At 72.0% G+C, this 57,231-nt stretch carries 45 protein-coding genes, 1 pseudogene and 1 riboswitch; of the genes and pseudogenes, 13 read left to right on the plus strand and 33 right to left on the minus strand.

Annotation, left to right across the window (positions count from 1 at the left end):
• Window positions 1-20: 20 nt before the first annotated feature.
• Window positions 21-872, minus strand: a complete 852-nt coding sequence (locus ACZ4VF_RS07170; protein ID WP_467923622.1) for a sulfurtransferase — start codon at window positions 870-872, stop codon at window positions 21-23.
• 317 nt (window positions 873-1,189) lie between these two features.
• On the opposite strand from ACZ4VF_RS07170, the gene ACZ4VF_RS07175 reads away from it, so the two are divergent.
• Window positions 1,190-1,981 carry a VOC family protein gene (locus ACZ4VF_RS07175; protein ID WP_467923623.1) on the plus strand — a complete coding sequence of 264 codons (792 nt, stop codon included), beginning with the start codon at window positions 1,190-1,192 and terminating at the stop codon, window positions 1,979-1,981.
• A 44-nt stretch (window positions 1,982-2,025) separates the two neighbouring features.
• Here the strand turns inward: ACZ4VF_RS07175 and ACZ4VF_RS07180 are convergent, their stop codons facing one another.
• Genes ACZ4VF_RS07180 through ACZ4VF_RS07200 form a run of 5 tightly spaced genes read right to left on the minus strand, consistent with a single transcriptional unit; the run spans window position 2,026 to window position 7,782 of the window.
• Window positions 2,026-2,676 carry a thymidine kinase gene (locus ACZ4VF_RS07180; protein WP_467923624.1) on the minus strand — a complete coding sequence of 217 codons (651 nt, stop codon included), beginning with the start codon at window positions 2,674-2,676 and terminating at the stop codon, window positions 2,026-2,028.
• 43 nt (window positions 2,677-2,719) lie between these two features.
• Window positions 2,720-3,916: an alkaline phosphatase family protein gene (locus ACZ4VF_RS07185; RefSeq protein WP_467923625.1), complete on the minus strand. Its 1,197-nt coding sequence runs from the start codon at window positions 3,914-3,916 to the stop codon at window positions 2,720-2,722.
• Complete coding sequence (locus ACZ4VF_RS07190; RefSeq protein WP_189305084.1) at window positions 3,916-4,512, minus strand: DUF5998 family protein; 597 nt, start codon at window positions 4,510-4,512, stop codon at window positions 3,916-3,918. Before ACZ4VF_RS07190 ends, ACZ4VF_RS07185 begins: the two co-directional genes overlap by 1 nt.
• 1 nt (window position 4,513) lies before the next feature.
• Complete coding sequence (locus ACZ4VF_RS07195) at window positions 4,514-4,927, minus strand: hypothetical protein (protein WP_467923626.1); 414 nt, start codon at window positions 4,925-4,927, stop codon at window positions 4,514-4,516.
• Between the two features lie 44 nt (window positions 4,928-4,971).
• Window positions 4,972-7,782, minus strand: coding sequence for a bifunctional acetate--CoA ligase family protein/GNAT family N-acetyltransferase (locus ACZ4VF_RS07200; protein ID WP_467923627.1), 2,811 nt, complete (start codon window positions 7,780-7,782; stop codon window positions 4,972-4,974).
• A gap of 179 nt (window positions 7,783-7,961) precedes the next feature.
• Here ACZ4VF_RS07200 and ACZ4VF_RS07205 point away from each other — a divergent pair, with 179 nt between their 5' ends.
• Complete coding sequence (locus ACZ4VF_RS07205; protein WP_030342958.1) at window positions 7,962-8,243, plus strand: HPr family phosphocarrier protein; 282 nt, start codon at window positions 7,962-7,964, stop codon at window positions 8,241-8,243.
• A gap of 216 nt (window positions 8,244-8,459) precedes the next feature.
• Here the strand turns inward: ACZ4VF_RS07205 and ACZ4VF_RS07210 are convergent, their stop codons facing one another.
• The 4 genes from ACZ4VF_RS07210 to ACZ4VF_RS07225 form a co-directional block, all read right to left on the minus strand.
• Entirely contained in the window at window positions 8,460-9,146 is a 687-nt protein-coding gene (locus tag ACZ4VF_RS07210; RefSeq protein ID WP_467923628.1) for a GntR family transcriptional regulator, read from the minus strand.
• A gap of 215 nt (window positions 9,147-9,361) precedes the next feature.
• The gene (locus ACZ4VF_RS07215; protein ID WP_467923629.1) at window positions 9,362-10,117 is read right to left on the minus strand and encodes a M23 family metallopeptidase; all 756 of its coding nucleotides are present in this window, start codon (window positions 10,115-10,117) and stop codon (window positions 9,362-9,364) included.
• Window positions 10,118-10,129: 12 nt separating this feature from the next.
• Window positions 10,130-10,290, minus strand: a riboswitch (cyclic di-AMP (ydaO/yuaA leader).
• A 209-nt stretch (window positions 10,291-10,499) separates the two neighbouring features.
• On the minus strand, window positions 10,500-11,888 hold the full coding sequence (locus tag ACZ4VF_RS07220) for a M16 family metallopeptidase (protein ID WP_467923630.1): 1,389 nt from the start codon (window positions 11,886-11,888) through the stop codon (window positions 10,500-10,502).
• Window positions 11,885-13,288 carry a M16 family metallopeptidase gene (locus ACZ4VF_RS07225; protein WP_467923631.1) on the minus strand — a complete coding sequence of 468 codons (1,404 nt, stop codon included), beginning with the start codon at window positions 13,286-13,288 and terminating at the stop codon, window positions 11,885-11,887. Before ACZ4VF_RS07225 ends, ACZ4VF_RS07220 begins: the two co-directional genes overlap by 4 nt.
• Window positions 13,289-13,748: 460 nt before the next feature.
• Here ACZ4VF_RS07225 and ACZ4VF_RS07230 point away from each other — a divergent pair, with 460 nt between their 5' ends.
• The gene (locus ACZ4VF_RS07230) at window positions 13,749-16,208 is read left to right on the plus strand and encodes a DNA gyrase/topoisomerase IV subunit A (RefSeq protein WP_467923632.1); all 2,460 of its coding nucleotides are present in this window, start codon (window positions 13,749-13,751) and stop codon (window positions 16,206-16,208) included.
• 12 nt (window positions 16,209-16,220) lie between these two features.
• Here ACZ4VF_RS07230 and ACZ4VF_RS07235 read toward each other — a convergent pair whose 3' ends face one another.
• Entirely contained in the window at window positions 16,221-17,294 is a 1,074-nt protein-coding gene (locus ACZ4VF_RS07235) for a CobW family GTP-binding protein (RefSeq protein ID WP_467923633.1), read from the minus strand.
• A gap of 197 nt (window positions 17,295-17,491) precedes the next feature.
• Here ACZ4VF_RS07235 and ACZ4VF_RS07240 point away from each other — a divergent pair, with 197 nt between their 5' ends.
• The 4 genes from ACZ4VF_RS07240 to ACZ4VF_RS07255 all read left to right on the plus strand — a co-directional run bounded on the left by ACZ4VF_RS07240 (window position 17,492) and on the right by ACZ4VF_RS07255 (window position 22,202).
• Window positions 17,492-18,748: a citrate/2-methylcitrate synthase gene (locus tag ACZ4VF_RS07240; protein ID WP_467923634.1), complete on the plus strand. Its 1,257-nt coding sequence runs from the start codon at window positions 17,492-17,494 to the stop codon at window positions 18,746-18,748.
• Between the two features lie 54 nt (window positions 18,749-18,802).
• Window positions 18,803-19,744 carry a sucrase ferredoxin gene (locus ACZ4VF_RS07245; RefSeq protein ID WP_467923635.1) on the plus strand — a complete coding sequence of 314 codons (942 nt, stop codon included), beginning with the start codon at window positions 18,803-18,805 and terminating at the stop codon, window positions 19,742-19,744.
• 101 nt (window positions 19,745-19,845) lie between these two features.
• Entirely contained in the window at window positions 19,846-21,525 is a 1,680-nt protein-coding gene (locus tag ACZ4VF_RS07250) for an ATP-binding protein (RefSeq protein WP_467923636.1), read from the plus strand.
• The gene (locus tag ACZ4VF_RS07255) at window positions 21,522-22,202 is read left to right on the plus strand and encodes a response regulator (RefSeq protein WP_467923637.1); all 681 of its coding nucleotides are present in this window, start codon (window positions 21,522-21,524) and stop codon (window positions 22,200-22,202) included. The genes ACZ4VF_RS07250 and ACZ4VF_RS07255 overlap by 4 nt, the downstream gene beginning before the upstream one ends.
• A 43-nt stretch (window positions 22,203-22,245) precedes the next feature.
• On the opposite strand, the gene ACZ4VF_RS07260 is transcribed toward ACZ4VF_RS07255, so the two are convergent.
• The 3 genes from ACZ4VF_RS07260 to ACZ4VF_RS07270 are packed head-to-tail and all read right to left on the minus strand — an operon-like array spanning window position 22,246 to window position 25,025.
• Window positions 22,246-23,298 carry an ABC transporter substrate-binding protein gene (locus ACZ4VF_RS07260; protein WP_467923638.1) on the minus strand — a complete coding sequence of 351 codons (1,053 nt, stop codon included), beginning with the start codon at window positions 23,296-23,298 and terminating at the stop codon, window positions 22,246-22,248.
• 58 nt (window positions 23,299-23,356) lie between these two features.
• On the minus strand, window positions 23,357-24,220 hold the full coding sequence (locus tag ACZ4VF_RS07265) for an ABC transporter permease (protein ID WP_467923639.1): 864 nt from the start codon (window positions 24,218-24,220) through the stop codon (window positions 23,357-23,359).
• Window positions 24,210-25,025 carry an ABC transporter ATP-binding protein gene (locus ACZ4VF_RS07270; RefSeq protein WP_467923640.1) on the minus strand — a complete coding sequence of 272 codons (816 nt, stop codon included), beginning with the start codon at window positions 25,023-25,025 and terminating at the stop codon, window positions 24,210-24,212. Before ACZ4VF_RS07270 ends, ACZ4VF_RS07265 begins: the two co-directional genes overlap by 11 nt.
• A 157-nt stretch (window positions 25,026-25,182) precedes the next feature.
• On the opposite strand from ACZ4VF_RS07270, the gene ACZ4VF_RS07275 reads away from it, so the two are divergent.
• Window positions 25,183-25,875, plus strand: coding sequence for a response regulator (locus ACZ4VF_RS07275; RefSeq protein ID WP_467923641.1), 693 nt, complete (start codon window positions 25,183-25,185; stop codon window positions 25,873-25,875).
• Between the two features lie 18 nt (window positions 25,876-25,893).
• Here the strand turns inward: ACZ4VF_RS07275 and ACZ4VF_RS07280 are convergent, their stop codons facing one another.
• From ACZ4VF_RS07280 to ACZ4VF_RS07305, 6 genes are all read right to left on the minus strand, one after another.
• The gene (locus tag ACZ4VF_RS07280; RefSeq protein WP_467923642.1) at window positions 25,894-27,486 is read right to left on the minus strand and encodes a solute symporter family protein; all 1,593 of its coding nucleotides are present in this window, start codon (window positions 27,484-27,486) and stop codon (window positions 25,894-25,896) included.
• The gene (locus ACZ4VF_RS07285) at window positions 27,483-28,028 is read right to left on the minus strand and encodes a DUF485 domain-containing protein (RefSeq protein WP_467923643.1); all 546 of its coding nucleotides are present in this window, start codon (window positions 28,026-28,028) and stop codon (window positions 27,483-27,485) included. Before ACZ4VF_RS07285 ends, ACZ4VF_RS07280 begins: the two co-directional genes overlap by 4 nt.
• 69 nt (window positions 28,029-28,097) lie before the next feature.
• Window positions 28,098-28,793: a response regulator transcription factor gene (locus tag ACZ4VF_RS07290; RefSeq protein ID WP_467923644.1), complete on the minus strand. Its 696-nt coding sequence runs from the start codon at window positions 28,791-28,793 to the stop codon at window positions 28,098-28,100.
• On the minus strand, window positions 28,790-29,941 hold the full coding sequence (locus ACZ4VF_RS07295) for a sensor histidine kinase (RefSeq protein ID WP_467923645.1): 1,152 nt from the start codon (window positions 29,939-29,941) through the stop codon (window positions 28,790-28,792). The genes ACZ4VF_RS07290 and ACZ4VF_RS07295 overlap by 4 nt, the downstream gene beginning before the upstream one ends.
• Window positions 29,938-30,459 (minus strand): DUF1453 domain-containing protein, encoded by a 522-nt coding sequence (locus ACZ4VF_RS07300; RefSeq protein ID WP_467923646.1) that lies wholly within the window; start codon window positions 30,457-30,459, stop codon window positions 29,938-29,940. Before ACZ4VF_RS07300 ends, ACZ4VF_RS07295 begins: the two co-directional genes overlap by 4 nt.
• Before the next feature lie 999 nt (window positions 30,460-31,458).
• The gene (locus ACZ4VF_RS07305; protein WP_467923647.1) at window positions 31,459-33,582 is read right to left on the minus strand and encodes a DNA gyrase/topoisomerase IV subunit B; all 2,124 of its coding nucleotides are present in this window, start codon (window positions 33,580-33,582) and stop codon (window positions 31,459-31,461) included.
• Window positions 33,583-34,023: 441 nt separating this feature from the next.
• Here ACZ4VF_RS07305 and ACZ4VF_RS07310 point away from each other — a divergent pair, with 441 nt between their 5' ends.
• The gene (locus tag ACZ4VF_RS07310) at window positions 34,024-34,254 is read left to right on the plus strand and encodes a DUF7455 domain-containing protein (RefSeq protein WP_053655192.1); all 231 of its coding nucleotides are present in this window, start codon (window positions 34,024-34,026) and stop codon (window positions 34,252-34,254) included.
• 100 nt (window positions 34,255-34,354) lie between these two features.
• On the opposite strand, the gene ACZ4VF_RS07315 is transcribed toward ACZ4VF_RS07310, so the two are convergent.
• The 7 genes and pseudogenes from ACZ4VF_RS07315 to ACZ4VF_RS07345 form a co-directional block, all read right to left on the minus strand.
• Window positions 34,355-35,215 carry a serine protease gene (locus tag ACZ4VF_RS07315; RefSeq protein WP_467923648.1) on the minus strand — a complete coding sequence of 287 codons (861 nt, stop codon included), beginning with the start codon at window positions 35,213-35,215 and terminating at the stop codon, window positions 34,355-34,357.
• Between the two features lie 120 nt (window positions 35,216-35,335).
• Entirely contained in the window at window positions 35,336-36,877 is a 1,542-nt protein-coding gene (locus ACZ4VF_RS07320; RefSeq protein WP_467923649.1) for an RNA polymerase sigma factor, read from the minus strand.
• A gap of 439 nt (window positions 36,878-37,316) precedes the next feature.
• Window positions 37,317-38,204, minus strand: a complete 888-nt coding sequence (locus ACZ4VF_RS07325; RefSeq protein WP_467923650.1) for a FadR/GntR family transcriptional regulator — start codon at window positions 38,202-38,204, stop codon at window positions 37,317-37,319.
• 162 nt (window positions 38,205-38,366) lie between these two features.
• Window positions 38,367-41,072 carry an ABC transporter ATP-binding protein gene (locus tag ACZ4VF_RS07330; protein WP_467923651.1) on the minus strand — a complete coding sequence of 902 codons (2,706 nt, stop codon included), beginning with the start codon at window positions 41,070-41,072 and terminating at the stop codon, window positions 38,367-38,369.
• 152 nt (window positions 41,073-41,224) lie between these two features.
• A complete protein-coding gene (locus ACZ4VF_RS07335) occupies window positions 41,225-41,983 on the minus strand; it encodes an NUDIX hydrolase (RefSeq protein WP_467907983.1) in 759 nt (252 codons plus the stop codon).
• Between the two features lie 154 nt (window positions 41,984-42,137).
• Window positions 42,138-42,547 (minus strand): annotated as a pseudogene (locus tag ACZ4VF_RS07340) (glycogen debranching N-terminal domain-containing protein); the annotation flags it as partial.
• 116 nt (window positions 42,548-42,663) lie between these two features.
• Window positions 42,664-44,316 (minus strand): DUF4192 domain-containing protein, encoded by a 1,653-nt coding sequence (locus ACZ4VF_RS07345; protein WP_467923652.1) that lies wholly within the window; start codon window positions 44,314-44,316, stop codon window positions 42,664-42,666.
• 141 nt (window positions 44,317-44,457) lie between these two features.
• Here ACZ4VF_RS07345 and ACZ4VF_RS07350 point away from each other — a divergent pair, with 141 nt between their 5' ends.
• Window positions 44,458-46,623: a RecQ family ATP-dependent DNA helicase gene (locus ACZ4VF_RS07350; protein ID WP_467923653.1), complete on the plus strand. Its 2,166-nt coding sequence runs from the start codon at window positions 44,458-44,460 to the stop codon at window positions 46,621-46,623.
• 405 nt (window positions 46,624-47,028) lie between these two features.
• Window positions 47,029-47,649, plus strand: coding sequence for a hypothetical protein (locus tag ACZ4VF_RS07355; RefSeq protein ID WP_467923654.1), 621 nt, complete (start codon window positions 47,029-47,031; stop codon window positions 47,647-47,649).
• A 454-nt stretch (window positions 47,650-48,103) separates the two neighbouring features.
• Here ACZ4VF_RS07355 and ACZ4VF_RS07360 read toward each other — a convergent pair whose 3' ends face one another.
• Both ACZ4VF_RS07360 and ACZ4VF_RS07365 read right to left on the minus strand, forming a co-directional pair.
• Entirely contained in the window at window positions 48,104-48,736 is a 633-nt protein-coding gene (locus ACZ4VF_RS07360) for a hypothetical protein (protein ID WP_467923655.1), read from the minus strand.
• A gap of 68 nt (window positions 48,737-48,804) precedes the next feature.
• On the minus strand, window positions 48,805-49,506 hold the full coding sequence (locus ACZ4VF_RS07365; protein ID WP_467923656.1) for a ribonuclease HII: 702 nt from the start codon (window positions 49,504-49,506) through the stop codon (window positions 48,805-48,807).
• Between the two features lie 999 nt (window positions 49,507-50,505).
• Here ACZ4VF_RS07365 and ACZ4VF_RS07370 point away from each other — a divergent pair.
• A complete protein-coding gene (locus ACZ4VF_RS07370; RefSeq protein ID WP_467923657.1) occupies window positions 50,506-50,670 on the plus strand; it encodes a hypothetical protein in 165 nt (54 codons plus the stop codon).
• 335 nt (window positions 50,671-51,005) lie between these two features.
• Here the strand turns inward: ACZ4VF_RS07370 and ACZ4VF_RS07375 are convergent, their stop codons facing one another.
• From ACZ4VF_RS07375 to ACZ4VF_RS07385, 3 genes are all read right to left on the minus strand, one after another.
• Window positions 51,006-51,911 (minus strand): ADP-ribosylglycohydrolase family protein, encoded by a 906-nt coding sequence (locus tag ACZ4VF_RS07375; RefSeq protein WP_467923658.1) that lies wholly within the window; start codon window positions 51,909-51,911, stop codon window positions 51,006-51,008.
• Between the two features lie 12 nt (window positions 51,912-51,923).
• Window positions 51,924-52,583, minus strand: coding sequence for a histidine phosphatase family protein (locus tag ACZ4VF_RS07380; protein WP_467923659.1), 660 nt, complete (start codon window positions 52,581-52,583; stop codon window positions 51,924-51,926).
• A gap of 150 nt (window positions 52,584-52,733) precedes the next feature.
• A complete protein-coding gene (locus tag ACZ4VF_RS07385) occupies window positions 52,734-53,339 on the minus strand; it encodes a YdbC family protein (RefSeq protein ID WP_467923660.1) in 606 nt (201 codons plus the stop codon).
• Between the two features lie 152 nt (window positions 53,340-53,491).
• On the opposite strand from ACZ4VF_RS07385, the gene ACZ4VF_RS07390 reads away from it, so the two are divergent.
• Entirely contained in the window at window positions 53,492-54,025 is a 534-nt protein-coding gene (locus ACZ4VF_RS07390; protein WP_467923661.1) for a TerD family protein, read from the plus strand.
• A 233-nt stretch (window positions 54,026-54,258) separates the two neighbouring features.
• Here the strand turns inward: ACZ4VF_RS07390 and ACZ4VF_RS07395 are convergent, their stop codons facing one another.
• Window positions 54,259-57,147 carry a vitamin B12-dependent ribonucleotide reductase gene (locus ACZ4VF_RS07395; RefSeq protein WP_467923662.1) on the minus strand — a complete coding sequence of 963 codons (2,889 nt, stop codon included), beginning with the start codon at window positions 57,145-57,147 and terminating at the stop codon, window positions 54,259-54,261.
• Window positions 57,148-57,231: the final 84 nt, after the last annotated feature.

A 57,231-nucleotide genomic window follows, 5' to 3' on the forward strand; every position in this document is an offset into this window, starting at 1 on the left:
CCCTCCCACGGGGAGTCCCGCTACTGCGGATCCGCCCCCACCGCCACCGGCCGGGACGGGTCCGAGGACCACTCGGACCAGGAACCCACGTACAGGGCCGCCGGGATGCCCGCCACCGCCAGCGCGAGGACCTCGTGGGCGCCGGAGACACCCGAACCGCAGTACACGCCCACCTCGGTGTCCTCGGACACCCCCAGGGCCTTGAAACGGTCCTTCAGCTCCACCGCGGGCAGGAAACGGCCGTCGGGGCCCACGTTCTCCGTCGTCGGGGCCGAGACCGCGCCCGGGATGTGCCCGCCGACCCGGTCAACCGGCTCCACCTCGCCGCGGTACCGCTCCCCCGCGCGCGCGTCCAGCAGCACACCCGTACGGGCCAGGGCCGCGGCCTCGTCCGCGTCCAGCAGCCCCGCGGCCGCGGGCCGGGGCACGAAGTCGCCTTCGGCCGGGGCCGGTGTCCCGGTGGCCAGTTCGCCTTCCCAGGACGGCAACCCGCCGTCGAGCACCCGCACGTCCGGGTGACCCGTCCAGCGCAGCAGCCACCACGCGCGCGCGGCGGCCCAGCCCTGTCCGCCGTCGTACACGACGACCGGCCGCCCGGCCGACACGCCCGCGCGGCGCATCGCGGCGCCGAACTCCGCGAGGTCGGGCAGCGGATGACGGCCGCGCGCGCCGGGCGCGGAGGCCAGCTCCCGGTCCAGGTCGACGAAGACCGCGCCGGGGATGTGCCCGGCCGCGTACTCGGCGCGGCCGTCGAAGGCGGGCGCGCCCGCCGCCTTGGCCAGGCTCAGCTGCCAGCGCACGTCCAGCAGCACCGGAGGGGCGCCCCCGGTCAGCTCCTGTGCGAGTTCGGATGCGGTGATGATGGCTGTCATGGCGTCCATCCATACGCCAGGGGTGGCCGCGGCGTCCAGGTCCGGCTACTCTGCTCGGCCGGACACGCTCGATCACGAGGCGTACGGGATCGAGCACGTGCTGTACAGCCGACGGACCCCCGCCGGCCTCGTCAGGAAGCGGCGAAAGACGGCAGACCGGGCATCCTCCCGTGGTGACGGCCGGGCGGGGCGGTATGACCCGGGCCACCGCGGAGGATGCGGGTACCGGCACGGGCGTACGCGCCAGCGGCGTGGACACCCCTTCCGGGGAGTGGAAGCGACACGGCCACCGCGAGGGGCCGAGAAGAGAGTGATCGATGACCGAGGCACGGGAGTCGGCCGGTCCGCACGCACGGCGCGTGCCCGGCACACCCTGCTGGGTGAGCCTGATGGTGCACGCGCTGGACACCACCGAGGAGTTCTACGGTGAGCTGTTCGGCTGGGAGTTCCGGCCGGGCCCGCAGCAGCTCGGCCCGTATGTGCGGGCGCTGCTGGACGGGAGGGAGGTGGCGGGCATGGGCCAGCTGCCGCCGGACCGCCGGCTGCCGGTCGCCTGGACGCCGTACTTCGCCTCGGACGACGTGGACCAGACCGCCGACACGGTACGGCTGTGCGGCGGCACGGTGGCCGTCGGCCCGTTGGACGCCGCCGAGGCCGGGCGGATGGTGATCGCCTCGGACCCCTCCGGGGCGGTGTTCGGCATCTGGCAGGCGACCGCGCATCTCGGCACGGCGATCACCGGTGTGCCCGGCACGCCCGTCTGGAACGAGCTGCGCACCTTCGAGACGGAGAGCGTCGGCAAGTTCTACCGAAGCGTGTTCGGATACGCGGAGGAGCCGGTGGTCTCCGCCGACCTCGACTATCTGACCCTGCGCCTCGACGGCCGGCCGGTGGCCGGACTGCACGGCATGGGCCAGGCCCTGCCGCGGGACCGGGGGCCGCACTGGGAGACGTACTTCGAGGTGGCCGACGTCGGAGAGACGCTGCGGCAGGTCACCGGCCTGGGCGGCCGGGTCCTGCGGCCGGCCCACGACAGTCCGCACGGGCGGGTGGCGTCGGTGGCCGACCCGGAGGGCGCGGAGTTCTCGGTGGTCCAGGACCCGCGCTGAGCCCGGTCCGGGACCGCGGCGAGCCTCGTAAGGAGCCGGGAGGGTCAGGAGGCGGGGACGGGCAGCACGTCCGGGGACAGGGCCGCCGCGCGGGCCGACGCGGCGGTCATCCGGCGCCGGTGGTGGCGGCGGCACAGCACCTCGTAGCCGACTTCGCCCGCGGCCTGGTTGACGTCACCGACGACCACCTGGGCGCCCTCGACCACCATCTCGCCGCCGATCGTGCGGGCGTTGTGCGTGGCGCGGGCGCCGCACCAGCACAGCGCCTCCACCTGGAGCACCTCGATCCGGTCGGCCAGCTCCACCAGCCGCTGCGAACCGGGGAAGAGCTTGGAGCGGAAGTCGGTGGTGATGCCGAAGGCGAAGACGTCGAGGCCGAGGTCGTCCACCACACGGGCGAGCTGGTCGATCTGCTCGGGTGCGAGGAACTGCGCCTCGTCCGCGATGACGTAGTCGGCCCGGCCGCCCTGCGAGAGGTGGTCCACGAGGTAGGCGTACAGGTCCTGGCCGTCCTCGACCTCCACCGCGTCGGTGACCAGGCCCAGCCGGGAGGACAGCTTGCCCTCGCCCGCCCGGTCGTCCCGGGTGAAGATCATCCCGATCAGCCCGCGCGCCGAGCGGTTGTGCTCGATCTGCAGAGCCAGTGTCGACTTCCCGCAGTCCATGGTTCCGGAGAAGAACACCAGCTCGGGCATGAGACGTCGAGGACCTTTCAGCAGGGGAGGACGGGGGGAGGGGTCAGGAACGTACTTCGAGCAGCGGGACCAGCTGCTCGGCAGGGGTCATCGAGCCGTGGTTGCCGGCCAGCGCGGACTCCTTGGGCTCCCGCTCGGAGGCGATGATCAGGACGTCGTCGTGCGCGGCGGCGACCACGTCGCCGATGCGCGGGTACACGCGCTCGTCGCACGCGCCGGGCGGCCCGAACCAGCCGGCCGCGATCGCCTCGTCGCGCGAGGCCACCCAGAACTGCTCCCCGAGCACCTCGCGCCAGACGGTCAGTACGTCGTTCTCGGCGCCCGGCACCGCGTAGACGTGCCGGGCCCGGCCCTCCCCGCCCAGCAGGGCGACGCCGGCCCGCAGTTCCCAGTCCTCGTCGAAGTCGATGCGGTGCTGCTCGTCGAACGGCACGTCGACCATGCCGTGGTCGGCGGTGACGTAGAGGGCGCTGCGCGGCGGCAGCTGTTCCGCGAGGCGCTGGGCGAGCCGGTCCACGTTCATGAGCTGACCGCGCCAGGTGTCGGAGGCGACGCCGTAGCGGTGTCCGGCGCCGTCCAGCTCGGAGTAGTACGTGTACACCAGCGAGCGGTCCCCTGCGGCCAGTTGCCCGGCCGCCAGGTCCATGCGGTCCTCGCCGGTGAGCCGGCCGTGGAAGCGGCCGCCGCTGAGCGCGACCTTGGTGAGCGGGGTGTGCTCGAAGGCGGGCGAGGACACCTGGGCGGCGTGCACCCCGGCCTCGTGGGCCAGCTGGAAGACGGTGGGGTAGGGCTGCCAGGGACGCGGGTCCGTGTACGGCTGCCAGCGGAGCTGGTTCATCAGCTCGCCGGTCTCCGGGTTGCGCACGGCGTAGCCGGGCAGGCCGTGGGCGCCGGGCGGCAGGCCGGTGCCGACGGAGGCGAGGGAGGTCGCGGTGGTCGCCGGGTATCCGGCGGTGAGCGGACGGCCGGTGCCGCCGCGCGAGCTGCCGAGCAGCGAGGTCAGGAAGGGGGCCTCGTCCGGGTGGGCCCTGAGCTGCTCCCAGCCGAGCCCGTCGACCAGGAAGACGCAGACCCGGTCGGCGGGGGTCAGCTCCCCGATCGTGGCGGTCAGGCCGGGGACGCCCATGCCGGCGGCCAGGGTGGGCAGCAGGTCGGCGAGGGAGCCGGTGCCGTACTCGGGCAGCGGGGCGGTGTCGAGGGCGAGGGGTTCCGGATGGCCCCAGGCGGAGAGCTGGGACATCAGCGGGTGAGGTCCGCGGTCGCCTCCGAGATGGACTGCGCGAAGGCGAGCGCCTGGCGCACCGTCTCCGGGCCGTCCCCGGCCTCGCTGACGCGCAGGCTGAGGTCGTCCGCCGTGGAGCTGCCCGTGTAGCCGTGGTCGGCGTCGCAGTTGGGGTCGCCGCAGGCGGCGGGCTCCAGGTCGATGCGGTTGACGGCGCCCCAGCCGATGGTGAGCACGACCTCGCGGGGCAGCGTGCCCGGCTTGTACTGCTCGGGGTTGGCGACCACCCGGCTGACCACGACCGAGGAGATCCGGTCGAGCTTCACGGACTCGGTGGAGGTGGTGGCGTACGGCGTCGGGGAGGTGCTGTCGGCGGCCTGCTCGTCGGTGTGGCTGACGATGAAGCGGTTGCCGGTGAGCACCAGGACGGTCACGTGCCGCCGCACCTCGTTCTGGTCGAAGGTGGTCTCCTGGTGGACCAGGTACGACCGGACGGGCTCGCCGCCCACAGCGGCCTCCACCGCCTCGGCCACGAGGGCCGGGTAGTAGCCGCTGCGCTCGATCGCCGCGCGCAGCCCCTGGGTCGTCGTACTGGTCTTGGCCATGGCGTCCATCCTAATCCGTGGGCAAGGGGGGTCCGGGCCAGTCGCGCGGACCGGGGGGCGCCTGTGCGCCCGTGGGCGGGTGCCTGCGCACGAGCCCCGGGCGGATGGCCACCGCCTCGGCCGCGTCCAGGCAGGAGACGGCCTCCCGGCCGCCGGCGTCCGCCTCGAACGCGACGACGAGGGGCGCGGCCTCCCCCAGGACCCGCGCGAGACGCTCGGTCTCCGTTGCGGTGGGCGGGCGGAAGACGGGGTCCCGGAAGGCCGGCGGGCAGGAGACGAACAGCGGGTCGGTGAAGATCACTTCGAGGCCGTGGTGGTGGGTGAGGTCGTACCCGGCGGCGAGGCACAGCCGTCCCGCGTCGCAGGCGGTGATCTCCCAGTCCCACCAGCTGCCCTCGGGCAGCTTCCGTCCGGCGATCTCCATGCGCTCCCCCTCCTCCGGACTCCCCCGGGCTTCCCCGGGCCCGCTCAGTAGGCCGGCAGGGTCCGTGGGCCGAGGTCGTCGCGGGCGGGGGGCGGTGCGAGACGCACCGTGGCGCCCAGCACGCTGACTCCGTGCGGGGCGACGACGACCGGCTCCAGGGTGACCGCGACCACCTCCGGGTGGTCGTCGACCAGCCGGGACACCCGCAGCAGCAGGTCCTCCAGGGCCGGGGTGTCCACCGGTGTGGAGCCGCGCCAGCCGAACAGCAGCGGTGCCGTCCGGATCGACCGCACGAGCGAGGCCGCCTCCCGGTCGGTGACGGGGACCAGCCGGTGGGCCATGTCACCGAGCAACTGCGAGGCGGCACCGGCCAGGCCGAAGGACAGCACGGCGCCGGCCGCCGGATCGATCACGGCGCGGACGACCGTGTCGACCCCGCGCGGTGCCATGCCCTGCACCACCGGGCGCAGCTCCTCCGGCTGCCCGAACAGCTCGGTCAACTCGGTGTACGCCCGCAGCAGTTGCTCCTCGTCCGCGAGGTCCAGGCGGACGCCGCCCAGGTCGGCGCGGTGTCTGAGGTGCGGGGCGGTGGCCTTGAGGGCGACCGGGTAGCCGAGCGCCCGGGCGGCCTCCACGGCCGCGTCCGGGGTGGGCGCGGGCAGGGCGCGGCGCACGGGTATGCCGTACCTGCCGAGCAGCTCGCAGGTCTCCCCGTCGGAGATGGTGAGCCCCTCCCCGCGCGCGAGCAGCTCGCCGATCCGCCGGGCGGCCCCCTTCTCGTCGATGTCGTCGAACTCCGGCACCTTCCCGGGATCGACCGCCTCCCGCCGCCACTCGGCGTACTTGACGGCTTCGGCGAGGGCCCGGACGGCACGTTCGGCGGCGGGGTAGGCCGGGATGAGGTGGGTGCCCTCGGGTGGGGTCGTCAGCGGGGCCGGGACCGTGGCCCGCGCCGTGCCGGTCGTCCTGTCGACGGCCCAGGGTGCGGTGCTCGCCGCGGCCGACAGCGCCTCCGCCAGTCCGCCCAGCTCCACGTGCACCACCAGTACCGGCTTGCCCGGCACCGCCGCGGCGGCCGACCGCAGCGCCTCCGCCAGCTCGGCGTCCCCCGGCGAGCCCTCGCCGATGGCGGGGATCGCCGTCACGACGACGGCGTCGTTCGTGTCGTCGGCCAGCGCCGCGGCGAGCGCCCGGTGGAAGTCCTCCGGCCTCGCCCCGGTCGTCAGGTCCACCGGCCGGGCCGGCCGCAGCCCCTCGGCGAGGCACCGGTCGTAGGTCAGCACGCCCAGCGACTCGGAGTTGCCGAGGATGGCCACGCGCGGCCCCGTGGGCAGCGGCTGGCGGGCGAGGAGCAGCCCCGCGTCGACCAGCTCGGTGATCGTGTCGACCCGGATCACGCCGGCCTGCCGGAGCAGCGCCGAGACGGTCGCGTACGGCAGCCGCGTCGCCCGTACCGCGTGCCCCTGCGGCGCCGTGCCGGTGCCCTGGACCACCACGAGCGGCTTGGCCGCGGCCGTCCGCCGGGCGAGACGGGTGAACTTGCGGGGGTTGCCTATGGACTCCAGGTACATGAGGACGACGTCGGTCTCGGGGTCGTCGTACCAGTACTGCAGGACGTCGTTGCCGGAGACGTCGGCGCGGTTGCCGGCGGACACGAACGTGGAGACGCCGGTGACGCCGGTGACCCCTCCGCCGCGCCGGTGCAGCCGGGACAGCAGGGCGATGCCGATGGCGCCGGACTGGGCGAACAGCCCGATGCGGCCGGGGCGGGGCATCTCGGGGGCGAGGGAGGCGTTCAGGCGGACGTCGGCGGCGGTGTTGATGAGCCCGAAGGCGTTCGGGCCGATGATCCGCATGCCGTACGCGCGCGCGGCCCGCACGAGGGCGCGCTGCCGCTCGCGCCCCTCGGACCCGCTCTCGGCGTATCCGGCGGAGAGCACCACCAGTCCCTGGACGCCGTGTTCACCGCACTCGGCGACCACGGCGGGCACGTGCTCGGCCGGTACGGCGACGACGGCGAGGTCCACCGGCGCGTCGATGTCCCGCACCGAGCGGTGCGCGGGCACGCCGTCGACCTCCTTGAGGTCTTCGGGGAAGGCCTTGTTCACCGCGTACAGACGGCCTGGGTAGCCGGCGTCGCGGATGTTGCCGAGGACGCCGCGGCCCACTCCGCCGGGGGCACGGCCGACGCCGACGACCGCCACGGAGCCGGGCGCGAGGAGCCGCCGTACCGAGCGGGCCTCGGCGCGCTGCTCCCGCGCGCGCTGCACGGCGAGGGAACGGTCGGTGGGTTCGAGGTCGAACTCCAGGCGGACGACGCCGTCCTCGAAGCTGCGCTTCTGGGTGTAGCCGGCGTCCGTGAACACCTTGATCATCTTGTTGTTGGCGGGCAGCACCTCGGCGGCGAAACGGCGGATGCCCCGCTCGCGCGCGACGGCCGCGATGTGCTCCAGCAGCGCGGAGGCGACCCCGCGGCCCTGATGGGCGTCCTGCACCAGGAAGGCGACCTCGGCCTCGTCGGCGGGCGCGGACGCGGGCAGCCCGTCCGTGCCGATGCGGTCATAGCGTACGGTGGCGATGAACTCGCCGCCGATGGTGGCCGCGAGTCCCACCCGGTCCACAAAGTCGTGGTGCGTGAAGCGGTGGACGTCCTTGGCGGAGAGCCGTGGGTACGGCGCGAAGAAGCGGTAGTACTTCGACTCGTCCGAGACCTGCTCGTAGAAACTGACCAGGCGGTCGGCGTCATCGATGGTGATGGGACGGATGCGCGCGGTACCACCGTCGCGCAGCACCACGTCCGCCTCCCAGTGGGCGGGGTACTGGTGCCGGTCCTGCCGGTCCGCCGAGGTCTGCATGGGCCCCAGAGTACGGCTCGCGTACGACAACGGCGCGAGGCAGTCTGTGGGGGACGGGAGAGCCGGACCGAGGCCGCGGTCCGGCGCCACACCGAGAGGGGACGCGGGTCCTCTCCGGGCACGCTTCACGATATGGGAAACTGGTCTAGACAACCCTGAACACCGAAGGGCAGCAACACATGGCTGAGCGCCGCGTCAACGTCGGCTGGGCCGAGGGCCTCCACGCCCGCCCCGCCTCCATCTTCGTCCGAGCCGCCACGGCCACAGGCGTCCCGGTGACGATCGCCAAGGCCGGGGGCAACCCCGTCAACGCGGCCTCCATGCTGGCCGTCCTGGGCCTGGGCGCCCAGGGCGGCGAGGAGATCGTCCTCGCCTCCGACGCCGAGGGCGCGGACGCCGCCCTCGACCGTCTGGCCAAGCTGGTCTCCGAGGGCCTGGAAGAGCTGCCCGAGACCGTCTGACCGAGCCGTCGCGCAGAGCGCCGGAGCCGCTTCGCCTTTCGGGGCGGGGCGGCTTCGTCGTATCCGCGGGCAGCCCAGGATTCGCGCCGTCCGTGTGCCGTCTATTTACGGGGGCGGGCAGTGCCATAATTCCGGGTGCGATTCCGGGTGCGATAAACAAGGGCAGCGGAAACACCCCCGCCCGGAAATGCATCCTCTTTGTATACGGCGCCCGTGTTAATCCCGCGAACCGGACGTGTGTACGGGGTGTTGCGAAGTCCTCACACGCTCGGCGGCCCCGGCAAAGCGCAGTCGACGGGCGCCCGTCGCCCGCTCGGCGTGCAGCGTCGTGAGCGCCCGCGCGCGCTCGGCGTCCCCGCGCGCCACCGCGTCCACGATCGCCCCGTGCTCGGTCCAGGACGCCACAGGGCTCTTCGGTGCCTCCACCGTGTACATCCAGGCGATCTTGTGCCGCAGCTGCGTGAGCATGGAGGTCAGCGAGGGGCTGCCACAGGCCTGGGCGAGCGTCTCGTGGAACCAGCCGCCCAGCGACCGGAGATCCTCGCTGCCGCCCCTCCTGGCCCGCTCCTGACCCAGCCGGACCAGGCCGCGCAGCACCTTCAGATGGGCCTCGGTCCGCCGCTGGGCGGCCCGGGCGGCGGCCAGCGGCTCCAGCAGCATCCGCATCTCCAGCAGGTCGGCGGCCTCCTGCTCGGTCGGCTCGGCCACGCACGCGCCCGCGTGCCGGCGCGTCACGACGAACCCCTCGGCCTCCAGGGTCCGCAGGGCCTCGCGCACGGGGACGCGCGAGACGCCGTACCGGCGGGCCAGGACCTCCTCGGTGAGCCGGCTGCCGCGCCCGTGAACGCCGGCGACGATGTCGTCCCGGATCGCCGTGCACACCGAGTGCGCCGGAATACGCATGACCGACCTCCGCCTCAATCCCCGTGAAACGTCGACGATAGACGTGTACGCCGACGATGGACGCGTGTTCCGTGACTCTATTCCAATGAGCCGGAATTTCCGACGGCAGGCGGTCATCCATGGATATTTTTTGGTCAGCGCACCCGGCGGACACCCCGAAAAACGGCGAAAGCCCCGGCGGTGAGCCGGGGCTTTCGACAGCCGTTTCGGTGGCGTCAGATGTGCACGCCGTGCCCGCGGAGGTAGGCGACCGGGTCGACGTCCGAGCCGTACTCGGGGCTCGTACGCGCCTCGAAGTGCAGGTGCGGGCCGGTGACGTTGCCGGTGGCGCCGGACAGGGCGATCTGCTGGCCCGGGACGACCTTCTGGCCCACCGTGACGCCGATGGACGACAGGTGCCCGTACTGGGTGTACATGCCGTCGGCCATCCGGATCACGACCTGGTTGCCGTACGCGCCGCCCCAGCCGGTGGAGACGACCGTGCCCGAACCCACCGCGTGGACGGCCGTGCCGCTGGCCGCGTGGAAGTCGATGCCGGTGTGCGAGCCGGAGGACCACAGGGAGCTGCTGGCCTGGTAGGCGGTGGAGACGTACGAGTGAGCGATCGGGGCGACGAAGGTGTTCAGCAGCTTGCGCTCCGCCTCGCGGGCGGCACGGGCCTTGGCCGCCCGCACCTCCTCGGCCCGCTTGGCGGCGGCCTTCGCCGCGGCCTCCCGGGCCGCCTTCTGCTCGGCGGCCTGCTGCTGGGCGGCGGCCTGCGCGTCGATCTGCTCGGGGACGTCCTCGGTCATGGTGAGGACGGGGACGAGGCCGGTCTGCTCCGCGGAGTTCTCGGCGGCGAGCGCCGGGGAGGCGGCGAGGGTGCCGATGACGCCGGTGGTGGTGAGGGCCGCGACGCCGGCCGCCTGAGCCGTGGTCCGCTTGACCCGGCCGGGCTTGCGGTGCTTCCCGGTGGCGCACATGAACGCCATGAAGTGGCTGGTCCTTTCCTTCCCTCTCGCCTACCGGGTTAGCTGACGGGTTCGGAGCAGGAAGGTCTCCTACGGGCCCCCTCGCAGCCGCGCGGGCGCCCGATTCACCCCAGGGACGGTGGGTCCCCGGCTCCCCTGGCTCGCGCCGTACGGGGACTCGGCGATGACTGTCCGGTGCCGCGGATGCGGCGCACTGCCTGACGAACAGCCCGGACGACGCTACGGCCGCGCGCTTTCAATCCTCAAACGGATCCGGGTTTTTGTAGCGCATCCCACAGGGCAGACAGGCAACCTCCGCCCCAAAACGGGCATCTGAGGGAACGAGTGGAACAGTGTGGGCCCTGGCGACACTCAGGTCGCCAGGGCCCACGCGCGCGTGCCGCTACTCGGCCGCCACCACGGTCACTTCACCGATGCCGAGCGCCTCCACCGGCGCCTTGATCTGCGCGGCGTCGCCGACGAGGACGGTCACCAGGCGGTCCACCGGGAAGGCGTTCACGACGGCCGCCGTGGCCTCCACCGTGCCCGTGGCGGCCAGCTGCTGGTACAGCGTCGCCTGGAAGTCGTCGGGCAGGTGCTGCTCGACCTGGTCGGCCAGCGTGCTCGCGACGGCCGCCGCGGTCTCGTACTTCAGCGGCGCCACACCGACGAGGTTCTGCACGGCGACGTCCCGCTCGGCGTCGGTCAGGCCCTCCGCCGCGACGGTCCGCAGCACCTTCCACAGGTCGTCCAGCGCCGGGCCGGTGTTCGGCGTGTCCACGGAGCCGCTGATGGCGAGCATCGCCGCACCCGTGCCGTCCGGCGCGGACCTGAGGACCTGCCCGAAGGAGCGCACGCCGTAGGTGTAGCCCTTCTCCTCGCGCAGGACGCGGTCCAGGCGGGAGGTGAGGGTGCCGCCGAGGCAGTACGTGCCGAGCACCTGGGCGGGCCACACGCGGTCGTGCCGGTCGGGACCGATCCGGCCGATGAGCAGCTGCGTCTGGACCGCGCCGGGCCGGTCCACGATGACCACGCGCCCGGTGTCGTCGGCGGTCACCGGCGGCACCGGCCGGGGCTCGCCCGGGGTGCCGGTCCAGGCGCCCAGGGTGTCGCCGAGCAGCTCGTCCAGGTCGATGCCGGTCAGGTCGCCGACGACGACCACGGTGGCCGTGGCGGGCCGCACATGGCGGTCGTAGAAGGCGCGCACGGCCGCCGCGTCGATCTTCTCGACCGTCTCCTCGGTGCCCTGGCGCGGCCGGGACATGCGCGAGGTGGCCGGGAACAGCTCCTTGGACAGTTCCTTGGCGGCGCGGCGGGCGGGGTTGGCCAGCTCGTGCGGGATCTCGTCCAGGCGGTTGCGGACGAGCCGCTCGACCTCGCTCGGGGCGAAGGCGGGCGCGCGCAGGGCGTCGGCGAGCAGGCCGAGGCCCTTGGCCAGACGGGAGGCCGGGACCTCCAGGCCGAGCCGGACGCCGGGGTGGTCGGCGTGGGCGTCCAGGGTGGCGCCCGCACGCTCCAGCTCGGCCGCGAACTCCTCCGCGGAGTGCTTGTCGGTGCCCTCGGAGAAGGCCCGCGCCATGATCGTGGCGACGCCGTCCAGGCCGGCCGGCTCGGCGTCCAGGGGCGCGTCCAGCAGCACCTCGACGGCGACGACCTGCTGGCCGGGGCGGTGGCAGCGGAGCACGGTCAGGCCGTTGTCGAGCGTGCCGCGCTCGGGCGCCGGGAACGCCCACGGCCTGGCCTCGCCCGGCTGCGGCTGGGGGTGGAAGTCCATCGTGGCGAGCTGGGTCACTTGGCCGTCTCCTCGTTCTCGGTCTCGTCGCGGCCCGCCTCCACGGTCGCCTCCTGCTCCGGGTCCTCCGGAACCCCGGCGTCCGGGACTGCCTCCGGGGACTTCGGCTCGTAGACGAGGACCGCGCGGTTGTCGGGCCGCAGACGGGCCCCCGCGACCTCCTTGACCTCCTCCGGCGTCACGTCCAGGACGCGGTCGACGGCGGTCAGGGCGAGCTGCGGGTCGCCGAACAGGACGGCGTACCGGCACAGTTCGTCGGCGCGGCCGGCGACCGTGCCGAGCCGGTCGAGCCACTCGCGCTCCAGCTGGGCCTGGGCGCGCTCCATCTCCTCGGGCGTGGGGCCCTCCGCGGCGAACCGGGCGAGCTCCTCGTCGATGGCGCTCTCGATGACGGGCACCTCGACGTCACCGGAGGTCTTCACGTCCAGCCAGCCCATGGAGGGCGCGCCGGCCAGGCGCAGCAGGCCGAAGCCGGCCGCGACGGCCGTACGGTCGCGGCGCACGAGCCGGTTGTACAGGCGGGAGGACTCGCCGCCGCCGAGGATGGTCAGGGCGAGGTCGGCCGCGTCGCACGCGCGCGTGCCGTCGTGCGGGAGCCGGTAGGCGGCCATCAGGGCGCGTGCCGGTACCTCCTCCACGACGACCTCGCGCTTCTGCTCGCCGATGACGTCCGGGAGGGAGCCGTCGCGGGGGGCGGGCTTGCCGTCGTGGGACGCGATGGAGCCGAAGTACTTCTCGACCCAGGCGAGGGTCTGCCCGGGGTCGATGTCGCCGACCACGGAGAGCACCGCGTTGTTCGGCGCGTAGTAGGTGCGGAAGAACTGGCGGGCGTCCTCCAGGGTGGCCGCGTCCAGGTCCGCCATCGAGCCGATCGGCGTGTGGTGGTAGGGGTGGCCCTCCGGGTAGGAGAGCGCGGTCAGCTTCTCGAAGGCGGTGCCGTACGGCACGTTGTCGTAGCGCTGGCGGCGCTCGTTCTTGACGACGTCCCGCTGGTTCTCCATGGACTCGTCGTCCAGGGCGGCCAGCAGCGAGCCCATGCGGTCGGCCTCCAGCCAGAGCGCCAGCTCCAGCTGGTGGGCGGGCATGGTCTCGAAGTAGTTGGTGCGCTCGAAGCTGGTGGTGCCGTTGAGCGAACCGCCGGCGCCCTGCACCAGCTCGAAGTGGCCGTTGCCCTTCACCTGCGCGGAGCCCTGGAACATCAGGTGCTCGAAGAGGTGAGCCAGGCCGGTACGCCCCTTGACTTCGTGGCGGGAGCCGACGTCGTACCAGAGGCAGACCGCCGCCACCGGGGTCAGGTGGTCCTCGGAGAGCACCACGCGCAGACCGTTGGCCAGGCGGTGCTCGGTCGCTGTCAGGCCCCCGGAGCCTGCCTCGGCTGTGGTCGTGTGACCCATGGGCATGTACGTCCCTTCGCGAGCGGAGGCGGTTGATGGAAACCGCTGTTTTCCTGCCGGTCCTGCCACTGTATGCAAAGCGTGCGGGGGCTTCGCGAAGTTCCCGCGGGACGTACGCCCACAGCGGATCCCGGGGCCCGCCCGAGCGCCCGGGCGGGTCGCGGTCGGGACGCGGTCGGGGCGTGGTCGGGCCGCGGCCGGCTCGCGGCCGCGGATGCAGCCCGGCGCCCCGGCCCGGATGCCTCACGCTTCCCCGGCGCCCCGGCCCGGATGCCTCACGCTTCCCCGGCGCCCCGGCCCGGATGCCTCGCGCTTCCCCGGCGCCCGGTGCCTGCCGCCGCGCGGTCCCCGAGTGACGGGCGCCGGGAAATCCTCCGGTACCGGGTCGCGGCACGGGTTGTCAGTGCCTCGGTCCACAATGGTCCGCGTCAGTTCCGTCCATCCTTTCAGCAAGGAGCCGGCAGCGATGGCCCGCCGCAGCACGAAGACCCCGCCGCCCGACGATTCGTTCGAGGAGAGGATCCTCGACATCGACGTCGTGGACGAGATGCGTGGCTCCTACCTGGAGTACGCGTACTCGGTCATCTACTCGCGCGCCCTGCCGGACGCCCGTGACGGCCTCAAGCCGGTGCACCGCCGGATCGTCTACCAGATGAACGAGATGGGCCTGCGCCCCGACCGCGGCTACGTGAAGTGCGCGCGCGTCGTCGGCGAGGTCATGGGCAAGCTGCACCCGCACGGCGACGCGTCGATCTACGACGCCCTGGTGCGCATGGCGCAGCCGTTCTCCATGCGCGTGCCGCTGGTCGACGGCCACGGCAACTTCGGCTCGCTGGGCAACGACGACCCGCCGGCCGCCATGCGGTACACCGAGTGCCGGATGGCCGAGGCGACGAGCCTGATGACCGAGTCGATCGACGAGGACACGGTCGACTTCGCGCCGAACTACGACGGCCAGGAGCAGGAGCCGGTGGCGCTGCCCGCCGCCTTCCCGAACCTGCTGGTCAACGGCGCCTCGGGCATCGCGGTCGGCATGGCCACGAACATGCCGCCGCACAACCTGCGCGAGGTGATCAACGCCGCGCGCCACCTCATCCGGTTCCCGAACGCCGACCTGGACGCGCTGATGAAGCACGTCCCGGGCCCCGACCTGCCCACGGGCGGCCGGGTCGTCGGCCTGGACGGCATCCGTGACGCGTACGCGACCGGTCGCGGCACCTTCAAGATGCGCGCGACGGTCTCGATCGAGACGGTCACGGCCCGCCGCAAGGGCCTGGTCGTGACCGAACTGCCGTTCACGGTCGGCCCCGAGAAGGTCATCGCGAAGATCAAGGACCTGGTCAACGCGAAGAAGGTCCAGGGCATCGCCGACGTCAAGGACCTCACCGACCGCGAGCACGGCCTGCGCCTGGTCATCGAGATCAAGAACGGCTTCGTGCCGGAGGCGATCCTGGAGCAGCTGTACAAGCTGACCCCCATGGAGGAGTCCTTCGGTATCAACAACGTCGCCCTGGTCGACGGCCAGCCGCTCACCCTGGGTCTGAAGGAGCTGCTGGAGGTCTACCTGGACCACCGCTTCGACGTGGTCCGGCGCCGCAGCGAGTTCCGCCGGGGCAGGAAGCGGGACCGGCTGCACCTGGTCGAGGGCCTGCTGACCGCGCTGGTCGACATCGACGAGGTCATCCGGATCATCCGGTCCAGCGAGAACTCCGCGCAGGCCAAGGAGCGCCTGATGGAGCGCTTCTCGCTGAGCGAGGTGCAGACGCAGTACATCCTCGACACGCCGCTGCGCCGGCTCACCAAGTACGACCGGATCGAGCTGGAGGCGGAGAAGGACAGGCTCACCGCGGAGATCGAGGAGCTGACCCGGATCCTGGAGTCGGACACCGAGCTGCGCAAGCTGGTCTCGGCCGAACTGGCCGCGGTCGCGAAGAAGTTCGGCACCGACCGGCGCACGGTCCTGCTGGAGTCCGGGGCCGCCCCCGTGGCCGCCGTGCCGCTGCAGGTGGCCGACGACCCGTGCCGGGTGCTGCTGTCCTCGACGGGGCTGCTGGCCCGTACGGCGACCGCCGGGCCGTTCCCGGAGGCGACGGCCGCCAAGCGCGTCAAGCACGACGTCATCGTCTCGGCGGTGCCGACGACCGCGCGCGGGGTGATCGGCGCGGTGACCTCGGCGGGCCGGCTGCTGCGGATCAACGTGGTCGATCTGCCGCAGCTGCCCGAGTCGGTGACGGCGCCGAACCTCTCCGGAGGCGCCCCGCTGGCGGAGTTCGTCTCCCTGGAGGACGACGAGACGGTGGTCTGCCTGACCACGCTGGACGAGTCGTCCCCGGGTCTGGCGCTCGGCACCGAGCAGGGTGTCGTCAAGCGGGTGGTGCCCGACTACCCTTCCAACAAGGACGAGTTGGAGGTCATCACCCTCAAGGAGGGTGACCGGATCGTCGGCGCGGTGGAGCTGCGCACCGGCGAGGAGGACCTGGTGTTCATCACGGACGACGCGCAGCTGCTGCGTTTCCAGGCCTCGATCGTCCGTCCGCAGGGCCGCCCTGCGGGCGGCATGGCGGGCATCAAGCTCACCGAGGGCGCGAAGGTGATCTCCTTCACGGCGGTCGATCCGGCCGCCGACGCGGTGGTGTTCACGGTGGCGGGCTCGCGCGGCACGCTGGACGACTCGGTGCAGACGACGGCCAAGGTGACCCCGTTCGACCAGTACCCGCGCAAGGGCCGGGCCACGGGCGGCGTGCGCTGCCAGCGGTTCCTGAAGGGCGAGGACTGCCTGTCGCTGGGCTGGGCGGGCCCGACGCCCGCGCTCGCGGCGCAGAAGAACGGCACTCCGGTGGAGCTGCCGGAGGTGGACCCGCGCCGGGACGGCTCCGGCACGTCGCTGCCGAAGACGGTGTCCGTGGTGGCGGGCCCGGTCCTCTAGGCGGACGGTGTCCTAGGCGGGCGGATCCTCCAGGTCGGCCTCCGCCTCGCCGGGACCCTGTACGTAGCGCAGGACGCCCCACATGCCGTGCTCGTCGGCGTGTGGGGCGCTGTCCCTGCACCCCTCCAGTTCCTTGCCGAGGGTGTCGGCGTCGATGCCGGAGCCGATCAGCACGAGCTGGGTGAGCCGGGCCTCGCGGGGAGCCCAGGGCTCGGGGTAGAAGCGCAGGAACCGGCCGACGGCGTGGACGGCGTACCGGTTGAGCGGGTCGTACGGCCCGAAGTCGACGTACCCCTTGATCCGGTACAGCCCCTCGGGCCGGCTGTCCAGGAACCGCATGAGCCGGCGGGGCTCCAGCGGCACGTCCGAGGTGAAGGACAGGCTGTCGTAGCCGGTGTGCAGGTGCCCGGCGTGGTCGTGCCCCTCCCGCCCCTGCTCGTGCAGGTCGTCGAAGGACAGCTGGCCGATGCGTTCCTCGCTCGGCCGGCAGTCGAAGAGGAATTCGGGGTCGACGCGGCCGTAGGTGGCGGGCACGACGGCGGCGCGGTCGGTGAGCGAGCGGACGAGCCCCAGGGTCCGGTCGGCGTCGGCGGCGCGGTCGAGTTTGTTGACGACGACCAGGTCGGCGAGGGCGAGGTGACGGTCGATCTCGGGGTGCTTCGCCCGCGTCTCGTCGAACTCGGCGGCGTCGACCACCTCGACCAGGCCGCCGTAGACGATGCCGGGGTGCTCGCTGGCGAGGACCATCCGCACGAGTTCCTGCGGTTCGGCCAGCCCGCTCGCCTCGATGACGATCACGTCGATGCCGGCGGCGGGTGCGGCGAGCCGGTCCAGGTAGAGGTCGAGCTCGCTCGCGTCGACGGCACAGCACAGGCAGCCGTTGCCGAGGGAGACGGTCGAGTCGCCGAGGGCGCCCGCGACGGCCATCGCGTCGATCTCGATGGCCCCGAAGTCGTTGACGATCGCCCCGATCCGGCTGCCTCCGCTGCGGTGCAGCAGGTGGTTGAGCAGGGTGGTCTTCCCGGAGCCCAGGAAACCGGCGAGCACGATCACCGGGATCTGCCGCGGACTGTGGCTGACTCCCAAGCTGTTCCCCAACGTGGCGACCTCTTTCCTCTCTCCCACGGTTTGCGGGGACCAGGATAGGAGCGGGAGGACACGCGGCGGAGTGTCCGTTCTCCGCGCGATGGATCATGCCGTCCATGATCGACTCGCGTCCGGTCAACGTTGACCTCATCAAGACGGCGGCATCCATGTGTGCACAGGCGACTACGGTGACCTCCATGCGCGATCACGACACCGCTCCCCACCGTCCCGGGCGCCGGCTGACCACCAAGGAGACCGCCGAAGTCCTCGGCGTGAAGCCCGAGACGGTCTACGCGTACGTGAGCCGCGGCCTGCTCAGCAGCAGACGGGAGCCCGGCGGCCGGGCCAGCACCTTCGAGGCCGGCGAGGTGGAGGCCCTCGCCCGCCGCAACCGGCGGGAGGCGGCCGCGACCCCCGGTTCCGGCGGAGACCTGTCCGTCCGCACCCGCATCACGCTGATCGACCAGGACCGGTACTACTACCGAGGCGTCGACGCCGTCGAGCTGGCCACCCGCCACTCCTACGAGGAGGTCGCCGAGTGGCTGTGGACGGGCCGGCCGGCCCCCGGGGTGGTCTTCGCCGCGCCCGAGAACACCGTGGAGGTAGCCCGCCGCGCCGTGGACGCCCTGTCCGAGCACGCCTCCCCCGTCGACCGCCTGAGGGTGGCGGCGATCGCCGCAGCGGCCGAGGACCCGCTGCGCTTCGACCTGTCCGAGGAAGCCGTCCTCGACACGGCGCGCATCCTCATCCCGACCCTCGTCGCCGCGCTGCCGCCGGCCGCACACCGGCAGAAGGACGACGGCCCGCTGGCCCATCGCCTGTGGTACCGGCTGACCGGCCGCCCGGCCGACGAGGCCTCCCTGCGCGTGCTGGACACCGCGCTGGCGCTGCTCGCCGACCACGACCTGGCCGCGTCCACCCTTGCGGTGCGCGTCGCCGCCTCCGCCCGGGCGCACGCGTACGCGGCCGTCTCGGCGGGGCTCGGCGTGCTGGAGGGGCCGCTGCACGGCGCCGCCAGCGGTCTGGCCCACCGGATGCTCCTGGACGTGCTCGACCGGGGCACGGCGGTCCCGGTGATCGCCGCGGAACTGCGCGCGGGCCGTCGCGTGCCCGGCCTCGGCCACCGGCTGTACACGGGCGAGGACCCCCGCGCGCGGGTGCTGTTCGGCCTCCTGGAGCAGATCCCGCGCGCGGAGTCCGCGCTGCTCGCGGCCCGGGACATCGTCGCCACCACCGCCCGGCACGCCCCGCTGCACGCCAACGTGGACCTGGCTCTGGCGGTGTTCACCGCGTCCTCCGGCATGCCGGCCACGGCCGGGGAGACGATCTTCGCCGTCGCCCGGACCGCGGGCTGGATCGCCCACGCCCTGGAGGAGTACGGCGAGCGCCCGCTGCGCATGCGCCCCAGTGGCCACTACGTCGGTCCGCGCCCGCCTCGAACCCTCCCGGACTAGGACACGGCGGCGGCCGGAAGTCGCCCTTCGGGCACTCAGGTTAGGCTCACCTCTGTGAGTAGGTGTGCGACCGTCTCCCGAAGCCTCGACGAGCCGATCTCCGGCACGGCTGCCACGGCGACGACATGGCTGCTGCTGGAACAGCCCGGCCCGTGGGGTGCCAAGGCGCTGACCTCCAGCCACCTGGACCCCGCGCTGGGCCGGGCCCTGGAGGCCGCCGCCGACGGAACCGGCGTGCGGATCGCGCTCATCCGGCACCCCGGGCGCCATGCGGACCCCGGCACGCCCCCGGTCCGGCAGGTGTACGCCGCACACACCGTTCCGGGACGCGTGTGGTTGCACAGTGCCACCACCCGCGATCCGCGGCGGCTGCTCGACCTGGACTTCGCCGGCCTCGGGAGCGGCGACCACCGTTCCTTCGGCGCGGTGCTCGACGGGCGGCCCCACCGGGGTGACCCGCTGGCGCTCGTGTGCACCAACGGCAAGCGCGACCGCTGCTGTGCCCTCCTCGGCCGCCCCCTCGCCACCGAGCTGGTCGCCTCCGGGGTGCGCGGCGTCTGGGAGGTCACCCATCTGGGTGGACATCGCTTCGCGCCGACGGTGCTCGTGCTGCCGTACGGCTACGCCTACGGCCGCGCCGAGGCGCACACCGTCAAGGAGGCCCTGCACGGCGTGCGGGAGGGACGTGTGGTCGTGGAGGGGTGCCGGGGGTGTTCCGCGTGGGAGCGGCCCGGCCAGGCGGCGGAGCTGGCCGTGCGGTCGGCCGCGCACGAGTACCGGACGGGTGTGCTCAGCGTCGTACGGACCGACGGCGCGGCTCCGCGCTGGGAGGTCACCGTCGGCCACACCGACGGCCGCCGGTGGCGGGTCACCGTGGCGCAGGGCGCGTCGCTGCCGCCCCGCCCGGAGAGCTGTGGCGCGACCGTGCTCGGCGCGCCGGCGCGGATGGATGTGGTCGAGGTACGCGAGCTGAGGCCGACGGCGCTGGCCAGCTAGCCGGGCGGCACCCGCCGTCCATCATTGATCAACAGGTGGATCAAGAGATCCACACCACACCCGCTGGGGCACCTGCGGACGGCCCACGTACCGTCGTGGGCATGAGCCCCACTCCCCCCGCCCGCCGCCTGCGCCTCGGACTGCCCCGGCGGATGTTCTCGCAGGTGCTGCTGATGCAGGTGGCGATCGCGGCGGGCGTCGCGGTGCTCGCGACCGGGCTCTTCCTCGCCCCGCTGAGCAAGCAGCTGGACCAGGAGGCGATGCGCCGCGCGCTGGCCATCGCCGAGACCACCGCCCAGGACCCGCAGATCGCCGAGGGGGTCGTCACCACCGCGCCGTCCAGGAACGGCCCGGTGCAGCGGGAGGCGGAACGGATCCGGCGGGCCACACACGCCGAGTACATCGTGGTGCTGAACCAGGACTGGGTGCGCTGGTCGCACCCCACGCCCTCGGAGATCGGCCACCGCGTCTCCACCGACCCCACCGACGCCCTGGGCGGCCAGGAGGTCATGGAGATCGACCGGGGCACCCTGGGGCGCTCGGCACGCGGCAAGGTGCCCCTCTACGACGCCGGTCACCACATCGTCGGCGCGGTCTCGGTCGGCATCGCCTACGACAGCGTGCGGGCGCGGCTGATCAGCGCCATCCCGGGGCTGTTCGCGTACGCCGGGGGCGCGCTCGCGGTGGGCGCGCTCGCCGCCTGGCTGATCTCGCGCCGGGTCCAGCGGCAGACCCGGGACCTGGCGTTCTCCGACATCTCCGCGCTGCTCGCCGAGCGCGAGGCGATGCTGCACGGCATCCGGGAGGGTGTGGTCGCGCTCGACCGAGCCGGTCGCGTCCGGCTGCTCAACGACGAGGCGCGACGGCTGCTGGGCATCGGTGACGAGGCCGTCGGGCGGACCCCCGACGAGGCGCTCGGCGCGGGCCGTACGACGGACGTGCTGGCAGGACGGGTGACCGGCACCGACCTGCTCACCGTGCGCGGTCAGCGCGTCCTGGTCGCCAACCGCATGCCCACCGGGGACGGCGGCGCCGTGGCCACCCTGCGCGACCGCACCGAACTGGAGCAGCTGGGGCGCGAACTCGACTCCACACGCGGGCTGATCGACGCCCTGCGCGCCCAGGACCACGAGCACGCCAACCGCATGCACACCCTGCTGGGGCTGCTGGAGCTGGAGATGTACGACGACGCCGTGGAGTTCGTCGGCGAGGTGGTCGGGGACCACCGGGCCACCGCCGAGCAGGTCACCGAGAAGATCCGGGACCCGCTGCTCGCCGCGCTGCTGGTCGGCAAGGCGACGGTGGCGGCCGAGCGCGGGGTCGCCCTGTGGGTGTCGGAACGCACCCGGCTCCCGGACCGGCTGATCGACCCCCGGGGGCTGGTCACGGTCGTGGGCAACCTCGTGGACAACGCCCTCGACGCGGTCGCGGGCACCCCGCACGCGCGTGTGGAGGTCGAGTTGCGCGCGGAGGGCCGTACGGTCGTCCTGCGGGTGCGCGACACGGGCCCCGGCATCCCCGTGGAGCAGCGGGAGGTGGTCTTCACGGAGGGCTGGTCCACCAAGAAGCCGCCGGCGCACGGCAAGCGGGGTATCGGGCTGTCCCTGGTGCGCCGGCTCGCCGAGCGGCAGGGCGGGAGCGCGACCGTGGGCACGGCGGCCGGCGGTGGCGCGGAGTTCACCGTGGTCCTGCCCGAGGCGCTGACCGAGCCGGAACGGGAACCCGCCGTGTCCGAGGCGTCCGTCAAGAGCGCTGCCGTCGCCGAGGAGGAGGCGCGATGATCGAGGTCCTGGTCGTGGACGACGACACGCGCGTCGCCCGCGTCAACGCCGCCTACGTGGAGAAGGTGCCCGGCTTCCGTGTGGCCGGCGAGGCCCACAACGCGGCCGAGGCGCTGCGCCTGGTGGAGAGCCTGCCGCGGCTCGATCTCGTGCTGATGGACCACTACCTGCCCGACGACACGGGTCTCGCGGTCGTCCAGGAGATGCGCCGGCGCGGCCACCAGACCGACGTGATCATGGTGACGGCGGCACGGGACGTGTCGACCGTGCAGGCGGCCATGCGGCAGGGGGCGTTGCAGTACCTGGTGAAGCCGTTCGCCTTCGCCGGTCTGCGGGCGAAGCTGGAGGCGTACGCCGAGCTGCGGCGCACCCTGGACGGCGGCGGCGAGGCCGAGCAGGCGGAGGTCGACCGCATCTTCGGCGCCCTGTCCGCGCCGTCGGAGCCCGGGCTGCCCAAGGGGCACTCCCCCACGACGGCCGAACTGGTGCGCCAGGCACTGCTGAGCGCCGAAGGCCCCCTGTCGGCTCAGGAGATCGCCGAGCGGACCGGGGTGAGCCGGCAGACCGCCCAGCGGTACCTGAAGCTCCTGGAGCGCACCGGCCGGGCCCGGCTGACCCTCAAGTACGGCGACGCGGGCCGCCCGGAACACCGTTATGTGTGGGCGACCCGCGCCTGAGGACTCACGCGGCGGGGTTCACGCAGCAGGACTCATGGACGGGTCACTTGACCGCCTTGACGAACTCTGTCGTGTACGTCTTGCTCAAGTCGACCTTCGCGTTCTTGATGTTGGGGTTGAACGCCTTGAGGACCTTCTCGACGGTCTCGGGGCCGCCCTGGGGCATCACCCCGTCGTCGGTGAACATCGGCAGGGTGCTCTTGATGGCCTGCGCGTACAGGGCCTTGTTGCCCTGGGAGTAGTCGGCGGGCATCTTGGCGGCGATCTCGTCGGCGCTGTGCGTGGACATCCACTTGAGCGTCTTGACCAATGCGTTGACCAGCTTCTGGACGGTGTCCTTGTGTCCGTTCACCCAGTCCGTCTGCATGTACAGACTTGACGAGGGATACGGCCCGCCGAGCGCCTCCTGAGACCCCTCGGGGGTGCGCATGTCCAGGAGGATCTTCCCGGCCTTCTTGTCCAGGATGGTGGCGACGGTCGGATCGGTGGTCATGCCGCCGTCGATCGCCCCCTTCTGGAGCGCCGCGATGAACGTCGGCCCCGCGCCCACCGCGACCGGCGTGAACTCGCTGATCCGCACGCCGTTCTTCACCGCCAGGTACTTGGTGAGGAAGTCGGTCGAGGATCCGAGGCCGGTCACGCCCAGCTTGCGGCCCTTGAAGTCCTTGGGCGAGGTGAGGTCGCCGGCGGCCTTGTCCGAGACGACCTCCACCTCGCCGGGAGCGTGCGAGAACTGCACGACCGACTCCACCGCCTTGCCCTTCACCTGCAGGTCGAGCGTGTGGTCGTAGAAGCCGACCGCGCCCTGCACCTGGCCGGAGACGAGCGCTGTCTCGGCCTGGACGCCGGCGGGCTCGCTGAGGAGCTGGACGTTCAGCCCCTCGGCCTGGAAGTAGCCGAGGCGCTGGGTGAGCATCGCGGGCAGGTAGATGACCTTGTCCAGGCCGCCGACCATGATCTTGACGCTCTCGCCCTTGCCGCCACCGCCGCCGGTGTCGGCCGTCGAGCTCGCCGCGTCGTTGGCGCAGGCGGTGAGGGAGGAGAGGGCGAGGAGTCCGGCGGCGGCCAGGGAGGCGCGGCGGGCGGTCTTGCGCATGCGGTTCACGTCCTTGTGAGAGGGCGGTACAGGGGTGGGTGAGGCGGCGAGGGCCCGGTCAGCTGTCGGAACCGGAGGGCTTCCAGCGGAAGATGCGGCGCTCGGCGAAGGTGAGCAGCCCCTCGGCGACGAGGGCGACGACGGCGAGGATGACCATCGCGGCGTACACCCCCGCGGCGTTGAAGGTGTTCTGCGACTGTGCGACGAGCAGGCCGATGCCCTTGGTCGCGCCGATGTACTCGCCGACGATGGCGCCGATGAGCGCGAAGCCGAAACTGACGTGGAGGCTGGTGAAGATCCAGCTGGTGGCGGACGGTACGACCACCTGGAGGGTCACCCGGCGGTCGCTCGCGCCCAGGATCCGGGCGTTGGCCACGAGGTTGCGGTCCACTTCGCGGGCGCCCTGGAAGGCGTTGAAGAACACCGGGAAGAAGACGAGCACCACGGCGGAGGCCACCTTGGAGGACGGCCCGAGGCCGAACCAGATCAGGAAGATGGGCGCCAGCACGATCCTGGGGATCGAGTTGAGCACCTTGATGTATGGACCAAGGACCTCGGCGAGCAATCTGATCCGCCCGAGCGCGATGCCGAGGACCACACCGGCGACCACGCCGATGACCCAGCCGAGCAGCGCCTCGTACAGCGTGTACCAGATCTGCTCGCCCAGGGAGCCGAGCGCTGTCCCGTGGGCGACCCAGGTGTGGATCTGGTCCCAGATCTGCGAGGGCATCGAGAAGTTGAACGGGTCGATGACCTTGGCGCGGGAGAGTGCCTCCCACAGGCCGAGGACGGCCACCAGGAGCACCACGCGTGCCGCGTTGACGAACACCTTGCGCCGGCGTGCGGCCTGGGCTCGGGTCTGCGCGCGACCGGGTGCCTTGACGGCGTCGACGACCGGCGTGCCGAGGACCTCAGGCGGCATGGGCGGCACCCCTCTCGCGGGTGATGCGGACCTCTTCGCCGAGGGACTCCCAGATCTCGCGGTAGATCTCGATGAACCGCGGCTCCAGTCGCACCGACTCGACCTTCCGCGGGCGGGGCAGGCCGATGTCGAAGACCTGCTTCACGGTCGCGGGTCCGGCGGTCATCACGACGACCTTGTCCGCCAGCGCGATGGACTCCTCCAGGTCGTGGGTGACGAAGACGACGGAAGCGCCGGTGCCCTCCCACAGCTCCAGCAGCTCGTCCGACATCAGTGCCCGGGTCTGCACGTCGAGCGCCGAGAACGGCTCGTCCATCAGCAGGATCTCGGGGTCGTTGACGAAGGTCGCCGCCAGGGCGACGCGCTTGCGCTGACCACCGGAGAGCTGGTGCGGATAGCGGTCCTCGAACGCGGCGAGTCCCACCCGGGCCAGCCATTCACGGGCCTTCTGCCTGGCCTCCGCCTTGGGCACACCCCTGAAGCGCGGGCCCGCCATGACGTTCGACAGGACCGTCCGCCAGGGGAAGGTGGCATCCTGCTGGAAGACGAAGCCGACCTTGTCGCCGACGCCGTCGACCGGCTCACCGGCCACCAGCACCTCGCCCTCGGTGGGCTCCTCCAGGCCGCTGACGAGGGTCAGCGTGGTGGACTTCCCGCACCCGGTCGGCCCTACGACGGCCACGAACTCGCCGCGCTCGACGGTGAGGTCCAGACCGCGCACGGCCGTGTGCAGTCCCCCGGACGGGGTTCTGAAGGTCTTGCTCGCGCCCCGCAGCTCGATGGCGGGGCTGGTGTGTGCGCTCATGGGCCGGGACGGTAGGTGTGGCCCCGGCCTCGGCAGCAGTCTTGTGAGCGCAAGCCGTTCTTTTGCTCGCAAGCACCTGTTGTGCTCGTTTTGCTCGCGCTACAACTGCGGAGCCGAACACGGGCTGCACGCTCGCCGGCCTTGAAGGAGAGGCCTGATGATTGACGTCCTGGTGGTCGACGACGACTTCCGTGTCGCTGAGATCAACGCCAAGTACGTGGGAAAGGTTCCCGGTTTCCGGGTGGCCGCCCGCGCGCACAGCGCCGCGCAGGCCCTGAGCGCCGTCGAACGCGGCACCATCGACCTGGTCCTGCTCGATCACTACCTGCCGGACCGGACCGGCCTCGAGCTCGTGCACCGCATGCGGGAGCAGGGGTACGGCACCGACGTCATCATGATCACCGCGGCCAGTGATGTGACGACCGTCCAGCAGGCGATGCGCCTGGGCGCCCTGCACTACCTGGTCAAACCGTTCACCTTCGCCGCCCTGCGGGCCCGCCTGGACTCCTACGCCGCCCTGCGCCGCACGGTCGACCGGGTGGGCGGCCGGGGCCTGACGGGTCAGGAGCAGGTCGACCGGATCTTCGGCGCCCTGCGCACCACCCCCGCGCCCACGGCACCCGGCCTGCCCACCGGCCACTCCGAGCCCACGACCGACCTCATCTGCGGTGTCCTGCACCGCGCCGGCCACCCGCTCTCGGCCCACGAGGTGGCCGCCCGGACCGGCCTGAGCCGCTCCACCGCCCAGCGCTACCTCCGCCACCTGGAACAGGCGGGCCGACTCCGCCTCTCCCTGAAGTACGGCGACACCGGCCGCCCCGAGCACCGGTACGCCTGGGTGACGCCCTGACCTCGGCGGCGGCCGGTGCTAGACGGCTCCGGCCCCGGTCAGCGAACGCACCTCCGTCTCGGCGAACTTCGCTTCGTCCGCGACCTCGTCGGAGGTGACCGTGCCCAGCCAGCCCGCGAGGAAGCCGAGCGGGATGGAGACGATGCCCGGGTTGTCCAGCGGGAAGTACTGGAAGTCGACGGCCGGGAAGAGGGAGTCCGGGCCGCCGGAGACCACCGGCGACAGCAGCACCAGCCCGATCGCCGGAACCAGCCCCCCGTACACCGCCCACACCGCGCCTCGCGTCGTGAAGCCGCGCCAGAACAGCGAGTACAGCAGGACCGGCAGGTTCGCCGACGCGGCGACGGCGAAGGCGAGGCCGACCAGGAAGGCGACGTTGAGATCGCGGGCCAGCAGGCCGAGCGCGATCGCCACGACACCGATGCCGACCGCCGCCCACCGGGCCACGGCGACCTCACCGCGGGTCTCGCCGTGCCGGCGGCGCAGCGACGCGTACAGATCATGGGCCACCGAGGCCGAGGAGGCCAGCGTGATGCCCGCGACCACCGCGAGGATCGTGGCGAACGCCACCGCGGCGACCACCGCGAACAGCACGGTTCCGCCGGTGGAACCCGCTCCGCCGCCCAGGTCGAGAGCGAGGAGCGGCACCGCCGTGTTCCCCGCCGCATTGGACCCGCGTACGGCACCCGGTCCCACCACCGCCGCCGCGCCGAATCCCAGGACGATCGTCATCAGGTAGAAGCTGCCGATCAGACCGATGGACCACACCACGGAGCGACGGGCGGCCCGCGCGGTGGGCACGGTGTAGAAACGGGACAGGATGTGCGGCAGTCCGGCCGTGCCCAGCACCAGCGCGAGCCCCAGGCTGATGAAGTCGAACCGTGCGGTCCAGTCCCCGCCGTACTTCAGTCCCGGCGCCAGGAACGCCGTCCCGTGCCCGCTGCGCTCCGCGGCCGTGAGCAGCAGCCGGTCGACGTCTCCGTGGAACCTCAGCAGGACGAGGACGGTCAGCACGACCGTCCCCCCGAGCAGCAGGACCGCCTTCACGATCTGGATCCAGGTGGTGGCCCGCATCCCTCCCAACGACACGTAGATCACCATGAGCGCCCCGACTCCGATGACCGTCCAGGCCTGCGCCGCGGCGCTCGTCCGCCCCAGCAGCAGCGCCACCAGACTGCCCGCGCCGACCATCTGCGCCACCAGATAGAGAACGGACACCGTGACCGAGGAGGTTCCCGCGGCGATCCGCACCGGCCGCTCGCTCATCCGTGCGGCCACCACGTCGGCCAGCGTGAACCGCCCGCAGTTGCGCACCAGTTCGGCCACCAGGAACAGCACGACGAGCCACGCCACCAGGAATCCCACGCAGTAGAGCAGCCCGTCGTACCCGTACAGCGCGATGAGTCCGGCGATCCCCAGGAAGGAGGCCGCCGACATGTAGTCGCCCGCGATGGCAAAACCATTCTCCATCGGGGAGAACAGCCGCCCGCCGGCGTAGAACTCCTCCGCCGAACCGTGCCGCCGGCGGCTCACCCAGGTCGTGATCCCAAGGGTGACCGCGACGAACCCGGTGAACAGCAGCAGCGCCAGCGTCTGGTGGTCACCGGTCACCGGGCCCCTCCCCGCGCACCACGGGCCAGTTCCTGTGTGTCCCAGCGCAGCTCCAGCGCGGCCCGGTCCCGGCGCAGCCGCGCGTGCCGGGCGTAGGCCCAGGTCAGCAGGAACGTGGTGAGGAACTGCCCGAGCCCCGCGAGCATCCCCACGTTCACCGCCCCGGCCACGGGCCGGGCCATGAATCCGGGCGCCGTCGTCGCGGTGACCACGTACCCCACGTACCAGACCAGGAAGCCGACGGCCCCCGGCACCACGAAACGCCGGTACCTCCCCCTCACCTCCTGGAACGCCGCACTGCGCTGCACCTCGACGTACACGTCACGGGCGCGCGCCGCCGTCGCGCCGGGCTCGCCCCGCGCGGGCGGCACGGCCGGCGCCGGCGTCCCAGTGCCGTCCATGCCGCTCCAGCACGAGGCCGGCGCGTCATGCCAGGGGTCCTCGAACGTGACGTCGCGGGGGGGCGTAGCGCTGTCTTCCTCGTTCCCGGCCGGTCTCTCGGGACCGTCCCCAGCACCGCGGGGACCGTTGCTTGACTGCATGCCCAAGGATGGACAGACCGGAAGGATCTCTGACTTCTCTTCCTCCTGCTCTTCACCCCATCAGGTGACTCACCCCGTGGGTGGCCGCACCAGCCTCTTGCTATAGGCGTACCGCACGGCCTGCGCCCGGTCCTTGAGGCCCGTCTTGGCGAAGAGGTTGTTGATGTGCGTCTTCACGGTCGCGGTCGACACATGCAGTCGGCGGGCGATCTCCTGATTGCTCAGGCCTTCGGCGATCAGCACCAGCACCTCGGTCTCGCGCGCGGTCAGCCCGTCGGGCGCTTCGTCCGCCGCGGGGACCGATTCGGGCTCGGGCTCGGGCTGGGACAGCCGCTCCAGCAACCGTCGCTGCACGCTCGGCGACAGCCCCGCTTCCCCCGAGAGCACGCTGTGCACGGCACGTACGATCTCGTCGCCGCCCGCGTCCTTGGTCAGGTATCCCCGGGCGCCGGCCCGCAGCGCGGGGAACAGCGACTCGTCGTCCGCGAAGGTCGTGAGCACCACCACCTGGGTCCCCGGGTACTGGGTCCGGATCCGCCGGGTGGCCTCCACGCCGTCGCAGCGGGGCATCCGGAGGTCCATCAGGACGACGTCCGGAGCGAGTTCGGCGACCAGCCGCACCGCCTCCTCGCCGTCTCCCGCGGACCCGACGACCTCCACACCCGGCAGCAGCCCCAGCAGCATCACGATGCCCTCACGGACCACGGTCTGGTCGTCGGCCACCACGACCCGCGCCGGCTTCCCCGCCTCCTCGGCCGCCGTCATCCGGGTACCTTCAGCGTCACCACGAACCCCTCCTCGTCCGGACCCGCGTCCAGCGAGCCGCCCAGCAGTTCGGCGCGCTCGCGCATACCCAGCAGACCGTATCCGGCTCCCGCTCCGGTCAGTTCGCCAGGCCGCCCGCCCGAGTCCCGGACGTTCAGCGTCACTTCGTGCTCGCTGTAGTCGAGCCGTACGGCCACCTTGGCGCCCTGGGCGTGCTTGCGGACGTTCGTCAGTGCCTCCTGTGCGACCCGCCGCACGGCCTGGGACGCCTCGGCCGGCAGAGGTCTGCGTTCACCTGTGACGGTGACCTCGGCCCCGTCGGCCGTACTGACGAGTGCGGTCAGGAAGTCCTCCAGCGGGGTCAGCTCGCCCCGCAGCGCGGAGAGCGCCTGCCGGGTCTCGGCGAGTCCGTCGCGGGCCATTCCTCGGGCGGCCACCACCCGCTCCAGGATCCGTTCGCGCTCCGCGCCGTTCTCGATCAGCAGCCGGGCCGCCTCCAGGTGCACGAGCTGTGCCGAGAGGCTGTGCGCCAGCACATCGTGGATCTCCCGTGCGATGCGGGCCCGCTCGGCCAGTGCCGCGGACTCGGCCTCGGCCGCGCGGGCGGCACGCTCCTGGGCGAGCAGCCGCTGCGCACTGCCCCGGGCTTCCGCGTCCAGTCGCAGGACGTACCCCGCGAGCGCCATACCGGCCGCGGTGGCGGCCGTGGTCAGCCAGACGTCGTTGTTGAACGCGGAGTACGAGGCCAGCGCCACCGACGTCACGGGGACCGCGGCGCCGAGCGGCAGCCGCTCCAGCGCCGCGACTCCGCAGCCGCACCAGATCAGGAGCGCGGGGCCGGTGAATCCGCCGGCCTCGGCGGCGACCGCGATGGCCAGGAGCACCGCTATGAGCAGGAGGGACGACACCAGCCGGTGCTGGTAGGTGGTGCGGAACAAGGCCCAGGCGACGAGACCGGTGACGATCACTCCCGCCGCTGCCGCGAGCGTTCCCCACAGGCCGACGTGCCTCTGGGTGAAGGCGCCCCACAGGAGCAGGGCCAGCGCGAGCAGTCGCACGATCCAGGCGAGCAGTCGCCGGGGCCGGGGCGTTCCCGCGCGGCCGAGCGCTTCGCGGGACGGCCAGCGTGTCCAGGCGTTCTCGGTCACACGCGCTCCTTCCAGGCCGGCTGCACGCCGCCACCGTACGCGGGGGCGGGAGCACTCGTGGTGCCGATGGACTGGGCCCGCCAGGCCAGGATTCCGCCTCGGACCAGGAGGGTGCAGGCGAGTCCGAGCAGCAGCGACGAGCTGTCCTGGTGGATGCCGAGTGCGAAGCCGAGGGCGAAGGTGCCGACGCGCAGGGCCACGCCCACACCCCACACGGCGATGCTCGCCTTGGTGCTGCTGCTCCATATGACGCCGTCCGACGCCGTCCAGATGCGGGTGGTCCAGCCCCAGCCTGCGCCGGTGGCCAGGCCTATGAGCAGCTCCACCGTGAGGAGCGCGGCGGATTCGGTGCGGTGGTGGGCGTCGAGCACGCCGGGCTGGCGCAGCGCGACGACGGCGATCACCACGGGCAGAAGCCACCAGCGCCGGTTCGTGTCGATCGCCCGGGTGCGGAACTGCCGGGCGATCACCACGGCGAGGACGGCCACGATCACCAGTGCGTTGACGAGCCCGGGCATCAGAGCCTCCGTGAGCGGGAAAGTGATGCCGGCAGCGGGCGCTGCCGACGCCTTCGAAATTACGGAAACCCGCAGGCCGGGAGATCGGAGCCGGGGTGGATCGGGGGTGGAATCTCGCAGCGGCTCGCCTCCACCCAAGGGTGGAGACCTCGTGTGGACCGGGCCGATGCCGGAGGGGGTGAGTGGGCGAGCGGGCGGGTGGAGTGGGCGAGCGGGGGTGGAGTGGGCGGTACGGCGTGGCCCGCTGGCGAGCGGTGATCAATCGTGGCGGGGCCGGCAGCGGGCCGGTCCGGCCCAACTGGAGGCCGCCCGTCATCCATCTCGCCGCCGCCGGAATCGGAGCCGGTCCGGCCGGCTCAGCCACCGGGTACCGGGGGGGGTGGCTCGTCCCCGAGACGGCCCACTGTGATGACTCGGCGCCCGGCCCCGGGGATGCAGCCGCAGATATGTCCCCCCGCAGGCGTCCGGCCCCAGAGGTCGCACTGCCTGCGTCCGACCCCAGATGTCGGCCCAGCCGTATGACCACGGGCGTCCGAACCGCGGCGATCTGACGCCGACGGGCAGGGAAGCCAAGCCCGCTCACTGCAAACGGGTCCTCCCGGACCCGCCGGCCCGCTGCCGGCCGAAGGGTCACCGACGGATCACCGACGGATCACCCACGGGCCAGGAAGGGACACCTGGCCGGCGACGAGCGCCAAGAGCCCCCTGGCCCGCCGATGCGACGCCGACGGACGTCTCATTCCGCGCCGGCCACCCATCCCCTCCGGCACTCAGCCCGTCCGTCACCCGGCCCCTCATCGCACGCCGCACATGCCGCTGTCAGACCGGCCGGCGCACAGGCTCCCGTCCGCGTCGTCCGGCCGCCGGAAGGGTCCGCTCTCGGCCAGGAGCCCCGTCTCCGCCGCTGCCGTCCGTGGGGGCGCCTTCCTGGAACGGCACCCCCCACTCGCAGCAGGCCCTCGGCAGCCACAGCCCACCGGCGAGGGGCGGCGTAGGCGGTTACGCGTCGATGCGCGACCGGTCCAGCGTCGCCGCCGAGCTGGAGATGAACTCCTTGCGGGGAGCCACCTCGTTGCCCATCAGCAGGTCGAAGACCTGTTCCGCCGCCTCCAGGTCGGAGAGGTTGATGCGGCGCAGGGTGCGGTGGCGCGGGTCCATCGTGGTCTCGGCCAGCTGGTCGGCGTCCATCTCGCCCAGACCCTTGTAGCGCTGGATGGAGTCCTTGTACCGGATGCCCTTGCTCTGGAATTCCATGAGCTTGTCGCGCAGCTCGCGGTCCGAGTACGTGTAGACGTACTTCTCCTGGCCCTTCTTCGGCTGGATCAGCTCGATGCGGTGCAGCGGCGGCACGGCGGCGAAGACCCGGCCGGCCTCGACCATGGGCCGCATGTAGCGCTGGAACAGGGTGAGCAGCAGGCAGCGGATGTGGGAGCCGTCCACATCGGCATCGGTCATCATGATGATCTTGCCGTAGCGGGCCTGGTCGATGTCGAAGGTGCGGCCCGAGCCCGCCCCTATGACCTGGATGATCGCGCCGCACTCGGCGTTCTTGAGCATGTCGGTCACCGACGACCGCTGCACGTTGAGGATCTTGCCCCGGATCGGCAGCAGGGCCTGGAACTCGGAGTTCCGCGCCAGCTTGGCCGTGCCGAGCGCGGAGTCGCCCTCGACGATGAACAGCTCGCTGCGGTCGACGTCGTCGCTGCGGCAGTCGGCCAGCTTGGCCGGCAGGGACGAGGACTCCAGGGCCGTCTTCCGGCGCTGTGCGTCCTTGTGCTGACGGGCCGCGACCCGGGTCCGGGCGGCCGCGACCACCTTCTCCATGACGACCCGGGCCTGCGCGGCGGCGTCCCGCTTGGTGGAGGTGAGGAACGCCTTCAGTTCCTTGGAGATCACGTTGAAGACGATCCGGCGAGCCGCGGAGGTGCCCAGCACCTCCTTGGTCTGGCCCTCGAACTGCGGCTCGGCCAGACGCACGGTGACGACCGCGGTCAGGCCCTCCAGGGCGTCGTCCTTGACGATGTCGTCCTCGGCCACGCGCAGCAGCTTCTTGGCCCGGAGCATCTCGTTCATGGTCTTGGTGACGGCCTGCTCGAAGCCGGCCACGTGCGTGCCGCCCTTGGGCGTGGCGATGATGTTCACGAACGACCGGAGGGTCGTGTCGTAGCCGGTGCCCCAGCGCAGGGCGACGTCGACGCCCAGCTCGCGGGTGACCTCGGTGGGGGTCATCTGGCCGTGCTCGTCGAGGACCGGGACCGTCTCCTTGAAGGTGCCCTTGCCCGAGAAGCGGAGGACGTCGCAGATCGCCTTGTCGCTCGCCAGGTACTCGCAGAACTCGCTGATGCCGCCGTCGAAGCGGAAGGACTCCTCGCCCTTGCTGCCGCCCTCGCCGAGACCGAACTCGTCACGGACGACGATGGTCAGGCCCGGCACCAGGAACGCGGTCTGCCGGGCGCGCTGGTGCAGGTTCTCCAGGGAGAGCTTGGCGTCCTTGAGGAAGATCTGCCGGTCGGCCCAATAGCGCACGCGCGTGCCGGTGCGCGTCTTGGGGATCTTCTTGGTCTTGCGCAGGCCGCTCTTGGCCTCGAACTTCGCGTCCGGGTTGGCGGAGGCGAAGGCGCCGGGCACACCGCGCCGGAAGCTGATGGCATGGGTGTGGCCGCCGCGGTCCACCTCGACGTCGAGGCGGGCGGAGAGGGCGTTGACCACGGAGGCACCGACGCCGTGCAGACCGCCGGAAGCGGCGTAGGAGCCGCCTCCGAACTTGCCGCCCGCGTGGAGCTTGGTCATGACGACCTCGACGCCGGACAGGCCTGTCTTCGGCTCCACGTCCACGGGGATGCCGCGGCCGTTGTCGCGCACCTCGACGGAGCCGTCGTCGTGGAGGACGACCTCGATGTGGTCGCAGTAGCCGCCGAGGGCCTCGTCCACCGAGTTGTCGATGATCTCCCACAGGCAGTGCATCAGACCGCGACTGTCCGTCGAGCCGATGTACATACCGGGGCGCTTGCGCACGGCCTCAAGGCCCTCAAGGACGAGCAGGTGCCGCGCGGTGTAGTTGGAACCGTCCCGGTCTGCTCCTGCCAGCAGCGCTGTGGACGGCACGGACGTATCGGCGGTCACGCGGTTCGCTCCTCGCTGAATTTCAGGTGGCCCCCCTTTGGGTAAGGGGGCGGCTTCGGTCGCCGCTCAGAGGGTACCGAGCCCTGGTAGAGCCGGTGTAACGCCACCCTCGTCGGCAACTCACACTAGTCCAGACTCGCATACGTGTTCGATCCCTCGATGGAGTGAAGTACACATCACGTTCCCTTCGAGGCATGAACCATTTAGGCTCCGGGCACGTCCTCATGAACAACCGGCAACCCGGCCGGGAGGACCGAGACAGCAAGACAGCGCGAACCCGTACGCATACAAGAGACGCAATACGGCACATTCGCCGCCAACCGGCAGCAGACAGCCGCCCCGGAAAGATTTTTTCGAGGAAAAGCCACGAGCGGGAACGTTTTCGGGCTGGTTGGATGTTGACCCTGGTACGACAGCTCGTCGAGCTAGAGAAGAGGCGACGTGACTACTGTTCTGACCCCCGCGAGCCCGCTGACGGCCGCCGATCGCTGCGACCGATGCGGCGCCCAGGCATACCTGCGCGTGGTCCTGCTCAGCGGCGGAGAACTGCTCTTCTGCGCCCACCACGGTCGCAAGTTCGAGCCGGAACTCAAGAAGATCGCCGCTGAGATACAGGACGAGACGGAGCGGCTCACGTCCGCTCCGAACACCGCTTCCGACGAAGAGCGCTGAATCTCGCACACACGACGAGCCAGCCCCGGCACAGGCCGGTGAACGGGCGGCCGCTCCTCTCCAGGAGCGGCCGCCCGTGCTCATGCCCCCGCATCCGCGCTCACGAGCGCGTGACGGGCCGTCCCCGGCCCCTCCTGGCCGCCTCAAGGACCCGTACGACCTGGGAGACGCGCGTGTAGACGCCGGGGAGTCCCGGCCGCCCGCAGCCGCTCCCCCACGACACGAGGCCGATCAGCCGCCCCTTGGCCACCAGCGGCCCGCCACTGTCCCCCTGGCAGCCGTCGGGCCCGCCGGCCGCCTCACCGGCGCACAGCATGGTGCCGGCCCGGTAGGTGCCGTCGGGGCCGCCGGGGTAGGCGCGTGCGCACAGCTCGTCGGGCAGCACACGCACGCGTGCGGCGCGAAGCCGCCGTGCGTACGTCCCTGCGCCGGTCGTGTCGCCCCATCCGGACACGATGGCCCCCGTGCCCGGCGCGTAGGCGGGGTCGCCCGAGCCCGCCATGGCGACGACCGCGCTCTGCGGCAGCTCTCCGGCAAGGCCGAGGACCGCGAAGTCGCCGGAGTTGGTCGTGATGTCGTACGCGGGATTGACCCGGATGTCCCGTACCGGGATCTCCTGGCCCTCCCCGGACAACAGGTCCGTGCGCCCCGCGATGACCTTGAGGTCACGCAGACGGTCGGGCGCCACCCCGAGGACGTCCTGGGCCAGACAGTGGGCCGCGGTGAGCACCGTGCTGCGCCCGATGGCCACAGCTCCGCAGAACTGCCCCGCCCGCATGCCGCCGAACAGGTCACGGCTGGCCAGTGCCACCGTCCACGGAGCCTGGGAGACGTCTATCGGAAACCCGCCGACCACCACGCTGTCGGCGACCGCGGGAGGGGCGCTCGCCAGGGGTATCGCGGTGACGGTGGCCGCCAGGGCCAACGGCAGGATCAGTGCCCGGGCAACGGAACGGCGCATGCATGCTCCTCACTCTGTGGTCCTCCTGGACACCCAGGGTGATCCACCCGTCGCACGCGCGCAGCACGAAGGCCCGGCTCCCGTGCAGGGAACCGGGCCTACGCCGTCCGGCAGCGGGACCTAGTCGAGGTAGTCGCGCAGCACCTGCGAACGCGACGGGTGGCGCAGCTTCGACATGGTCTTGGACTCGATCTGGCGGATGCGCTCGCGCGTCACGCCGTACACCTTGCCGATCTCGTCGAGGGTCTTCGGCTGACCGTCGGTGAGACCGAAGCGCATGGAGACGACGCCCGCCTCGCGCTCGGACAGGGTGTCGAGGACGGAGTGCAGCTGCTCCTGCAGGAGCGTGAAGCTGACCGCGTCGGCCGGGACGACGGCCTCGGAGTCCTCGATGAGGTCACCGAACTCGCTGTCGCCGTCCTCGCCCAGCGGGGTGTGCAGCGAGATGGGCTCACGGCCGTACTTCTGGACCTCGATGACCTTCTCCGGGGTCATGTCCAGCTCCTTGGCCAGCTCCTCCGGGGTGGGCTCGCGGCCCAGGTCCTGGAGCATCTGGCGCTGCACGCGCGCGAGCTTGTTGATGACCTCGACCATGTGCACCGGGATACGGATGGTGCGGGCCTGGTCGGCCATGGCACGGGTGATCGCCTGACGGATCCACCAGGTGGCGTACGTGGAGAACTTGTAGCCCTTGGTGTAGTCGAACTTCTCGACCGCGCGGATCAGACCGAGGTTGCCCTCCTGGATGAGGTCCAGGAAGAGCATGCCACGACCGGTGTAGCGCTTGGCCAGGGAGACCACCAGACGGAGGTTGGCCTCCAGGAGGTGGTTCTTGGCACGGCGGCCGTCCTCGGCGATGATCTCCAGCTCGCGCTTGAGCTTCGGGGCGAGCTTATCGGCGTTGGCCAGCTTGTCCTCGGCGAACAGGCCCGCCTCGATGCGCTTGGCCAGCTCGACCTCTTGCTCGGCGTTGAGCAGGGGGACCTTGCCGATCTGCTTCAGGTAGTCCTTGACCGGGTCGGCGGTGGCACCGGCCGCGGCGACCTGCTGCGCGGGCGCGTCGTCCTCGTCCTCGTCGGACAGGACGAAGCCGGCGCTCTCGGCACCCTCGGGCTCGTCGGCGACCTTGGTGTCCTCCAGGACCTCCTCGTCGAGAAGCTCGACGTCGTCCTTCTTGGCCGTGGTCTTCTTCGCGGCCGTCTTCTTCGCGACGGCCTTCTTGGCGACCGTCTTCTTCGCGGTCGTCTTCTTGGCGGCCGCCTTCTTGGCGGGTGCGGTTTCCTCGGCGGAATCAGCTGTGACCGGGGCGGCGGGCGCCGCGGGGGCGGCCGTGGTGGCGGTGGCCTTCCTCGTGGTCACCGTCTTCGCCGCGACCGTCTTGGTGGCGGTGCGCTTAGCCGGGCTCTTCGCTGCGACGCTCTTGCGGGTGCGCTTGGGCTCTGCGGCACTGACCATCAGCGTCACACCCTCTTCCTCAAGAATCTGGTTGAGGCTGCGCAGTACGTTCTTCCACTGAGTGGCCGGAATCTGGTCAGCTTCGAAGGCCCGACGCACATCGTCGCCGGCGATCTGCCCCTCAGCCTTTCCCCGCTCAATGAGCGCCATGACAGAGACGGACTCGGCGATCTCCGGCGGGAGCGTACGGGATGTGCTGGCCGACACGAACAACCTCTCGGAACGTTGGAAAACGGCTTCCGGCACCGTCCACTGCGGACAGGAGCCGACCACCGGCCTTGGGGATGGGCCGACGGCGCGGGCGGGGGCCGGGAAGATGCACAGCGCCTGGTGTGGCGTCCGTATTCCCTCCGCGGCTGTCACCTCTTAGGTCATCGCGCTGTCTCCACGAGCGTTACGCCCAATCTACGTGGCCCGAGTCACACCCCGTAAGCGGTCAAAAGCGGTCAGACATGCACAAGTGAGATCAACGGCGCCCTCTGCCCCGGTCACATTCAAGAGGTACGGCGTCCGTCGCACCGCCGGACCCCGCCGGACCCCACATGGTCCGACGGGGTCCGGCGACGGCCGGCATCCGGGCCGGCGTCGTCACGAGCACCACCAGCACGCCGCACACCGACGACCGCACCACACACCCTCGCGGGGGTCAGTGCTCGCGGGGGGCGGGTACCACGCGCTCCACCTCGGGGTGGACCGTCAGCAGCTGACGCATGGCCGCCTCCGCCGCCGTACCGTCGCCGGTGCCGAGCGCGTCGACGATCCGCGCGTGCTGCGCGAGGGAGGCCTCGTTGGGCCGGTCACAGCCGGTGACCGGGCCGCCGGAGACCTGGAGGGCCGCCGAGACGATGCCGGAGAGGTGCTCCAGCATGCGGTTGCCCGCGATCTGGATGAGCAGCGCGTGGAACTCGGTGTCGGCGCGCGAGTAGGTGAGCGCGTCGCCCTGCGCCATGGCGTGGCTCATGATCTCGACCATGTCGCACAGGCGCTGCTGCACCTCCTCGCGCCCGTGCCCGGCGGCGAGGCGGGCGGCGAGCGGCTCGATCGTCCACCGCAGCTCGCTCAGCTCCCGGCGCTGGTCGTCGCGCTGCGGCCCGAAGGCCCGCCACTCGATGATGTCCGGATCGAGGAGGTTCCAGTCGCTCACGGGACGCACGCGCGTGCCGACGTTCGGACGGGCGCTGACCAGGCCCTTGGCCTCCAGGACCCGGAGGGACTCGCGGACGACGGTGCGGGACACCTCGAACCGCTGGCCGATCTCCTCCGGCACCAGCGGGCGGTCGGCACCCAGGTCGCCGGAGACGATCATCTGTCCCAGCTGCTGGACGAGTTGGCCGTGCAGTCCGCGCCCGCGGCTGCCCGCGGCACGCCGGCCCACGCGGCCCAGCTCGGGATCCCCGGTGTCCCAGGCCGGCGCGCCGACGCGGTCGGCCACGGGAGCCTCGGCGTAGGGGTAGCGGTCGAGTTCGCCCGGGCCGGCCAGACCTGAGTCTGCGGGGCGGGCGGCGGTCATCATGGTGTGCGCAAGGGTACTCACGGATCCTTTGTCGGCGCCGGTTCCAACTCCCTTGAGGTCTTTGGTGAAAAGCACACGAAAGGGTGATCGCTCACCCCGTCGCAATTGACGCCTTATCGGAAAGAAATGGGCTTTCTTCGGGGAGTTGTGGGCATAGGGGAACCATAAGTGTACGGAGCGTAGTCATCGGGGCCGGGTGCGCAGCGCGGTGAACAAGTACGCGCAGAGCAACGCCCCGAGCGACAACGCCAGCGCGCCGCCCACCGGTTGAGCGAGGATCCGCGCGGCCGCGAGCAGGTACCGCTCCCCTCCGAACGGCCACTGCAGCAGGAAGACCTGCCGCATCCGCGCCGGGAAACCGGCGGCCAGACGCACGGCCGGGCCTTGCAGGGCCTGGTGCAGGAGGGGGGCGACGAGGACGGGTACGGCGAGGACGGCGGCCAGTCCGGCCGTCGTGGACCGGAACACCCCGGCCGCCAGAACCCCGGCCCAGGCGCAGCCGACGACCAGCCCGAACCAACTCGCGGTGAGCGAGAGCCAGTCCGCGGGAACCTGTGTGAGCTCCCGTCCGTAGACGACGTAGAGCACTTCGACGTCGCACCCCACGGTCAGGAAGGCGAGCAGGGCCGCGGCGGCTCCGGAGACGATCAGTTTCGCGGTGAGCAGCCCCAGCCGGCGGGGGACGGTGCCCCGGTCCGCCGCCAGGGCGGGGTGGCGGAACTCGTCCCCGAAGGCCAGCGCACCGATCAGCCCCGCCGCGAGCGCCGCGGGCGGCAGCGGCAGCTGCCCCGGCCACGCCGCGAACAGCCGCGCCCGCGGGGTGTGACCGATCCGCGCCAGGAGGACGGCGATGAGCGCGGACACCACCAGTACGGCGCCGCAGGTGAGAAAGCCGGTGCCGATCCCGGTGGCGCGGCGGATCTCGTAGCGGAGGGGGCGCAGCGGGCTGGGAGCGGGGCGGACGGAGATGGGGGGCGGGAGGGGGGAGGGAGCGGCGAGGGGGCTGACACCGTCGGGGCCGGCCGCGCGGTCGGCCTGCGGCCGCCCGGCGCCGGGGGTCCTGGCGCCGGGGAGGAAGGTACGCGTGCCGGTCAGGGTCGTCGCGGGAGTGCGGGTGCCGTCGGCCTGCGGCTCGGACGCCGTCGCCACCGTGCCGGGGCCGGCGGCGGGGGTGGCCGTCGGGTCGGCGGACCGGCCATCGGCGGCTCCGGAAGTCGCCTCACCGGCACCGCCACCGGGCGTGGCAGCCTCACCGGAGACGGAGACGCCGTTCACCGTGGCGTCGGCCGCGGCGGCCGCAGTCGGCGGGGCATGGCGGGTGGGCGCGGCGGCGAGGGGCAGCGGGCGATCCTGCACGGTCCCTTGGTCAGCAGCTTGGCCGCGTGCGGTCCACTCGCTGTCGGCGGCTCCCATCGGCGCCGAAAGGCCGGATTCCGGTTGCCGTTCTCCGGCCGGGGAGGGACCGGCGGCGGCCCGCTCCGTCCCCGTCGCCGACGGGTCGGCCGGTGTGCGTTCCCGCCGGTTCGACGTGGTCCCGGACGCGGTGGCGTTCGCCGACGGGCCATCCGCAGCCGGGGTCTCCGTATCGGGCGCCGTCCGGTCGAGGGCGAGGACGCGGGGTTCGGCCGCTTCGGTGCCGGGCGTCGCGACGCCCGGTGTCACCGTCGGCTCCTGAGTGCGCCGCTCCCACCCCGTAGAGCCCGCCGTCGTGGTCGCCCTCAAAACCTCCTGCCTCGCGTGCTCGGGTGCCGTCGGCCGCGCACCCGTGGCCCGGCCGGGCTCCTCGGACGAGCCACCGACCGCGGAGAAGCCGAACGCCGGACGTCCGCGCCCCGCCCACGCGCGACGGGTCGAGCCCCGTTTCCGTTCCCCGTCCCGGGCGTCGGGGGCCGCCGTGTGCCGCTCCGCCGAACCGCGATCCGGGTGGACGTCCCGACCCACCGCAGCTGCGTCCGGGACCACTTTCCGGGGCTCGGCGGAGCACTCGCCCTCGCCGCCGTCGGCACCGCTGCCCGGCCCCGTGTCGCCCACTTCATCGGCGAGTTGGTGGACGAGGATGCCGTTACGGAAGGCGATCTCACCGACGTCGGCGGTGGTCGTGCCGTACACCGACAGGCGGTTGCCGTCCTCACGCACGACTTCGACGGAGCGGCGGGCGACCCGGGCGTCCTTGGCGAGCAGGGCCGCGAGGCGTGCGGCATGGGGACTGCGGACGGCGACACGCGGGCGCAGCCGGGTGCGGGCGAAGGCTTTGGCCTCCTGGTCGGCGACGAGCCGGCCGCCGTCGAGGGTGACGACCCGGTCGGCGGTGCGTGCGGCCTCCTTGGGATCGGCCGTGGTGAAGAGCACGGTGCCGCCCTGGGCGGCGTGGGCCCGCAACATGCCGTGCAACCACTGGGCCTCCCGGACGGAGAGACCGTCGGTGGGTTCGTCCAGGACGAGCGTGTGCGGGTCCGGCAGCAGGGCGCAGGCCAGGCCGAGCCTGCGGTCCATGCCGCGGGACAGGGTGCCGAGGCGCTCTTCGCGGAGACTGACGAGACCGACCACTTCGAGGACCTCGTCGGCCCGGCGGGCGGGCACTCCCGATGCGGCGCACAACATGCGCAGATGGCCGCGGACCGAGCGGGCCGGGTGACCCGGTACGTCGCCGAGGAGAACGCCGACTTCCCATGAGGGGTGGGCGGTCAGATGGAGGGGGCGGCCTCTGAAGTACGTGATGCCGCGCCCCTGTTGGAGCTCAAGCATCAGTTTGAGCACCGTCGTCTTGCCCGCGCCGACGCTCCCGAGGAGCGCGGTGACATGCCCGGCGCGCGCTTCGAAGGAGATGTCGTCGACGGCGGGCGGTTGCGCCTTGCGGGGATTGCTGGTCAGTCCGAAGGCCTGGATCACCTGCAGCAAGATAGCGCGACATGTCTGGTTTTTCGGGTATAAGCCGCTTTGCGGGACGATGCCGCGTGGCCCGTCGTCCCCCTGTCCACCGTTCGACGGAGTCGGCGCCCGGCAGGGGCGGCCGGCGCGACGACCGTCCGGTGACCCGCCCGTCAGACCTCCGGCCGCAGCATCGGCGGGTTGAGCAGGGTGGCGCCGCCGGCGCGGAAGAGCTGGGCCGGCCTGCCGCCCTGGCGGGTGGTCGTACCTCCCGTCGGGACGAGGAAGCCGGGGGTTCCGGTGACCTTGCGGTGGAAGTTGCGTGGGTCGAGCGCCACACCCCACACCGCCTCGTACACCCGGCGCAGCTCTCCGACCGTGAACTCGGGCGGGCAGAAGGCGGTGGCCAGCGACGAGTACTCGATCTTGGAGCGAGCGCGCTCCACTCCGTCGGCGAGGATCTGGGCGTGGTCGAAGGCGAGCGGTGCCACGGGTTCGCCGTCCCGGCCGTATCCGCCCTGCTGGAGCAGTTCCTCGACCGGGGCCCAGCGGGCGTTGCTGGCGTCGCCGCCGGCACGCGGCGCGGGCAGGTCGGGCGCCAGCGCGAGGTGCGCGACACTGACCACGCGCATGCGCGGGTCCCGCTTGGGGTCGCCGTAGGTGGCGAGCTGCTCCAGATGTGCTCCGTTGTCCTGGGCCGGGGCCGAGGGGTCATGGGCGCACAGCCCCGTTTCCTCGGCCAGCTCGCGCGCCGCCGCCTGGGACAGGTCCTCGTCGGCCCGTACGAAGCCGCCGGGCAGCGCCCAGCGCCCCTGGAAGGGAGGCTCGCCCCTGCGGACCGCCAACGCGCACAGGGCATGACGGCGCACGGTCAGCACGACCAGGTCCACGGTGACGGCGAAGGGCGGAAAGGCTGACGGGTCGTAGGGCATGCGGCGATCATAGTCGTCTCCCTGACGATAAACACTCCCTCCATCGGGCGCATCGGTGGTGGTTCCGCTTCATCGCGGTATGCGACGCAGGGCCCCCTCGCGCTTCGTCGTCCGGTGTGTCGCATGAGGTCGTACGAGGTCCCCCTCCTTCACAAAGGATCACGGAGGCCGCCGCAGTAGCCGCCGGACGGCAGGCCGCGGGATGCGGCAGGGTCCGGTGGTAGCGGAGCGCTGTTCGCCGGAGAACATCTCCGGGAGCCGGTGGCCGAAGTGTTCCGCCGCTCCCAGCAGCCCTTTCAGAGGGCCGACCGCTTCTCTCTCGTGGCCGGCCGCCGCCAGCCCGGCGACCGCGAGTGCGGTCTCATGGACCCGCACGGCTCCGGTGCGGTGGCCGAACGGGTTGGGTCCCGCTTCCTTGGGCCCCGGACCACGCGGTCCCCACCCCGTGTCCATGACGGGAGTGGCGAGCAGCCGGGCGAGGTGTTGTGTGCGCACCTTGTCGAGCAGTCCCGTGGCGGGGCTGCCGGCACCGAGCAGGCCGGCGTCCAGGAGGTGGACGGCGGTGAGGGCGCTGCGGCGGTGGGCGGTGACGCCCCCGCTGTCCGCCGTGGGCCCGGCCGCCGTCCCGGCGCGAGCCGCACCGGTCAGGGCGGACCGCCCGGACCGGCTGCGGCCGACCCTCATCCGTCCCCCTCAGGCTGCCTGCTCCGGCTGTCCGGCAGGGCGCCACCGGACGTCGCGTCGTTCGAAGCCGCCGCACGCGTGCGCGTGGTGCTCACCGCACGGGTGCCAGGACCGGTGACGTCGGTGGCGGACGGCCGGGGGCGGGAGTCGGCCGGCCGCTGCCGGCGCGCCTTGGGCCGCCCCGTGTGCGCGCCGCCGTCGTCCTGGGTCCGTGCACGGCGTCGCCTCTGCACACGCCTCGGGGATCCGGGATCGGCGCCCTGGTCCCCGTCGTGCGGGTCGGCCCCGCCTGATTCAGCCGGGGTCTGCGGCGGTCCGGCGAGAGCGGTCGGGGATCCCGGGGCCGCAGCCTCCGTCGAGCACCTGTGGTGTGCCGGGTCCGCTTGCTCCATCCGGGCCGCCGAGTCCACCGGCTCGTCCGTGGTGCCTCGCTCCGCCGAAGGGGCGTGCTGCGAACCGCCCGCCGGTGTGCGCCGCGCGCTCTCGCGCAGGCAGCGGCGGACCGCCTCGGGGTCGAGCCCTTCGTTGCAGGCCTGATGCAGCAGGCGGGCGAAGAGGTAGTCGGGATCCGCGGCCAGTGCCATGGCAAGTGCCTCGCGCGCCTCCAGTTCGTCGCCCATGGACCAGGCGACCCAGCCCGCGAGGGTCAGCGGTGCCGCGGCGTGCTCCCCGTAGGGTCCGACGCAGCGGCGGGCCAAGGCGCGCCACAGCCGGAGTGCCTGACCGGCCTCGTCCCCTTCCATCCAGGCGGCGGCGCTGTCACGGGTCGTGCGGTCCTGGAGTCCGAGGATCAGGGTCGCCGCCTCGTCGTCGGCGAGGAGGTCGTCGTCGCGTACGTCGGCAGGGTGGGTGCCGGATACGGGTGCCGCCGTGGCGTAGCGGCGGATGATCCGCTCGGCGAGCGCGAGCGTCTCCTCCGCCACTTCCTGGCGGGCGCTCTCGTCCAGGATGCGGGGCACCAGGCTCATGCCGGCCGCGTCCAGGGCGATCTCCTGTTCCAGTGCCGCGCTGGTCTCCCAGGGCTGAAACCGGGCGCGCAGTTCCCTCAGGGTGCCGCGGACCTGGATGCCGGCGTAGGTGGCCGCCGCGGCGAGCACGGACGTGCCGGGCAGGCCCATCGGCGAGCCCTCCTCGGGGCAGCAGTCCGCGATCGGGCAGCAGTACGACCAGAAGCGGCCGTCCGAGACGCACAGGGCCTCGATGACCGGTACGTCGAGGCTGCCGCATTCGATGCGCATCAGCTGGGCCAGCCTCTCCAGCCGTCCTTTGACGTCCCGGCCGGACTCTCCGGGGCGGGGTTCCTGACAGACGTAGGCCACCATCCGCTCGGGCCGGGAGCCCCGCCGCTCGCTGCCGGTCACCAGCCCGCGGGCCAGCTGCCGGGCGGCGGCCTCCCAGTCCTCGTCGTTCGCGGGGATCCCGAGCCGGGCCCGGCCCCCGAACCTGCCGCGGCCTCCGTGGTCGTGCAGGGCGACGAGGACCATGCTGTCTTCCGGGCGGTAGCCGAGCAGGTAGGGCAAGGCGTCGGCCAGTTCGGCCGGGGTGCGCAGAGTGACCTGCGCGGCGTGTTCGACCGGGCCGGCCGCGGGCGCCTGCTCCGGGATGTCGTCGTTTCCGTGGGGTCCGGTGGTTCCGCTGTGATTCGTCATGCGCCGACGATCTCGCGGATCACGACATTCCGGTTGATCCTGTGGATAAGTCGAATCAGGGACACGACAAGGCCGTTCCCGTCGTCCACAGCCCTGCCTCGGCCTCGCACGAATGTCGGTCCCGTCCTGTTGTATGGACGCATGGAGCACACGAGCAACGCGGATCTCCGCGCCCAGGCCGACACCGTCCTCGCCCGGCTCGTCGGGGACGCCACGGGCACCGCCAGGCTGCGCGAGGACCAGTGGCGGGCGATCGAGGCACTGGTGGCCGACCGACGCCGGGCCCTGGTCGTGCAGCGCACGGGATGGGGCAAGTCCGCGGTGTACTTCGTGGCGACCTCGCTGCTGCGGGCCAGAGGCAGCGGTCCCACGGTGATCGTCTCGCCGCTGCTGGCGCTCATGCGGAACCAGGTGGAGGCCGCGGGCCGGGCCGGTATCCACGCCCGGACCATCAACTCCGCCAACACCGAGGAGTGGGCGGCAGTCCAGGCGGAGATCGCGGCGGGCGACGTCGACGTGCTGCTCGTCTCGCCGGAGCGGCTGAACAACCCCGACTTCCGGGATCAGGTCCTGCCCGAGCTGTCCGCGGCCACCGGCCTGCTGGTCGTGGACGAGGCCCACTGCATCTCCGACTGGGGCCACGACTTCCGCCCCGACTACCGCCGGCTGCGCACCATGCTCGCCGAGCTCCCGCCCGGCGTCCCCGTGCTGGCCACCACCGCCACGGCCAACGCGCGGGTGACCGCCGACGTCGCCGAGCAGCTCGGCACCGGCGGCACATCGGACGCGCTGGTGCTCCGCGGACCACTGGACCGGGAGAGCCTGAGCCTCGGTGTGCTGCGTCTCCCGGACGCCGCCCACCGGATGGCGTGGCTCGCGGACCATCTCCCCGACCTGCCGGGCTCGGGCATCATCTACACGCTCACGGTCGCCGCGGCAGAGGAGGTCACCGCCTTCCTGCGGCAGCGCGGGCACGTCGTCGCCGCGTACACGGGCAAGACGGAGAACGCCGAACGGCAGCAGGCGGAGGACGACCTGCTCGCCAACCGCGTCAAGGCCCTGGTCGCCACCTCCGCGCTCGGCATGGGCTTCGACAAGCCGGACCTCGGATTCGTGGTCCATCTCGGCTCGCCCTCCTCCCCCATCGCCTACTACCAGCAGGTCGGCCGGGCCGGCCGCGGCGTCGAGCACGCCGAGGTGCTGCTGCTGCCGGGCAAGGAGGACGAGGCGATCTGGGAGTACTTCGCCTCGCTGGCCTTCCCCTCCGAGGAGCTGGTCCGGCGCACGTTGGACGTCCTCGACCGGGCGGAGGGCCCCCTGTCGCTGCCGGCGCTGGAACCGCTGGTCGAGCTGCGCCGCTCACGCCTGGAGACCATGCTGAAGGTCCTCGACGTGGACGGAGCGGTCCGCCGGGTGAAGGGCGGCTGGGTCGCGACCGGGCAGCCGTGGTCGTACGACGCCGAGCGCTACGCGTGGGTGGCCCGGCAGCGCGCGGCCGAACAGCAGGCGATGCGGGAGTACGCGGCCACCACCGAGTGCCGGATGGAGTTCCTGCAGCGCCAACTGGACGACGAGGGCGCCAAGCCCTGCGGACGCTGCGACAACTGCGCGGGCCCCCGCTTCACCTCCGACATGTCCACGGCGGCCCTGGACGCGGCCCGCAGCGACCTGGGCCGCGCCGGAGTCGAGGTGGAACCCCGCCGTATGTGGCCGACCGGCCTCCCGGCGATCGGCATCGACCTCAAGGGCCGCATCCCGGCGGGGGAACAGGCCTTGCCGGGGCGGGCTCTGGGACGTCTGTCGGACATCGGCTGGGGCAACCGGCTGCGGCCGCTGCTCGCGCCCGGTGCTCCGGACGCCGCGGTGCCGGACGACGTGGCGGGAGCCGTGGTCGATGTCCTGGCCGACTGGGCCCGGGGCCCCGGCGGCTGGGCCTCCGGTGCGTCCGACGCCCCGCCCCGGCCGGTGGGCGTGGTGACCGTGGCCTCGCGCAGCCGGCCGCAGCTGGTCCACTCCCTGGGCGCGCGTATCGCCGAGATCGGCCGGCTCCCGCTGCTCGGCTCGGTGGAATACGCCGCGGACGCGCCGCGGTTGCCGCGCAGCAACAGCGCGCAGCGGCTGAAGGCCCTGGACGGCGCGTTGACGGTGCCGCCCGCCCTGACGGCTGCCCTCGGCCAGGCACACGGTCCGGTGCTGCTGGTCGACGACTTCACGGAAACGGGCTGGACCCTGGCGGTCGCCGCACGGCTGCTCCGCAGGTCCGGGGCGCGGGGCGTGCTGCCGCTGGTCCTCGCCGTTCAGGGATGACCGGTGCCCCGCCGCTGCGCCTGCCGGCGCCCAGCGCGGCCGGCCGCCGGTACCGGGGCTCGTGGCTGGTCCGCGGGTCGACGGCCCCGGGGGGGGTCTGTGGCTGGTGCACGGCCGCCGGTACCGGGGGCCAGGCCCGGTCCGGGTGGTCGCTCGCGGAAACCGTGGGACGGTGACCGGCCGTCGCAGGCGTCATCAGCCGAACCTTCGGGTAGGGATATAAGCCACGCACCACCTGATAACAGTCGGTGGCCCCAATTGCTCGTTGCCGCATCCAAGTTCGACAGGAAGAATTGAGGTCCGCTCCCCGCACAGCTCTCTGTGATCCGTTGGGCTCCGCTGCGGTGCGCGCTCCCCCGAATCCGACCTCGCCCGCAGTATGGGCGCGTAGCCGAAGGGAGGAACGTGACCTTCGGATTCGCCTCGTCCTCGGCGGCCTCGTTGTCGACGTCCGCGTCCGCCGCCTCCGCCAGTCGCCTGCTTGAGCCGGCGGAGTGGGCTGCCGCCGGTATCCCTCTGCTGCGCAACCCCCGTGAGGTCGTCAGCGGGTTGCACGCCCGCCATCACCCGAAGCCGCTCACGGCGATCGTGGCGGTCCTCGACCCGGACGAACGGCTGCGGGCCAGTGCCTCGTTCACCCGCCGTTCGGCCCCGGCCGACGGCTGGATGTTCCGCAACGCGCTGCTGGCCCAGCTGCGCCGGGTGATCCCCCACGACCTGCGCCGCCGCACCCCCGTGCGCACGGCCGTCCTCCTCTACTGCCGTGAGGGTGACGGGCGTTGGACCGAGGAAGACGGCGCCTGGATGTGGGGACTGCGTGACGCCTGCACCCTGCACGGGCTGCGATGCGGGGCGTACATCACGCTGACGCATGAAGGCTGGCAGGTGCTCGGCGAGGGCCGGGGCGGACGCCGCCCCAACGCGCACTCCGAGCCGGAGCCCTTCGCCACGTCGGAGGCCCCGCCGCTCGTGCCACGGACCGGGGGCCCGGTCTCCGAGGTGCTGCGCCGGGCAGCGGCCCGCTGACCCGGTAGAGGCGGACGGTACGCCGGCTCGCGCTGCCGGCCGACAGCGCGAACGGCACCGGAGGCCGGTGAGCGACGCCCCGGCGGCGAGCCGACGTTCGCCGCGAACGGCGCCAACTACGCCACACACAACGCCGATGAGCACAGGTGTCCGCCTCGGAAGGCCGAGGACTTGCGAGACCGTCTCCGGAAGCCCCTCGGTGTGGCCGCCTGCGCTACGGCCGCACGGCTGCACGGCACGACTGGGCCGCAGGATCCGGCCCCGGGCATGCGCCGCCGCGGCAACCCGGATCAGCGCGCCGGACAGTCCGGCGCGCCCTCCGGGCTCGCCACGGGAACAGTCCCACCGGCAGCACTGCGGCTGCCAGGCGTCCGGGCACGTCGAAAGCCGCACCGTGCGGATTCCGCCGGAACGGCTCCTCCGGCACCCCGATGCAGGTGGTGCCGGACGTGACTCAGACGCCTGCGCCCAGCACCGAGTTGATCTGCTGCGGGTCGCCGCAGACGATCAGCAGTGCACCGGCCCGCGCGTGCGCCAGGGGGAGGGCGGTGGCAGCGACGGAGGCGGGGCCCCCGTTGACGGCCACGACGACCACCGGGCGGGACGCGGCACGGGAGACCAGAGCGGCGTCCGTGTAGAAGACGTCGTCCCCGGCGTCGTGCTGCGCCCAGTAGGACGCCTCGCCGAAGGACAGCTCGTGCTCGGTCCACGGATGCTGCGCACCCGTGGTGACCACGAGCACGTCACCGGGGGCGCGGCCCGAGTCAAGGAGCAGGTCCACCGCCTCTTCGGCGGCGTCGAGCGCACCCTCGGCCGAGGCCGGGATCAGCTGGATCTGGGGACTCGCCGTGGTGGCGGTGGGAGCGGCCTGGCCGGACGGACCAGGCTTGGCCGGAACCACGTCACGCGGCGTGCGCTGCACCGGCGGCGTGGGCCGCAGAGGGCCGGGACGACCGGGGCGGGACGGAGCCGCGGGGCGGGGGCCGGGTACGGGGCGGGGGGTCGGCGCGGTACGGCCGTTGGCCGGAGTGGCGCGGGGACCCTGGGCACTCTCGTGAATCTGAGGCTCCTCGGGAATGAGAGGCATGAGCTGATTTTTATCAAACGTTGGTGCGGCGCGGATGACCGGGTGGCACATCAGTGCGAGCGGAACCGTCAGAAATCGAAGCCGAGCTGACCCTCAATTTCCGGAACGCTTCCGTCCGCCCAGCTGCGGACCTTCTTGAGGTGCCGCCACTGAGGCAACGCATCAAGATACGCCCACGACAAGCGGTGGTGCGGGGTGGGCCCCCACTCCTCCAGTGCGGCCTTGTGCACGGGCGACGGATACCCGGCGTTGTCCGCAAATCCGAAGTGTGCATGGTCGATACCCAGTTCGGCCATCATTTTGTCGCGCTGAACCTTGGCGATCACCGACGCCGCCGCTACGGCCACGCACGAACGATCGCCCTTGATCACCGTGCGCACCCTCCAGGGGGCGCCGAGGTAGTCGTGCTTCCCGTCGAGGATCACGGCTTCGGGGCGGACCGGCAGAGCGTCCAGGGCGCGGACCGCGGCGAGCCGCAGCGCGGCCGTCATCCCCAGGTGGTCGATCTCCTCGGGGGAAGCATGCCCCAGCGCGTAGGACGTCACCCATCCCTGCAGGGTCGCGGCGAGTTCCGTGCGCCGCTTGACCGTCAGCAGTTTGGAGTCGGTCAGCCCCTCCGGCGGGCGGCGGAGGCCGGTGATCGCCGCGCAGACGGTGACGGGCCCGGCCCAGGCGCCGCGTCCCACCTCGTCGATACCGGCAATGACCTTCGCTCCGGTCGTGGCGCGCAGGGAGCGCTCGACGGTGTGAGTAGGTGGTTCGTACGGCATGGCGCCCTTAGCGTACGCCGCCGCTCTCGTCGCGCGACACCCTGGTCATGCCGCCGCGCGACACCCCGGCGTACCACCGCACGGCAGCTCGGGCGTACCGCCGGGCAAGGCCCCGCCGCGGGGCCGGCGCGCACAGCTCCCGAGGGGGCGGTCAGCTGCCGTACCGGGTGCCGGCAGGAGCATCGGCCGGTCGGTCAGCTCCGCGAGATTCTGATCACTCATTCGCTGGCGCACATCTTCGCTCGGTACGTCATCATGGCCGGGATCACGTCGAACTCATAGCTGTTGGCCGCGTCGGAGCGGACCTTCCGTCGCTCTGTTGCACGCTCGATCACCTAGCGAACCAGCCTGACGGGCGGCTCCACCAAGCCCCCTGAAGGTCACGCCTTCCAAGTGTTCGATCCCCGTCCGGTCGCATTCGGGAATGACTGGCCTCAGGGCCGCACCAGGCCGCGAGTACGTGATCGGTCGCACCTGCCGGCGCTGGGCGAGGAGGTGTCGCGCGAGCTACCGGGGTCCGGTGCCTGCTCGATGCCTGCCCCTCCCGGAGAGCCCGGGCACCGGGGCGTCCGCGACGAGATCCTTCGAGGCCCGGCTGCGGTGGACCGCGGCCTTGCCGGTCTGGACCGAGCTGCTCAGGGCAGCGTCCAGGTTCGCGGGCTCCAGCACCGGGTCACGCCGGCGAGGCGAAGCCGTCCGGGTGGGCGCGTTGCAGCGGCAGGGAGGCGCGGGGCACGTTCAAGTGAACGCCTGGCTTCACTGCTGGGAACTCACTGCCGTGGACGCGACAGTGAACGCAAGCGCTCACTACTGTCTGCGGAGTGGACCATGGTGACGGCCTCCCAGCTCCTCAAGGGCGGTCAGAAACCGGGCACGGCCCGCCCGGACAGGCATCCCGGCATCGCACTCTCCGCTCTCCGTCAGCGCGGCTTGCGGACTCACGGTGGTGCTCGACGCGACGCGCGGTCCGGTGAGGCCCTCGGCCGCCGCAGGGTGTCCATGACCGGCATCCCGCTGTTCACCTTCGCCTCTCCGGCAAAGGGCCTGGCCCCAGAACAGGCCCCGGTCCGCGAGCTCGCCTGCCTCGCCGCCTGGCTGATGCCGAGGGTCCGCAGGAGCGACATCGACTCCCTGGCGAGTACGGCGGGCCCGCGCGTCGGCTGATCGGCGCCCAGGGCGCCGCACAGAGCGAGCAACAGGGTGAGGAGGAGAACAGGAAGCAGGCGTAGCTGCTCCAGCGGCTCTGGCGCCGGCACTGGGCCCAGCAAGGCGAACGCCATCTCCCGCCCTCCCTCCGTCATCGTCCCGGCTCCGCCGGCACTCGCACCGTCGACACGGTGAGCAGCGGATACCGGAACAACGGACCACCGTCACGGAGAGTTCCCAGTCGCCACGCAGAGTTTGCGGCCGACCAGAGCGGAGAGTTTCCGACCGGTCTGCGGCACGGAAGAACCTCCGCCCAGCCGGACACGGGGGCGGCGGGAGCGCAGCGGAAGCCGTCAGACCCCCGCGGGCACCCAGTCCGGCAGTGCCTCGGTGCGCCGCGCCCATTCGGCGGGCGGTGCCCCGGCCTTGCCGGCGGCGAGCACGCCGCCCACGATCGCGCAGGTGGTGTCGACGTCCCCGCCCACCTGGGCGGTCGTCCAGAAGGCCGTCTCGTAGTCGCCGAGGGCCCGTGCGGCGGACCAGAGGGCGAAGGGGACGGTGTCGTGGGCCGTCGTACGGCGTCCGCAGCCCAGGACGGCCGCGACGGTGGCCGCGTCGTCGTAGTCGAGCATGTCCCGGGCGCGGCGCAGGCCCTGACCGACCGCGCTCCTGGGCACGAGGGCGACGACTCCGTCGAGGAGGGCCTCGGGTGGGGGCGGCCCGTCCGGCGAGCCGGCCAGTGCCGCGGCGGCGGCCACGGCCATGGCCCCGACCACGGCCTCCCGGTGCTGGTGGGTGGGATAGGCCGAGATCTCCGCCTGGTGGGTCGCCTGCTCGGGATCGTCCGCGTACCAGGCGCCCAAGGGGGCGATCCGCATGGCGGCGCCGTTGCCCCAGGATCCCTGGCCCTTGAAGAGGCCGGCGGCCAGCTCCCGCCAGTCCCCGCCCTCCCGGACCAGGCGCAGCAGCCGGTTGACCGCGGGGCCGTAGCCCCGGTCGAAGTCGTGGTGCTCGGCGAAGGAGAGCGCGAGCGCGTCCTGGTCGATGCGGTGGTGGGCGGCGAGGACGGCGACCACGGAGCAGGCCATCTCGGTGTCGTCCGTCCACTGCCAGGGGGCTGCGGGCAGCTCGCGGCGCTTGAGCAGGGGATAGTTCGCGGGAACGAAGAACTGGGAGCCCAGCGCGTCCCCCACGGCCAGTCCGCGCAGGCTCGCCAGAGCACGCTCCAGGCGCCCGAGGGAAGAGGAGTCAGCGGTCATCGCCCTGCCACTCTATCCGTTCACCCAGTACGGCACAGGCTTCCGCCAGCGCTCGAAGGGCCGGTCGAGCGTGTACTTGCCGTCGTCCCCCAGGACGAGCATGCGCATCTCGGCGTTCCCGGGATTGGCCAGGGACTCGAAATCCGCCACCGTCCAGTGGAACCAGCGCATGCAGAACAGCCGCATCGCGAGCCCGTGGGTCACGAGAAGAACGTTCGGCGGGTGGTCGGGGGCCTCGAAGCTGCGGAACAGGCTCTCCAGGAAGCCGCCGACCCGGTCGTACACGTCGGCCCCGGACTCGCCCTGCGGGAACCTGAAGAAGAAGTGGCCGTACGCGTCGCGGTAGGCCTTCTGCAGACGTACGTCGTCGCGGTCCTGCCAGTTGCCCCAGTCCTGCTCGCGCAGTCGGGGTTCCTCCCGCACGCGTATGAGGTCGGGGTCGAGGTGGAACGCGCGGAGGGTCTCGTGGGTGCGTCGGTACGGGGAGACGTAGACGCTCACACGTTCCCGGCCGAAGAGCTCGCGGAGCCGCTTGCCGGTCTCCTCGGCCTGCGTCCAGCCGCGCTCGGTCAGCGCGAGGGCGTGGTCGGGTTCGCGTTCGTACACGGAGTCGTCGACGTTGCCCGTTGACTCGCCGTGTCGGACAAGGACGATGCGCCGTGGTCGTGCCATGCCAAAACCCTAGATCGAACGGCGGGGGGACGAGCACTCGTACGGGCTCCATACAGCGTAGGTCACATGTCCCTCGTCTTCACGGGCCGGCCCCGGGGCCCGCGTGCGGCGGTTCGGGGCGGTTTGTTCGGTCATCGAACCGAAGGCGGTTCAGACCGTCCAGGACGGCTCCAGGTCCACGATGTCGCCGGAGAGCGCCGCGACGTCCGCCTCCGTCTGGGCACGCAGTGCGAGGCGTTCGACACGTTCGGTGCGGTACTTGCCGTGCTCGGCCGCCGACCGCCACATCGACAGGATCAGGAACTCCTGCTCGGGCGCCTCGGCGAACATGCCCCGGATCATGCCGGGCGAACCGGCCATCGCGGGGTTCCAGACCTTCTCCTGCATGAGCGTGAAGTGCTCGACGCGCTCCTCGTGGATGCGGCACAGGGCCACGCGGATCAGGTCGGTGTCGCTGAACCGCGGCTCGAAGCCCGTCTTCACATCGAAGCGGTACTCGAACAGCTTGGCCTGGGCGTCCTTGAACGTGCCGGCCTGGGCGGCGGCCAGGCGGTCGTGGGAGCGGGCCATGAAGGAGTCGTAAAAGGCACGGCTCTCCCAGAAGGCGAAGATGTGCGCCACCCCCGGCCGCTGCCGGCTCCAGCCCCCGCCCTGCCCCCGAAACCCCGGCTCCCCCAGAAGCCCCGCCCATTTCCGCTGCCCCCGCTCGAAGCCCCGGCGGTCAACCACGACGCAGCGAATCCACTTGACCAGCACCGCGCCATCGTAAGGCCACCGGGCGTGGCGTCGGTCACGCTCCGGCGTAGATCGCTCGCGCACGCTCCCCCGCGCGCGTGGCACGATGGGCAAGGAACCCCGGCTGATGGGGAGTTGGGGTCGAGCGAGCCACAGGGGGAAGGGACAGCCTGGTGACCGGCTTCAGCAAGGGAATCCGCAAGGTCGAGGTGGCGCTCAAGTGGGATCCCAGTCCCGCGGGCCGGCCGCCGACCGACCTCGACATCGTCGCCGCGACCTTCCTGTCGGGTGATCCGTACGGGGCTCCGGCCTATCTGGTGCACTTCGACAGCCGCTCTCCGGACGGCACGATCCTGCTCAACCGCGACAGCACGGACGGCAAGGGGTTCGGCTGGGACGAGGTCATGACCGTCGAACTGGACCGCCTCGACGACCGCTACGCGCGCGTGGTGGTGGGTGTCGTCATCCAACAGCGCTCCGGGCGAAAGACGTTCGCCGACGTGCTGAACCCCGCCGCGCGCATCCGTGAGGGCTACACCGTGCTCGCCGAGGACGACTTCGGTTCGGTCCTCGGTGCGACGGCCGCCACCTTCGCCGAGTTCGTCCGGGACGACTCGGGTGAATGGACCTTCCACCCCGGCGCGCACGGTTTCGACGAGGACCCGGCCGCCTTCACGCAGGTGATGGGCCGAGTACGCCGGTCTTGACGCCCTCGGCGGGCATGTCTGAGGGACGTCGGCCGGAGCCGACGCCCCCTTCAGGCGCGCCCTGGTGACGCCGGACCGCCCCCGGCCGGGCCGCTGCGGGCGGCGTCCGTCGGTACGAGGCCGTCGACGGTACGCCGAAGGGGACCGCCCGTGAGGCGGTCCCCTTCGTGAGCTGCTGGTCAGCTACGTCCGCCGCTCACGCCGGAGGTGATGTCCGGCGCGACCGGGCCGGTTCAGCTGCAGCCGCTGGTCGAGCCGCAGCCCTCGCAGATGTAGCAGGAGCCGGCCCGCTGCATCTTCGTACCGCAGGAGAAGCACAGCGGGGCGTCGGCCTGGATGCCCAGCTGCATCTCCACCAGCTCGGCGCTGGTGTGGGCCTGCTTGGGGGCGGGCTTGGCCGCCTCGGCCTCGGCCTTCGGCGTGGCGACGGCCTTCAGCTCCTGGGCACGCGGCGCGGACTGGGCCAGGCCCTCGACGTCGACCTCGTCCTCGGCCGGCTCGTAGGAGCCGGTCTCCAGGTGCCGCTGACGCTCCTGGGCGGAGTGGATGCCGAGCGCGGAGCGGGTCTCGAAGGGCAGGAAGTCCAGCGCGAGGCGGCGGAAGATGTAGTCGACGATCGACTGCGCCATCCGCACGTCCGGGTCGTCCGTCATACCGGCCGGCTCGAAGCGCATGTTGGTGAACTTCGAGACGTACGTCTCCAGAGGCACGCCGTACTGCAGACCGACGGAGACGGCGATGGAGAAGGCGTCCATCATGCCCGCGAGGGTGGAACCCTGCTTGGACATCTTCAGGAAGACCTCGCCGAGGCCGTCGTCCGGGTAGGAGTTGGCGGTCATGTAGCCCTCGGCGCCGCCGACCGTGAAGGACGTGGTGATTCCGGGACGTCCCTTCGGGAGGCGCTTGCGGACCGGGCGGTACTCGACGACCTTCTCGACCTTGGGCTCGACGGCCGGGGTCTCCTCGGCCTTCTTCTCCTCGGTCTCCTTCTTCTTGGCGGAGAGCGGCTGACCGACCTTGCAGTTGTCGCGGTAGATCGCCAGGGCCTTGACGCCCAGCTTCCAGGCCTCGAAGTAGATCTCCTCGACCTCCTCGACGGTCGCCGTCTCCGGCATGTTGACCGTCTTGGAGATGGCGCCGGAGATCCACGGCTGGATCGCGGCCATCATGCGGACGTGGCCCATCGGGGAGATGGCGCGCTCGCCCATGGCGCAGTCGAACACCTCGTAGTGCTCGTGGGCGAGGCCGGGGGCGTCGATCACATTGCCGTGCTCGGCGATGTGGGCGACGATCGCCTCGATCTGCTCCTCCTGGTAACCCAGGCGGCGCAGGGCCTGCGGGACGGTGCCGTTGACGATCTGCATCGAGCCGCCGCCGACCAGCTTCTTGAACTTCACCAGCGCCAGGTCGGGCTCGACACCGGTGGTGTCGCAGGACATGGCCAGGCCGATGGTGCCGGTCGGCGCGAGGACGGACGCCTGGGAGTTACGGAAACCGTTCTTCTCGCCGAGGCGGACGACGTCCTGCCAGGCCTCCGTGGCGGCGGCCCACACCGGGGTGTCGAGGTCGTCCATGCGGACGGCCTTGCCGTTGGCGTCGGCGTGCTGCTTCATGACGCGGTTGTGGGCGTCGGCGTTGCGTGCGTAGCCGTCGTAGGTGCCGACGACCGAGGCCAGCTCGGCGGAACGGCGGTAGGCCGTGCCCGTCATCAGGGAGGTGATGGCGCCGGCCAGGGCGCGGCCGCCGTCGGAGTCGTAGGCGTGGCCGGTGGCCATCAGCAGGGCGCCGAGGTTGGCGTAGCCGATGCCGAGCTGGCGGAACGCGCGCGTGTTCTCGCCGATCTTCTGGGTCGGGAAGTCCGCGAAGCAGATCGAGATGTCCATCGCGGTGATGACCAGCTCGACGACCTTCTGGAAGCGCTCGGTCTCGAAGGACTGGTGGCCCTTGCCGTCGTCCTTCAGGAACTTCATCAGGTTCAGCGAGGCCAGGTTGCAGGACGTGTTGTCCAGGTGCATGTACTCGCTGCACGGGTTCGACGCGGTGATCCGGCCGGACTCGGGGCAGGTGTGCCAGTTGTTGATGGTGTCGTCGTACTGGATGCCCGGGTCGGCGCAGGCCCAGGCGGCCTCGGCGATCTTGCGGAAGAGCGCCTTGGCGTCGACCTCCTCGATGACCTCACCGGTCATACGGGCGCGCAGGCCGAACTTGCCGCCGTCCTCGACCGCCTTCATGAACTCGTCGTTCACACGGACCGAGTTGTTGGCGTTCTGGTACTGGACGGACGCGATGTCGTCGCCGCCCAGGTCCATGTCGAAGCCCGCGTCACGCAGGACGCGGATCTTCTCCTCTTCCTTGACCTTGGTCTCGATGAAGTCCTCGATGTCGGGGTGGTCGACGTCGAGCACGACCATCTTGGCGGCACGGCGGGTGGCGCCACCGGACTTGATGGTGCCGGCGGAGGCGTCGGCGCCACGCATGAAGGAGACCGGGCCGGAGGCGTTGCCGCCGGAGGAGAGCAGCTCCTTGGAGGAGCGGATGCGGGAGAGGTTCAGGCCGGCGCCCGAGCCGCCCTTGAAGATCATGCCCTCTTCCTTGTACCAGTCGAGGATCGACTCCATGGAGTCGTCGACGGACAGGATGAAGCAGGCGGAGACCTGCTGGGGCTGCGGGGTGCCGACGTTGAACCAGACGGGGCTGTTGAAGCTGAAGATCTGGTGCAGGAGGGCGTACGCCAGCTCGTGCTCGAAGATCTCAGCGTCGGCGGGCGAGGAGAAGTACTTGTAGTCCTCACCGGCCTTCCGGTACGTCTTCACGATGCGGTCGATCAGCTGCCTGAGGCTGGTCTCGCGCTGCGGAGTGCCGACGGCACCGCGGAAGTACTTGCTGGTGACGATGTTGACCGCGTTCACCGACCAGAAGTCGGGGAACTCGACGCCACGCTGCTCGAAGTTGACCGAGCCGTCGCGCCAGTTGGTCATGACGACGTCACGGCGCTCCCACGACACCTCGTCGTACGGGTGTACGCCGGGGGTGGTGTGGATGCGCTCGACACGCAGCCCCTTGGTGGCCTTGGCGCCCTTGGCTCGGGAGCCTCGCGCCGGACCGCTCGCCGTCTCTGTCATGCCGCCTCCCTGTACGGGCAAAAACGCCCTGAAGTGCCCATTTGTTCCCGTGGGCACGTGTTTCTGTCTTGCGTTGCGGGCACC

The organism is Streptomyces sp. NPDC029151 (assembly GCF_055564315.1).

Excerpts from the sequence above, each read along its gene's own strand:
- ACZ4VF_RS07270 (WP_467923640.1), bottom strand. The coding sequence starts at position 25,025 with ATGAGCGCACACACCAGCCCCGCCATCGAGCTGCGGGGCGCGAGCAAG.
- ACZ4VF_RS07380 (WP_467923659.1), bottom strand. The coding sequence starts at position 52,583 with ATGGCACGACCACGGCGCATCGTCCTTGTCCGACACGGCGAGTCAACG.
- ACZ4VF_RS07275 (WP_467923641.1), top strand. The coding sequence starts at position 25,183 with ATGATTGACGTCCTGGTGGTCGACGACGACTTCCGTGTCGCTGAGATC.
- ACZ4VF_RS07250 (WP_467923636.1), top strand. The coding sequence starts at position 19,846 with ATGAGCCCCACTCCCCCCGCCCGCCGCCTGCGCCTCGGACTGCCCCGG.
- ACZ4VF_RS07200 (WP_467923627.1), bottom strand. The coding sequence starts at position 7,782 with ATGCAGACCTCGGCGGACCGGCAGGACCGGCACCAGTACCCCGCCCAC.
- ACZ4VF_RS07255 (WP_467923637.1), top strand. The coding sequence starts at position 21,522 with ATGATCGAGGTCCTGGTCGTGGACGACGACACGCGCGTCGCCCGCGTC.
- ACZ4VF_RS07185 (WP_467923625.1), bottom strand. The coding sequence starts at position 3,916 with ATGTCCCAGCTCTCCGCCTGGGGCCATCCGGAACCCCTCGCCCTCGAC.
- ACZ4VF_RS07345 (WP_467923652.1), bottom strand. The coding sequence starts at position 44,316 with ATGACGAATCACAGCGGAACCACCGGACCCCACGGAAACGACGACATC.
- ACZ4VF_RS07335 (WP_467907983.1), bottom strand. The coding sequence starts at position 41,983 with ATGCCCTACGACCCGTCAGCCTTTCCGCCCTTCGCCGTCACCGTGGAC.
- ACZ4VF_RS07375 (WP_467923658.1), bottom strand. The coding sequence starts at position 51,911 with ATGACCGCTGACTCCTCTTCCCTCGGGCGCCTGGAGCGTGCTCTGGCG.
- ACZ4VF_RS07395 (WP_467923662.1), bottom strand. The coding sequence starts at position 57,147 with ATGACAGAGACGGCGAGCGGTCCGGCGCGAGGCTCCCGAGCCAAGGGC.
- ACZ4VF_RS07265 (WP_467923639.1), bottom strand. The coding sequence starts at position 24,220 with ATGCCGCCTGAGGTCCTCGGCACGCCGGTCGTCGACGCCGTCAAGGCA.
- ACZ4VF_RS07190 (WP_189305084.1), bottom strand. The coding sequence starts at position 4,512 with ATGGACGCCATGGCCAAGACCAGTACGACGACCCAGGGGCTGCGCGCG.
- ACZ4VF_RS07205 (WP_030342958.1), top strand. The coding sequence starts at position 7,962 with ATGGCTGAGCGCCGCGTCAACGTCGGCTGGGCCGAGGGCCTCCACGCC.
- ACZ4VF_RS07290 (WP_467923644.1), bottom strand. The coding sequence starts at position 28,793 with ATGACGGCGGCCGAGGAGGCGGGGAAGCCGGCGCGGGTCGTGGTGGCC.
- ACZ4VF_RS07370 (WP_467923657.1), top strand. The coding sequence starts at position 50,506 with ATGACCGGCATCCCGCTGTTCACCTTCGCCTCTCCGGCAAAGGGCCTG.
- ACZ4VF_RS07180 (WP_467923624.1), bottom strand. The coding sequence starts at position 2,676 with ATGCCCGAGCTGGTGTTCTTCTCCGGAACCATGGACTGCGGGAAGTCG.
- ACZ4VF_RS07360 (WP_467923655.1), bottom strand. The coding sequence starts at position 48,736 with ATGCCTCTCATTCCCGAGGAGCCTCAGATTCACGAGAGTGCCCAGGGT.
- ACZ4VF_RS07195 (WP_467923626.1), bottom strand. The coding sequence starts at position 4,927 with ATGGAGATCGCCGGACGGAAGCTGCCCGAGGGCAGCTGGTGGGACTGG.
- ACZ4VF_RS07260 (WP_467923638.1), bottom strand. The coding sequence starts at position 23,298 with ATGCGCAAGACCGCCCGCCGCGCCTCCCTGGCCGCCGCCGGACTCCTC.
- ACZ4VF_RS07350 (WP_467923653.1), top strand. The coding sequence starts at position 44,458 with ATGGAGCACACGAGCAACGCGGATCTCCGCGCCCAGGCCGACACCGTC.
- ACZ4VF_RS07225 (WP_467923631.1), bottom strand. The coding sequence starts at position 13,288 with ATGCCCATGGGTCACACGACCACAGCCGAGGCAGGCTCCGGGGGCCTG.
- ACZ4VF_RS07300 (WP_467923646.1), bottom strand. The coding sequence starts at position 30,459 with ATGCCCGGGCTCGTCAACGCACTGGTGATCGTGGCCGTCCTCGCCGTG.
- ACZ4VF_RS07285 (WP_467923643.1), bottom strand. The coding sequence starts at position 28,028 with ATGCAGTCAAGCAACGGTCCCCGCGGTGCTGGGGACGGTCCCGAGAGA.
- ACZ4VF_RS07170 (WP_467923622.1), bottom strand. The coding sequence starts at position 872 with ATGACAGCCATCATCACCGCATCCGAACTCGCACAGGAGCTGACCGGG.
- ACZ4VF_RS07175 (WP_467923623.1), top strand. The coding sequence starts at position 1,190 with ATGACCGAGGCACGGGAGTCGGCCGGTCCGCACGCACGGCGCGTGCCC.
- ACZ4VF_RS07230 (WP_467923632.1), top strand. The coding sequence starts at position 13,749 with ATGGCCCGCCGCAGCACGAAGACCCCGCCGCCCGACGATTCGTTCGAG.
- ACZ4VF_RS07315 (WP_467923648.1), bottom strand. The coding sequence starts at position 35,215 with ATGCGCCGTTCCGTTGCCCGGGCACTGATCCTGCCGTTGGCCCTGGCG.
- ACZ4VF_RS07365 (WP_467923656.1), bottom strand. The coding sequence starts at position 49,506 with ATGCCGTACGAACCACCTACTCACACCGTCGAGCGCTCCCTGCGCGCC.
- ACZ4VF_RS07240 (WP_467923634.1), top strand. The coding sequence starts at position 17,492 with ATGCGCGATCACGACACCGCTCCCCACCGTCCCGGGCGCCGGCTGACC.
- ACZ4VF_RS07215 (WP_467923629.1), bottom strand. The coding sequence starts at position 10,117 with ATGGCGTTCATGTGCGCCACCGGGAAGCACCGCAAGCCCGGCCGGGTC.
- ACZ4VF_RS07210 (WP_467923628.1), bottom strand. The coding sequence starts at position 9,146 with ATGCGTATTCCGGCGCACTCGGTGTGCACGGCGATCCGGGACGACATC.